Raw genomic sequence first — 57671 nt, 5'->3', positions numbered from 1 at the left:
AGGTATTCGGGATTGGAATCAATTTGTTGCATATTGTACAAACCCTGATGATACCCCAAAGGTTTTTGAAACTTGAGCCGATTCAGGTCCACCAGTAAAAACTGATAGCGAACCTTATCCATCACATTAGCTCTTTTAACCAGCACATTTGATCCATTAAAATCAGTGTGGCAAATGCCTTGGGCATGTAATTGATTCACCATAAAATTTACAAAGTCGCGCAAAATCATGCGCTTATCATCCACCTCACGTGCCAACACATTGGCCATATCGTAGTCGAAATTTTCATAGTGGCAGATGTAGAAAGATTTAATCAAAAAGTGCCAGGCGTTGTATATTTCAACATAGGCAATGGGTGCGGGTGTGCCAACCCCCTTCTTAAGCAGGTAGTGAGCAAATTCATAGGAGCGCCTTGCTTTGGATTTTCGAAAATAGGAATACATCCAACGATTAAAAACTGTTGGTTTTCCAAATGCTTTAACGCATAAATCGTGCTCGCCCACTTTTATGCGCTTAACCTGGTTGCGATCGCATCGGATACAATCAGATTCGCGTTCAAAATGTACCGCGATATTTTTTATATAATCATGAAGACTTGCGTAGCTTTTATTCAACTTAATTTTAATCATAAGAAGCTCAGTATTTTGCTTATCGTCTGACAAACATACGATTCCACTCTAAGGGAACGCATAAAAATATGGACGAGCTATCCGGATTGATGGATGAAATCAATAAAGAATTACATGAACTATCTGCATTCGTGAAGAACGCTCAGGCAACTACCACTAAAAAAACGACTGCTCTCCTTTTGCCGATATAAAGCCATTAATTAGTTATCATATCATTCGACATTTCACCTCTTCTTTTACCAGAAAAGATTAATTTCGCCCCGCTTTACTTTTTATTAAGTGAAATAGAATTAGAGTTGAATATATATTTGTTAAGTATAAGCTAACAAACACAAGCACTTATCATTACAATATTAAGATGCTGTAATAATCAGCATCTTCAACATAACCTTTCAACAAACATCAAAAACAATTATGCATTTTCAAAAACACATCCTTAGACTTGTCGCGTGTCTAATCGCTAACTTATGCTGTCTGCAACTGACCTATTCACAAACCAATAGAAACCTGTATGAGCAAATTCCGACTGATAATCTGATTTTAATGGCTTATTTGAATACAAAAGCCATTGATGTCGAAGAATTGGCTGGTTTAGTGGGTCAAGAAGTTGGTGAATCCATTGCAGAACTGGCAAATACAACTGAAGAAGCGTGTATTTTCGTCCAGAAGAAGGAGGCATTTGATCATTATACAATCCGGCTGAAAGGACTTAAGAACTTCTCTCTAAAACAAACTGATAGTCTGTTGCAAGCCATCGACATCGAGATAAAGGAACTTACCCCTACTTATGCCTTATTGGAAAAGGATCAGTATCGAAAAGGGATTCTGCATTTTTATCCTGACTACTATGAACTCAAGATATTTTCGCAAAGCAAACCAATTGACAAAAAATTAAGACAAGAATATGAGGCCCTGTGGAAACAATTGGATTCACCTGATTTTGAGCACAACATGGTCGCTAATAAACTGGACTCGATTGCCCAGCTGGACTCAATAAATGCCGTTAATCAATTTGCATTCCTCATAGAACAGGAAAAGAAATCAACAGGCAAGAGCGACGGCCAATGGGTGAATTACAACAGTATATTTAAGGAAGGTATCGAAAATAGTGCAGCCCTACTTTATTTGGATAGCGAAGCAATAGCAGAACTTCCTTTTCACATGCTAAACCTACTAAATGACAGCTTTTATGAATATTTCGAGTCCCCAGAGTTGGGTTCTTCCATTCTGAACTACCACGAGAACATTTGGCTTAAATTAAGCCATAAAAACAACTCCTTAAACATTAGCAGTGTATTGAGCAACAAAGCAAAGAAACCAGCCATCCACCAAAAGTTAGATCGTGATCTTATAAAATACCTCCCGGCCGGCTCACAATCGATCTTCTGCTACCACTTAAAAGCGGCTAATCTGAAATATCACTTAGCCACCCATCTGCAAATTAACAGTATGAGAGAGGACGAAGCTGCTCTGAGTAAACTCGCTATCCTTGCTATGGACGATGATTGGGTTAACGCCTTGGGCAATGGCTTTATTACGATAGCTGACAGCAATGTTGGAACAAAAGAGACGCCAGATTTTAAGTTGGCGATTAAAATGCCAAATTATGAGAAGGGCCAGCTTTTATTAAGCATCTTAGAAAACGATTTTAACGCCATTCAAAAAGCAGGTAACGACCACTATATTGTGAAACATAAAAAGTTGGATTTTGATGAGCCTCTTAATCTAATAATTAAGAAAGATATATGGATTTTGGGCACAGCCCCCTTCGAAACTTTAGGTCAAACAATCGATAGGCGGCAAATTAAAAAGTACTTTCCTAAGGTGCTTCACAACAAAATGACACAACATATAATACTTAACAGAACATTGGCAAAGCTATTTAAAATGGACTTCGAAACAGTTGAATTAAACAGCTACCTGCTAAACAAACGAAAAGTCCGAACAGATGTCTTTATCACAATGAATTAGTGAATCGAACAGTGAACATCACGATTAAAAATTAATACCGGTTAGAAAAACAGGATTTAGTACACCAAAATACGGCGTATTGCTCTCTGTAGCGATAGGTCTAAGTGAATGGCAAGCTAATTAGCAGAATAGCAACTCCGGGAGAATGGATAGTATTTTATCTACCTTCTCCCGGTTTTTGTTATGCAAGGCAGAAGAAATGTGCGCACAGCTTTCAAAAATTGCTGGCTATTTCATTACCTTTACAAAAATTAAACGGTATGGAACACTCGAACTTTAAAAAATACATTAAACCGCTTATAGGCAATAAGTTCTTCCTTGCGGCCATGGTGTTTCTTGTATACATCACCGTTTTCGATCAGAATAGTTTATTTGATCGATACAGCCTGGCCAGACGAATCAATCAGCTGGAAAAACAAAAGCAACACTACATTAACGAGATTGAGCAGAATAACCGAAAAATGGAGGAACTACAGAGTAGTATCGATAATCTCGAAAAATTTGCTCGCGAAGAATACCTCATGAAGAAAAAAGAGGAAGTTATTTTTGTTGTTGAAGAAGAGTAAGCCTTATTACGAGTTTAAATAAAATCAGAATTACTACATTTTAATGAATATTTATAAGCTATTAAGTGTCATCTACTATATTGGAATGGCACTTGTTTTTTTAGGCATTTTAATGCACATCAGTGATATGGAGTCTGGTGCCTGGTGCTTCTCTGGGGGCGCTATCACTATGGTTGGCATCCGTTTATATAACCGAATTGTTGGCAAAGTTGAGAACCAACGCGTGTTCACCATTCTGCTTTATAGTGCCATTATGCTATTACCAGCTGCCTGGGCGATGCTAACTCACCGCCGCTACTGGATAATCTTTATCGCTTTAACAGCCATACTGGATACGTATGCCAGCTATCGCCGTATCAGAAAATAGTTTAGATGGAGTAGGACTGCTGCTTTTCTTGTTGACGGTATAAAGTCAAGAGCTCTTCGACTTCAAAAATATCGGCAGACTGATTGTGATGGAGTTCATAGAGATTAATAGAGGCATCAAAAACAGGCATTTTTTCAAGAAAATGAGCATGAGTATAGTTGAGATATTTAACAACCCGAAAGGCGTTAAAAACCTCATAAAAACGTTTCCTGAACACCTCAATGGACGAACAATGTGAACGCACGGGTTTTAAGGCCTGAAAAAAATCGGAATGAATGAGATAGCTTCGCATGCGTCCACTCAGCTGATGAGTAAACTCTTCAATTCCATCATCGGTCAGCTCATACAATTCATCCTTCAGCTGCAGAAACTCTTTTAAATCGATAAACGCCTGCAGGTTATAGGTATGGTATTCACCTCCAGACTGCACGAGCTCATTAACAGAAGGGCCGGTTCCAAAAGGTACTCTGGATGAGGGCCTCGACGACGGGAAAACAATGGTGGAGTTAACCTCGCCGAAATTTCCCTGTGGGATAACTTTCTGTAAAAAATAAAAATCCTCACCCGCTTGCTTGGAAGGCATGCCACCAGCTTTGATGTATGCCTCAGCAGTTACTGAAAAGCACGAACCTACGGTATGAAAAGCATACGGGAAGCCGGCATATCGCAAGGCCTGCACATAGTAGCGCAAATGCAGCTCATACTCAGCAATGGCCATGTATACATCTGAAGAGAGCGAACCCGATAAAGGATGTTCGTAATAGATATTACAACCGGAATAAGCATTTTCAGAATAGGCAGTGACTAGACTTTCAAAATAATTGGTAGACACGATACAGTCGGCATCCAAGGACACAATAATGCCCTTTGTTCTGTTATGGTGCGCAAAAGTATAGGCAGCGTAATCCATCCCTGTTTTGCGAGCATGCCCTACTCCAGCTTGCTTTTTGGGAACATCAAAATCTTTTAGGCACGTGAGTACAACACTCGAATCAGTCCCAAGTTCTATGCTTGTATAATGTTCGAACGATTCTAGCTGGCGAGAGATAATGTCAGAAGGTGCAAAATCCGGGTAATTGAATACTAATATCACCTCAACACGCGCTTTAGCGAAGCTATTGGCCGCAGCCAATAAGCTATCTATAAGCACTGGTAAAGTCTCTTCTTCGAGGTAAACCGGTACTACCACTTTTAGGTCACTGCTTATACCAGGTGGCTGATTAAGCGGATGTTTTTTGAAATATTTGGCAAAAAGCTTATCCATAAAAATCAAAAAAGGCAGAAGTCTGCTGACTCCTGCCTTCCAAATATAAATGAATTATTTATTTCTTTGACTCTGCATGACGTGCATTCAGGGCTTCTACAATTTCGTTGGTAATATCAACACCATTAGCCCCATAAAGAACATTGTCGCCAAGTGTATTACTCAAAATCACTTTGTAAGGCTTCTCTTTAGCATATTCCTCTAAATAGCTCATTAGTGTATCGCGCAACTGACGATTCAATTTATCTTGTTCCATCATCAGCTCATTGGACAAAGTTTGGTTTAACTGAGCAAGATCTTGTTCAGCCTTCGCTAATCTTTGCTGCTCTTTTTGAGCACGTTCCATACTTAAAAAGCCATTGTTTTGCACTTTTCTCTGAAACTCAACAGCATCTTGGCGAAACACCTTCGCTTTTTCGTTAAAATCGGCTCTTGAGGCCTCCTCTTTACTCATCAACTGCTCATTTACCTCTTTTGCAAAAGTGTAATTTAGAAGTAAAGAATCTGTATTTATATAGGCTACAGGAAATACATCCCCTGAAGTACTTCCCCCGTCAGCAACTGGGTTGGCTTCATTTGCCCCTGATTTGTTAAAGTGTAATACAAATAATACAATAACAGCAATTAATAAAACGCCATTCAGCACTGTTGATAATTGTTTCATACTCTCCCTAGTGAAATTTAACCAATAATTTTACGGAGAACAAATATAACTGATTACCCATCATATAAAAATATTTGCTCCTATTTTTTAATTAACACCCGCATCAAAGTGACCAAGCATGCATAATCATCAACGAAAGCCACGGGCAATAAAGGTTTATGTATAGAAACGATTAGAAAAATGAGCGTGTACGGCGACGGTATTTTGAACCAGTACCACCACTTCCCGGAGCACTACATGGAATAGCTCCTCTAATTTTATTTTTCTTAGTTGATTGATTAAAGCGAAATATTATGGATAATTCATTGGCGCCATTACTGTATCCACTAAGTTCAGAAAGTGTCCAGTCGTAACTGTATGCCAAGCGAAGGGTTCCCACATTAACGCCAAGGATAAAAATTAGACCGTCATTATTAACCAACTCATCACCCGAAGCAAAAGGAATCCCCCGATACCATAGACCAATTTCCATCGGGTTTATGTACCAGTAGGTTCCAATATCGAGCTGATTGAAGTTTTGTTGCAAACGGTAATTAAAAGCAAGCGTAATGCTTTGCTCATCGCTATTGCGCATGTTAGCCTTGTAACGGTACTTATAACCTCCATACACGGATGTTTTAAAGGGGTTATAGGATTGGAGATCGGTGACCCCAATGTTGCTCTTAACAAGGTTATGCATAGCAAAGCCAAACCAAAAATCGTCGTTGTAAACCATGGCTGAAGCAGCCGCGTCGAAATGCTTATGCTGATACTCCTCATTACCGTTTGGTGCTGAAGGCAGAACAGTTCCTCCATTACCCTGATCAGAAGGAAAGATGGCTTTCATCAATCCTAAATTACGTTCTTTATAGATAAATTCAATTCCTGGCCGAATGAAAATATCACGTGCCACTTCAAACTCATAGGCATACAAAGCACTTATATCCTGTCTGACCAATAAGCCGTCTCCGCTGTCATCACGCAAAACCATCAGACCTATACCACTGCTGTAGTCATCAAAGAAGTGATCAGCCGTGAGGGCATAAGAGCGATAGGCCTTAGCGATACCGGGCCATTGGTCGCGGTAGGTCAGGCTCATGCGCGTTCCTTGCGTCAACCCGGTAAACGAAGGACTCAAATACATGGGAGTCGCATACATCTGAGAAAAAGACACATCCTGTGCAAATGCATTAGAGGATATTAAAAGCAGTAGTATGTAAATACTTCTGATTAAATATTGATGTATCCGACCTAATGTTTGCTTATTCTTTATCATGCTCATCTATCTCACTAATAATATACTTCCCGCTTTACTAAACTCACGGCCATTGGTAAACTTACCGGAAACTTTATAAACATAGACCGCCTGTGGGGCTAATTGTCCTTTATAATTACCATCCCATCCTTCATCAACGTTGGCTGACTCAAAAATCAATTGTCCCCAACGATTGAAGATTTGGATATGGTAGCTCTCAACATCCCGGTGTTTAGGTTTGAAGATGGCATCATTTCGTTCGCCTATTGTACCTGAATTACCAGCACCTCCAGGTCGCGGTTTAAAGGCATTAGGGAACTCAACATAGCCACTTAGCAGTGCCTTAACAGCTCCTTCTTTCACCATTGAATTTTCACACCCCAGTGCATTTTGAACCGTTAAAGTCACCGTATATAGTCCTTCATTACTGTAGGTATATGACGGATTTCGTTCATTGGATGTTTGGCCATCGCCAAACTCCCACAACCAATTCACCGCATTAATTGACATATCGTAACACCTTATTTCATCCTGCGGCAGATAAACCGTCTCTGGACCTACATCAAAATCGGCAACCGGATGATCATGAACGTTTATTTCTTGTGTAAAGACCACATCATTACCATCGGGTCCACCAACAGTTAATACTGCGATATAAGTTCCTGGGTAATTATAGGTATACTTAGGACTTCTTTCTGTAGTGGTTCCGCCATCTCCAAACTCCCATCTAAAGTCTGTACCTCCCACCGAGTAATTGGTAAAATTAACTTCCAGCGGGTAACACCCCTCTTCTGTATCAACGGTGAATCCGGCTTCGGGCATCTCCTTGTATTCAATAGTTATCTCATCGTAATGTTCACAATCAGCACTATTTATAGTCCAGCGGAAAGTATTTTTTCCTACCGACAAGTTGCGCACGGTTGTATTAAAGAAGTTTGGATCATCAAACACACCATTGCCGGCAACAACCGTCCAAACACCACTTAATTGACCAGGATTTTGTGCCTGCATCGTGTATACAGGCTCATAGACCACATCGTCCTCTCCGGCATAAGGATAAGTTTTGTTACTGTTGATAACTACAACATCTTCGGTCATACAATCTCCATAGGCAATGGTCCACTTGTATATATTATCTCCAAATCCAATTTCATTCACTCGTGTATTGTACATTGATGGATCTTCAAATGTACCTTGCCCACTCACCACGGTCCATTGTCCTATGCCATCCACCGGAATATTTGCATTGAGAACAATATAATCTTCACAGGTAGAGCGATCATCACCTGCCGCTGCCTGATCGGGTGTTTTATTAAAGATAGTTACCTGATCAGAAGAGAAACACGAACCATGAGTAATGGTCCACATCAGAATATTCTCTCCAAACCCAAGGTTTCTAATGGTCGTTTTTGCATTTGAAGAATCATCAAACTCTCCTTTACCAGACACCAATGACCACTGCCCCGTTCCAAAGCCTGTTTGCGGTGTATTGGCATCCAGAACCGACCAATCTTTGCAGTCCTGAATATCAGGGCCTGCATTGGCGATATCCGCCGCATTGTTCATAATGGTTATAGAGTGACTTAAATCACACTGTCCTTGTGTAATGGTCCATTTCAGAATATTCGTGCCCGGATTTAGATTGGAAATAGTTGCCGTTGGATTGGTTGGATCATCAAAGTTCCCACTTCCCTGCTCTATCGACCATAAACCATTCCCAAATAATGGCGTTTCAGCCTTCAGACTATAATGGTTATTACAGGTTTCATCATCCTTACCAGCATAAGGTATAGAAGGCTCGTTGTTAACAATGCGTACTTCATCGGTCGACGCACATTCTCCATTACTTACTGTCCAACGGAATACATTGTCACCTTTTGATAATCCGGTCACAGCTGTTCGTGCGTTTGTTACATCAGCAATGGTAGCTGAGCCCATCAATACTTCCCAGATACCTGTACCTGGATATGGAGTAGTCGCATTCAGCGTGGTATTATCATCGCACAACTCCTGATAGTTTCCTGCATAGGCAGTACTTGGTGAGTTATTGGTCAACACCACCTCTGAATTTGTTTTGCAGCCCCTGTAATTAACTGTCCATCTTAATACGTTGTTACCTTTTGCCAGGTTAGACACTTTTGAGTTCGGATTATTGATATCTTCAAAAACTGCCTGACTGGTTCCTCCAACAACACTCCAGGTTCCAACGCCCGGGTTGGCAGGGTCAGCACTTAATTGGGTATCATCCGTACAGAGTTCATCATTTTCCCCGGCATAGGCTTCTATACGGTTATAGCTTACCATTACATCTGAATATGATTTACACTCGTTATGCGTCACCGTCCAACGGAAAATATTATCACCAAAAGCCAGGTCGGATACCGTAGGGTTGTGATCGATCATACTACTGAAAGATGCTGAACCATTAAGGATGGTCCATTCACCATCGCCACGAGCCGGGTCATTGGCCGATAACACGGTTGCATTACTCACACATAAGGATTGATTGTCACCGGCGAAGGCCGTTGAAGGGCTGTCGTTAGTAATAATTACTTTACTGGTTGAACTACAACGTCCATAACTGATTGTCCAAAGTAGCTCATTAGGACCTGGCTGCAAGCCTCTTACCGTCGTGTAAGGATCGTTCGGATCGTCAAATACGGCCGTGCCGGCACCTGCCGCCACGCCCCATGTTCCTGTACCTGGGAAAGCCGCATTGGCAGATAGCACCTTATAATCCTCACAAATCGTATCGTCATAACCCGCAAAGGCCTCAATCAAATTAAAATTGATATCCACTTCATCGGTTGAGAAACAGTCATTATTATCAATGATCCACTTAAAGCGGTTCACCCCGTTTCCTAAACCGGTCACCAGAGTATTCCGGTCCAAAGGATCCGCAATCACACCTGAACCAGCCACCAATTCCCAGTGACCAATTCCCTGTTCCGGATTATTGGCCGACAGGTATACCTGGTCTTCACAGACTTCTCTATCGTGTCCCGCAAAGGACTGGCTCGGCTTGTTATTTTGGATACTCACTGTATCTGAAAGCTTACAGTTGTTATTATCAATGGTCCATACGAGCAAGTTTTTGCCGGGAGCCAACTTCTTGGCCCAATCATTCTTCAATGGATCAGCGTCGGCATAGCCACTAGCAACACTCCACTCACCTACACCAAAAGCCGGGGTGTTTCTTAACAGCTGCACCGAATCTGTACAAGTAACCTGGTCTTCGCCCGCATCAGGTGTGGTTGGGGTATTATTGGAAATAGTCACATAAGCTTCACTGAAACAGCTATTGAGTGAAATCCGGTATTTAAGAACATTATCTCCCTGTCCTAAACTACGCACAATTGTTGTTGGAGATGTCGGATTATCAAAAGCGCCACCACCACTCACAACCGACCATTGTGCCGTTCCCCGTCCTGCTTCAGGAGCGATAGCACTTAACTCAAAGGTATCGGTATTACAAATAGGCTTGTCCAATCCGGCATAAGCCTGTGCTACCATATTATTAACAATAACGACCGTATCTTTCGATTGCGTGCTTCCGTTATAAAGCGTCCATACAAAGTGGTTTTCACCTTTATCGAGGTTGTTAACCATTGTATTGAACTTGGTTTTATCTTCAAAATTTCCTTTCCCTTCAATAACACTCCACTCACCCAAAGCATTTATAGGTTCATTTGCATTGAGCTTTATTTCACCCGTACACGTGGTATCACGCTGCCCGGCATTGGCCTGCTCTACAGCTCCATTTGTAATTGTCACATCAGATGAATAGCTACACGTTCCATTTGTTACTGTCCAGCGGAATACACTTTCCCCTTCCCGCAGATTGGTTATCAATGAGCCTGCGTTTAAAGGATCAGCTATATCGCCACCACCAGATACTAATGTCCAGTAACCAGAGCCTACTTCTGGTGCATCAGCTACCATGACTGCGTTTGAACTGGTCACTTCCTGAGAGTCTCCGGCCGATATTTCACGTTTATCACCGCTTGAGTCGATGTAGTATGGATTATTATTGGTGACAAATATACTGTCGGATGATGTACAACCCTCGTTATTAATGGTCCAGACAAACCCATTTTTGCCATAATCCAATCCTCCAATCAAAATGTTCGGGTTATTGATATCTGTTGGCTTAAAGGTACCGCCTCCCACGCCGGCAATCAGTGACCACTCGCCCATATCGCCAGGCAATGGTGTGTTTGCCATAAGAGTTACCGTTTTCCCACAGATGATGGTATCCTTTCCGGCATAAACATCTACATGCAGATTATTCACAACCAGGTCGGCAAAGGATGAGCAACCATTATGCACAATGGTCCACCTGAAAATATTTTCTCCATGTGCCAATCCGCTTACCTGAGTTACCGGATCATTCACATCCTCGAAAGTACCAGAACCTTTTATTACCGACCAGTAACCTGTTTCACCTAAGGCTACCGACGGAGTGTTACCCGATAATGTAGTTTCATAGGCACAAATTACTTGTCCGGCACCTACTGAAGCTGTTGTTGACGAGTTATTGGTGATAACAATCTCATCGAAACTATCACATCCATTCTTCGTCAATGTCCAGCGAAGTGTATTGGCTCCACGTGCTAAATCACTTATTGTGGCAGTCGGACTCGTTCCATTATCAAAAACACCTGCTCCTAATCCCGCAGGAATTGACCACTGACCTGTTACGCCTTGGCCAGGCTCAGTACCATCCAGTTGATAAGTATCACTGCATTGTGTCTCATCATCCCCTGCAGAAACAATCAATTCGTTATTTCTTAAAACAACTGTAGCTACCTCAATACATGAACTATTTTGCATGGTATAGGTAATAGTTGTTTCTCCACGTGCTATTTCTGTAACACTAATGCTGGCGGCATTTGGATCGTTACCAATATTAGCTGAACCTGAAACGACTCTCCATGTTCCTGTTTCGCCGGGCAACACCGGCGCAGTGGCAGATAGTTCAGTAAAATTCTGATGACAGACTAAATCTATCACAGTGGCAGCATTACCATCCTTGTCGAAGATAACCGGCACAGTCGGCTGGTTATTAAACACATCGACAGTGGCCTTACTTTCACAGCCATTTTTAACAATGGTCCATTCAAGGGTATTCAATCCATCGCCCAGGTTACTTATACGTGTAGTAGCTGCAGAAGGCGTTTCAATGTTTCCGCTTCCGGTAATTATGGTCCAGTAACCATGACTGGCTTCCGGATAAATAGCCGTACCCACAACTGTGACTTCACCATCACACACCGTGTTATTATCAGCGGCAGCGCTTATCACTACCTGATCATTATAGAGACGTACCTCGTCGGAAGCCGAACAGCCAGTTGTATTGTTCGTTACTGTCCACACAAAGGTATTTTCACCATGAGAAATGCCAGAGATGTGTGCGTTGTATAGATTTTCTTCGCCGGCTACAATTCGACCTGTTCCTTTTGTAACCGTCCATTGCCCTGTGTAACCTGCACCTGGGTCCACTGCATTCAGCTGGTGAGTTGATGAACAGATACCATACTCATCGGTACCCGCATTAGCAGTAGGCAATGGTGAAACAGTTACTAATAGAGGATCGGATGTTAAACCATCTCCACAAGTATTAGAAGCAGTCACTGTTATTTCTCCAACAAAATTGTTATAGGCCGATTTCACCTGAAGCACCACCTCGGTGCCGTTATGCTCACCCACAAATTCTAATCCTTCAGGAATAGACCAAGTATAGGTACTGGCATTGCTTACCGGATCAATTCGGTATCTCAAACCTGTTGCTTCTTCACAAATGTTAACTGGGCCTGAAGGCATAGTTGGTTTAGCGGGCAACAAACTGGCGGTTACTCCAATTGAAGAACTTAATCCTGTACTACAGCTATTTACTCCACTCACTGTAATGTGTCCATTGCCTGTAAAATTTGTTAGGAACTCAACAGTAATGGTGTTTGTTCCATTACCGGTAACGATGGTTCCCATGTCGGCAGGGACGGTCCACAGATATGAATCTGCGTCGGCAATTTCAGCAACGCTATAAGTAGCCGTACTTCCCTGGCACGCCACCATTTTGCCGGTGATAACACCCGCATCAGCCGGATTATTCAGTACGTTAATCGTAATACTTGTTCCCCCACTAATTGGCACACTACAGCCTTTAGAGTCGGCAACCGCAACTAATTGGTAAACGGTTGTTTCATCCGGAGAAACCGATAATGAATAGGTATTGCCCACCAACGGGGTCGCATTAAAAGTGCGGTTAACACCATTTTCACTGATGGTAACACTGTAATCGGGTGAACCTGTTGGGAAGGTAAATTCTAAGGCAGATTTTGTTCCCTGGCAAATATTTGAATTATCAGGTAGAACAGACATACTTGCCGATGGCAACTCATTAACTGCGATATCGACAGTACCGGCAACAAGGCCTGAACAGCCATTGGCATCGGTTACCGAAACCAGACTATAGGTCGAGCTAACTAACGGAGATACGGCCACAATGGTACTCCTGTCGGCTATATCATTAAGGGTTGTTGAAGTCACTCCATCGGTATAGGTAACTGACCAGGGAGCTGTCCCTTCCACCAAACGAATACGCAGCGATGTGGCTTCTTCCTCACAGATCTCACTGTCGCCTGCTAAAGTCAATTGGGCTATAGGCTGTTCATTAACCACTACAGTTGCACTGCTGCCATTATTACCAGGTCCTTTCGGACAACCTCCATCTTCAATAGCTACCACTGAATACTCCGTTGTAACGATAGGGTTGACATTAACAACGGTACTAATAGCCGTTAATGTAGCGGTGGTACCATCACTCAATGTTACCTCTAATGGGTTGGCTGCGCTCACCGGATAGTTACTAACCGTTAACTGCAAGGCTGTTGTTTGGCCCACACAAATGGTTGCATCATTATCGACATCAACCACCGCCCCTAATTGATTAATTGTGGCTGTTGTTTCTTCTGAACAGTTTTCACTAAGTACAAACGCTCCATCACCATTGCTATCGTCAATAACAGACAGCCAGTAGGCTCCAGCAGGTAGAGCATCCAATGGGTAATCGATATTCTCTTCGATGTTGTCTAACACATTGTGATAGCCTTGTGGTCCTGTAATGGTTACTTTATAGTGGTTGGAAGCACTTGGCAAGCCTCCCTCAACCCGGAAAACCATACTGCCTGTTGTCTCATTGTAACATTCAACATGTTGCGTTACATTGGCTGATATTACCAAAGGTGCTGGTTCGGTTATCGCTTCATTGCGGCTGATGGTATTTCCACCATCATCTCGAATTTCAATCCGATACATATCGGCTGCCAAATTATTCTGATTCAAAGCATCGGCATTAACCGTTTGAACAACATTATTGCCTGAATCGAATAAAGTAATGGTGTAAGGTGCTGTCCCTCCGTTAGCGGTAACTGAAATTGCCCCTGTACCATCGCCATGGCAAGGACGAATATGGTCGGTTAAAACAGTCATGGTCAATGCCATGTCTGGCTCTTCTAACACAATGCCATCAATAATTACCTCACACTTATTATCATCAACCACCACTACCTGATAAGTTCCTGCCACTAAATCGCGAGGATTAACGGTATTTTGAGTGATATCAGGGATTGGATTACCATCCAAGTCAGAGCCTGACCAAGTGATCGTTTTTCCGCCGGTTCCACCACTAACAGTAATGAATATTTGGCCATCATTGCCTCCTTTCACACTCACATCAACCACATTATCCAATGTGGCAGATAAAGCAGTTGCAGGCTCCTTGATTTCAATCTCCAACATTTCAGAACTGCAACCATTGGCATCTTTCATCGTTACCGAATAGTTTCCGGCAGCCAAGCCTGTTTGAGTAGCACTGTTCTGAATGACATTGGATGAAGCCGGACCCACCCAAACATAGTCGTAATATGGATCACCGGCACCGTTAATAAATGGGGTTCCACCACTGGCTTCCACATTAATTTCGCCACTTGCCTGCCCTTTACACAGGACGTCCACGAGCTTATCCACACTTAGCGACAGGGCCACTGGTTGAGCCACCGTAAAAGTTTCCTGCATTGTACAGCCTGTATCGTCATCAGTAACAGTCACCACATAGCTACCAGCGCTCAAACCTGTTTGGTTTCGTTGTCCCTGAATAAGACCAGTACCCGAACCGGTCCAGCTATAGCTGTAGTTACCAGCTAAACCTCCGCTCACCTGCACAAGAGTGATGCTTCCGTCGCTACCGCCATTACAATTTACAGGCGATGTATTACTTACTATTTCAATATTTGAATCAATACCTACTTCAATATCAAAGGATTTCACACAAGCACCACCAACACGCGAATCCGTTACTTCCACGGTGTAAGTTCCAGCTGACAGTCCGCTTTGGTTCTGAGCATTAACCGCTAGTTTTGCTCCACTGCCGTTGACGGTTGTCCATTCAAACGAATAGGGAGGTGTGCCGCCACTCACGATCAGATCAATCTGGCCATTTTCTGTGCCTGCACAACCTTGATTTTTCACTGTAGGCTCAATACTTAGCGGTTTCGTCAGGTGAATTATTTTCTCAACAAAACAGCCCGTTCTGTTTTCCAATGGATCGGCATCCCATACTTTAAGCATATAGGTTCCACTTATCAAACCACTTAGATCCTGCTGATCTTTATCGCTGGCATTAACAACTCCTCCGTTGCTGGCACTCCAATGATAAGCATAGTTAAGGCTTCCACCTGTAGGAGTCACATCAATAGCACCGTTGGCACCATCACAATCGGCGTCAGTTAGATTATAAGTAAAATCAATCGGTTCAAGTTCTTCCACTTCAAAATCAAATGGATCGGACACACAGCCTTTCGTATCTTCTACCACCACTGAATAGGTACCTCCCGATAATCCGCTTTGATTCTGATTGGCAGGCACTAAGCCAGCACCATCCACTGTTGTCCAGGTATAGTTATAAACACCTGACCCACCTGTTACGTTAATAGCAATATGTCCGTTGTCATCACCGTTACAGATAATATCACCCACTGTTCCGGTCACCTCAATCGCATCCGGAGCTTTTAATTCATATGACCACGTATACGTACAGTCACTTCCGTCAGTTTCGGAATTATCAGTTACCGTTAATTCGTAGGTCGCTGCATCCAATCCACTAATATCTGGCTGCTCACTATACGGAACTCCATCTTTTGTCCACTGATAGGAGAAATTACCTGAGCCACCAGTTATGCTAATAGCAATGGCTCCGTTTACATTGCCATTACAATTTAGTTCGGTGATACTTGGAGTTATCACAAGCTCTTCAGGTATATCTATAGATTGGGTCACGCCACAGTTATTATCTGCAACAGTCACCTGGTAGATACCGCCTTTAGTTAAACCTGTGATACTTTGACCTTTATAAATCTCGTTACCAGGACCTCGCCAAGTATAAGTAAAATCGCTAGGGTCGTCGGTATTACCACCCGCTGGGTTAACAACATTAATTCCCCGTTCATATGGGTCGCAGCTTTCTACAACAAGCTCTAGATCAAAGGTTATGGGAGTTGGTTCCTCGATTAACCAGGTCTTATTTACCCGGCAACCATTGGTGTTATCCACCACCTCTAGTAAATAAGAGCCTGGCTGCAGATTTTCCTGCGCATCAATTCGCGTGTTGTCTACTGAAGCAGGTCCGGACCAATTAAAACTATAATCAACAGTACCGCTGATATTTACAGCTGATATTTTACCATCATTGGCTCCATAACAGGTGACTGGAACCGCAACACCTGTAATATCAAGTACAACAGCAGCTCCAACAACAAATGATTTGGATACTGAACAGCCTCTTTCATTATCAGTTACATTTAAAATATAGGTTCCGGCCGCTAAATTTTCCTGATTAAGAGATGTATGATCCGATACAGGATCTCCATTCACTTCATCCCATTTCCAATCATAATCGTCAGCACCACTAATCGAAATATTGCGTATCGCTCCCACATTACTCGTGGTTGAAGCACACGTATTATCAATAACTAGCCCATCCACAGTGAGTAACTCAAGGGTAATCGTCTTTTCAAGCTGTGTACAAGCCGATTGGGTGGATGCCAGCCTATCGACTACCTTAATAACATATGTTCCTGAGTTCAAATCTGTATCATATGTTACAGTTCCTTCGGCGTATACATCGCGGACAGTTTGTCCGGTTACGGTAATTTCATAATGAGGATTACCAGAAGCATCCTTATTACCACCGCTTATATCAAATTCAATGACGCCACTTCCTTCTGTATCGCAAGCAATAGTTGTTGCCACATTATCAACAGTCAGCACCAATGGTTCGGGTGCATTAATTGTAACCTCCTCAATCACAGGATTTGTTGCACAACCGTTTGCATCAGTTAACCTTAACTGGTACATCCCTTCTGTCAGGTTCTCAACCCTGAACAATCCATCGTTAGAAACCAGGTCGGTTACGTTATCACCCGTATAATCCAGACGATACACACCGCTTCCTCCGGTCACGGCCAACTCAATTGTTCCGGTGGCAGCTGTTGAACAAGTTGAAATATCTATCGGATTTATATTTACATAATCCACCTCTAGTGGTTCTGTAATCTGAATATCAGCCGACGTAACTGAACAAGGATAGTTTACTGCATTAACTGCACTAACCACTACCCTGTAAACTCCTTTACCAATTCCTGTCAGTGAAGCATTGGCAGTTGATGTTCCGGTTGACACCCAGTTACTTCCATCAAATACTTCCCAGTTATAAACAAACTGTCTATCGGTAGGTCCTCCTACAATGTTTACTTCAATCAATCCATCGGTTTCATCAAAGCAACTGACATTTTGTTGGTGACTTACCACAACAGTCATCTCCCCTTCAATAAGAATCGACTTCGTCAGACTACACAAGCCACGCGCATCTGTCACTGTCACCGTATACAGGCCACCCTTAGTAACATTAATTTCCTCTGTATCAAAAGGCAATAAGTTTCCATTCGGTCCTACCCACTGATAGGTATAGTTGGCTTTGTTACCATTGCCACCGCTTAAGCCATCCACATAAATTCGCTGATTAAACGGTGAACAACTTATATTATTCAGCAAGTTGAAATGTAGATTTTCAGGTTGCTGAATTTCAAATGTTTCTGTCGCTGAACAGCCGGTACCGGGTTCCTCAATTACTAACTGATAGTAACCAGCTCCCAAATTCGTTTGCTCAGTTAAATTCTCATTCCCCGCAGCAACACCTGTCCAAGTGTAAACAGGAGATACTCCAGCGTTATGAACAATATTTGTTATAGAGCCATTTGCTTCATTATAGCAATCAACATCTTTTAGCTCCCAATTAGTAATTTCTACCTGACGCTGATAATCAACCAGATACTCCACTGGAGGTAAAGTACATTTACGTACATTATCCGTAATAGACAACACATACTTTCCGGCTGCTAAATTGTATTGATTAATAGAACCAGGCGAAGTTACGGTTGAACCATCAGGATAGGTCCATGTCCAAGAATAGTCGCCTGAACCACTGACACTTAACTCAATAGAGCCATCATTAACGCCCCCCGGACATGTTTGATGGATAATTGATTCTGAGACTTCCACATGCGATAAGGTGACCATCGTTTCAAAAGCCGGATCTGAACAGCCACTTGTTGGATCAACCGTGGCCAGATTGTCCCACACTTTGATGGTATAAGTTCCTGGTTCTAGATCAGGTAAACTATAAGAGTGCATTGGAATGGCGAGAACATCAATCTGCGTACCCAAGTTAAATCCATTGTCTCCTGTGATGACCAAATCGTATACATTATGATTACTAATTGAATCTTGCACACCACCGGTAATATCAAATGAAATAACCCCATCGGCCATTCCGAAACAGGAAATGCTTCCATCGACATTTGTAACACTCACAGGTTCGGGACCTGAAATTGTAAACTCTCTTAAAATTGGTGCGCATGCGTTGGCATCCACCACAGTAACCGAATAATTATCGCTGGCTGGCAGATCAGTAAATGTAAACGATGAAACTGATAAGGTTTGAGATTTACTGATCGTTCCATTGGTTACGGTTACCGTATAAGGAGCTGTTCCGCCAGTCACCGATACAGTCACCTGACCGGCTTCGTGAGTCGAACAAGTTGTGATATTTTTAACAACCGGATCAGAGAGAGTAAGTGGTGCCGGTTCGGTGATGATCATGTCTTTCAAAATGGTAGTGCAACCATCGGTAGAAGTAACAGTGACCTTCCACTTACCAGCATCTACGCTATTAACCGATCCTATTGATGGTGTCGAACCCGTATCAATTGACGGAGCACCTGTGGTTACATTCTGCCAAACATAATTAAAGGCGTGTCCGGGCTCTCTTCCAGTCACGTTGACTGCCAGGTAACCATTATCAGCACCATTGCACAGCAAGTCCTTATGCTGCGTAAGTTCCTCAACAACAGTAATCTTTGGCTCACGCAAAGTTATTATGTCAGATTGAATACAACCGGAAGCGATATTCTCTACAGTGACAATGTAATCACCGGCATAAGTTAATCCACTCTCGCTGAAAGAATTGCCTGAAGTAACATCCGGAGTAGAGATGGCAGGCGCACCGGCTGGTACTACCCAGGTAACACGGTAATTATCTGTTTCAGAGATGGTAACATCAATTTGTGCTTCACAATTATCGTAACTTTCAATTCCTTTAACGGTAAATTCGTCTGGCTCGTCAATAGAAATTAATTTTGTAACCCTTCCTCCATTAGCATCACGAACGGTTACTGAGTAATCACCGTCTGTCGCATCAATTTCATGATAGTTCGCCGACGTACTTGAAATTGTCTGAACCGGATCAGCATTTCGCTGATACTCGATCGAGTAATCTGGAGTACCACCGGTGATGGAAATGATCAATTTACCATTTTCACCAAAACAGGCTGCATCCTCTTTTGACAGATTAAAAACTAAAGGTACCGTTGTATCACCAATCACAAAATCAACCCGGTGATCACATCCGGCCACACTCGTTGTTATGATAACATAATAACTACCCGGGTCTAAATTAGAGATAGATGTTACCTCAGTGGCAATTGAAGTGTTCGAGCTGTTGAACCACTCGTACGAATAATTTGCAGGATCACTGCCACCACTTACTGGTGAAAGTGCCGCGCTACCGTTTCCAACAATGGCCGGATCGCTAGCAGCATTGGTGATCGTGTTTGGCGTTGTTGATACGCTTGCACTCCATGCCGATGGCTCGGTGACTGTTTCTTCAAAAGTATAAGTACACCCATTATCATCGGTGACAACAACCTGGTAGGTTCCGCCGGCAATTCGTTTGCCAGTAAGTGCCTGACTCAGATCTTCACTTGTGCCAAAATTTTCGTTGGTAACTTTATTGCGCCACTGGTACTTATAGCCAGTATCCCAACCACCATCAACAGCAATGTCAATTTCGGCCGTTCCGCCAACACACTCAATATCCGTTTTACTAGTGAGTGAAACAGAAAGTGGAGCAGTAGGATTGTTGATGATTGCATAATCAGATTGATGCACTTCGCAAAGTGTTCCTTTGTTGCGCACCCAAATATCGTAAGTACCTGATGACAAATTACTAAACACCGGTGAATCCTGATAAACCGGATGATCATCGGCATCTAGAAAAATGGCATATTCGAAAGAACCACCAACCTGACCTCCACTTACATTGGCAGTGAAAGAACCATTGGCCTCACCAAAACAAATTACATCAGAAATTGCCGTGGCCGGATTTACAATAATTGCCGGGTAATCATTAATAACAACATCATTAAACTCTGCTGTACAGCCTTTTACATTATCTCTAACTTGAAAATTGTAAGTATCCGCACTTAAGTAATCAAATACCGGTGACGATTGCCAGTTAACCCCATCGATAGAGTAAACATAATTAACGTTGGCAGGATTCGCTGAAAGCTCAACCTTACCATCTACATTACTATCGCAGCTTGCATCCGTTACCACGCCTGATAAATTGATGACTGGTGACTTCTCAATGGTAAACACCTCATTAACAGAACAGTTATTATCATCGAAGATGGTAATAGTGTGTGCCCCATTGGCAATATCGTGTATTTCTAAATTTGCAGGAACCGCTTGTATAGCTCCAGCACCATCCAACTGATAACGGTAAGGAGCCGTTCCTCCTGTAATACTGAGTGTTACAAACCCGTCAGCTTCACCTGCACAGGTTTCACCGGTTGAACTTACAGTAACATCCAAGGCATTGGATGGTCCTACAATGGTAACTTCAAAACCAGCGGTACAATGTGGATGCTCGCTGTCACGTACCAAAACAGTATGAGTGCCAGTTGCCAGAACTCCTGTCTCATAGGTAGCTGTACTTGTAGGTAAAGTCCAGTTAGTTCCACCATCATAGGAGAACTGATATTGACCCGAACCACCGGCAGCCGTAACATTTGCTTTTGCTGAATTCGTTCCAAAGCACTGATTGTCAGTCAGGTTATTTAGAATCAAACTAAGATCCGCCTCTTTTTCGACCTCAACAATGATGGTAGCGCTACAGCCATTCGCATCTGTTACATTAACCGTATAATTTCCTTCAGGTAATTGGCTCGCAGCTAACAGGTCGGCACTCAAGTTGGCAACAGTTGCCGGCCATTCTACCAAATAGCCACTTGGGTAAGCACTTAAGTCTGTAAACTTAGTTCCACCAGTAATTGACAGGATGGCCGAACCATCACACGCTTCAGGTGTGGTTGAACAGTCACATCCATTCCTACTCAGCTGTGTATAAGTTACATCCAATGGTGCCGCTGCAGAGTTGATGGTAATGCTTACCTCGCGTCCGGCAGGTAATGCACAGGCGGCTGCCGACTGATCGCTTATACGGAACTGGTAGTCACCAGGTACCAAATTGATAAAATGATCGGGAGTGGTGTTCGGATTCAAAGTCCACGCTCCACCATTCAGACTGTATTCGAAAATATAGTTTCCACTTCCGCCAGAAGCAGTTAATTTAACCTCACCATCGTTAGCACCGAAACAACTTACATGCTTAACGGCATCAACGCCATCCAACTGAAGCAGCAAGTCATAGACCTCAACATTCACATTACCAGTCATTGGCGCCTCACAGTCACCCAGTCGGGCCCATACAGAGTAAGTCCCTACCTTTGTAACACGATCGGCAAAATTGATTGGGCCACCACCTGCCGGTCCAACTAATGATTGAACGGTCGTGCCACCCAAACGCAATTCGTAGGTCACGCCTTCTGTAGAGCCATCGATACCAATAAAGACACCACGCGTTGCTACCTCATCGTCAACACAATAAGCTCCACCTCCGGTAACCTGGTAAACATCTACTGGTCCTTCAACAATCGTAAATTTTTTCTCACTATAGTTGGTACAACCCGCTGCATTGGTATACTCGTACAATAAAGTGTAAGTACCTGGTGTTAATAAGCGGGTATCAAAAGATGCTTCACCATCCAATGATCCGGAGTTGACCACACCCGTGTTTTTATCCGGATCGGCCGAAGCATCAGGCATTGGATCGTTAGGATTTTGAGTCGGGAATCGTCCTTCTCCTCCATTAGGCAGAAGTCCATACAAGTAAACAATTCCTGTTCCCTGACAAAGAACTGCACCATTATTAATGCCATTAAAGTTGGCACCGTCGGACTGCAGAATTTCAATATTTTCGGTATGCTGATAGACGCAACCGTTTCCTGGATGCTCATAAATATAGGTAACATCATAATTACCAGGACCAACCTCCGGATTCAACCATCCCCTACCATCATTGGCGTTTATCCCTTCCTCAGCGTTTTCATTGGCAACTAAAGATGCGCCTGATGGATTAAGAGAACTGGTAAAATTACCGGTTAATGAGGCCGTACCATCAACAAGCCCTTCAATGATCACTCCCGGCTCATTATCGCAATAGATCAATGACGGGTCCACCTGAATATCCAGAACAGGCGATGTTACAACCTCCACCTCCATCGAATCAGAAGAGCGGCACCCCAAACTATCGGTCGTAAACGTGATGGTGTGAGTACCTGGGCCTGCTATATCCGGATTAAAATAGTAGACATTGTTTTGTTCGGTTACTCCATTGCCGGTAAACACGCCTGGGTTACTTGTTACTTTAGTTAGTTTAACGGGGCCTTGCTGTTCACAATACTTACCTGTTCCATCAATAGAAAATCCGGGATAAGGTGCTTTTTTAATCTCCACCGGGTAGGTTTGCGAGGTTAAACAGCCTGTTCCATTATTGTAACGATAGGTAATTTGATAAATACCGGGCATGCGGGTGGCCGGATCAAACCAGGTATCATTGCCATTGTCTATTGGCGAATGTACTGTTCCACCGGGGGCAACAATTGAAAAGTCACCACCTTCAGGTATGGCGGATAATGTTTGCACGGGATCGCCCTGGCAAAACGTCTGACCATCCAACTCAAATTCCAAGGTGGCACCTACGGTCGTTGAATAGGTTCTTCGGCCGGTACAACCGTTATCATCGGTATATTCATAGGTTATATCGAACGCTCCGCCTCCTGCTTTATTTGGAAAGAAGGTGGCCGTTCCATCGTTATTATCCTCAAAAGCCGGATCGGTACCTGTAGCGGCCCAGGCCGGACTGATAGTGAAAATGCCTTCGTTGGGCACATTACCTGTTAAGGTGACTTCCTCCATCGGCTTATCACCGCAATAAAAAGGTGCTAAGCCCGAAAAATTAACAATGTTATTAAGGTTCGGATTAACACTTATGGTAACAGACCTAGTAGCCTCACAGCCGTTTGAACTTGCGTAAGTATACGAAATGGTGTAATCTCTGGAGCCATCAATAGCTATGGCGGCAGCAGTGTTAAAGGAGGCTGTACCATCGCCATTATCAACAAAATATAAGGCATCGCGGGGTTCACAATCAAATGTTCCCGGCACGCCACCACCACTTCCATCTGGTGATGCACTTATTGGCAAAATACCAGCATCCGCACAGTATTCATCTCCATCCGTAATTCCATCAATCGTAATGGCTGGAATTGGGTTAACGGAGAAAATACGAGAAGCACTATTGGTACAACCAGTGGTAACATCGGTATAAGTATAAATAACCGTTTGATTGCCTAAAGGTTGTGCAGCAGGATCAAATACTGCTGCTCCAATATTATAACTTCCACCTGCCGCAGGAATGCTTGATAAGGTCACTGCTGCATCATTCTGGCAAAATACGTATTGGGGTGCTGTAAATGACACTGCCGGCAATGAATTAACAGTGATATTTTTGGCAGCCGACCCTACGCAGCCCTTATCGGAGGTTACGGTTACATCATAGGTGTGAATGGGCTGTATGCTTGGTGTAACATCAATATTATCGAGTCCGGGGCCTTTTGCACCAGTACTCCAGTCATAATCAACAATATTAATTCCCACAGGCGCAACGGATGTCGCCAAATTAATTGAACTACCCAAACATACTCGATCAGGACCTACCAAAGTTACGGCCGGTTTGGGGTTGACCGTTATCTGGGCTGAACCATTATTTTCGGTATTTACACAACCATTTCGGTCTTCAACCGATTTTATTGTAAAAGTTTTTGTTGCCTGTAGATTAGGGGTTCGCCAGGTATCATCAAATGTATTGGCCACAAAAGCGTAATCATTGGTTCCATCGGAAATAATAACGTTCCATGGTCCCTGATCAATTGGCGTAATGTTAAGGGTAATATCAAACTGGTCTGGCGAACCAAAGCACTTTTCAAAAACAGTTCCATCAGCTATACTGGCCACAGGTGCATTGGAAAGGGTCACTGTCATATTCCCCATCACCTTTTGGCAGCCCGAATTATCATGCGTTGCCTCCACGTAATAGGTGGTCACTCCAATCGTACTCACATTCCCCAAAAAAAGCTGTTTCCCGGTGGCATTTCCAGCTACAGGGCCCAAAACGTGGGTTGAACCACTATAAACATTGTAGGTTACCTGTTCTTCGCTATTGGATAAATACAGATCAACACCTGTACTGGAGCAACCGGAGACATTGGTACTCCCATTGATATCTTGCAACTGAAAGGTTTGGGGAATATCTGCAGTTGAATAAGATATCGAAGAGACACCTCTTACATCAGCGATACATCCTTTTTCGTCAGAAACAGTAGTAATGGTGTAAGTTTTATCGCTCATTAGCCCCGTTTCGATAACCAGGGGAAGATTTTCTACGGGGCTGGCTAATGTATTGGTGTATTTTATGGCAGAAGCTTCATCTTCAATACTGACATCATAATCGCCAAAACCTCCGGTGATGGATAGTATAGCATTGGCATCATAAGGTTTGGTACAAGGAGCCGGATTGACAGCATAGAAATCGATGACAGTTGGCGCACCTGCACTACCATCTAACTCTTTAATTTTTATATTATATATTTTCTCGTTAACATGCCATTCAATAAGTTGTCCGGCACTATTTGAGTTGGTGCCATAAATAATGGCATTCTCATTATTTCCTTCCAGCACTAAGCCATTACTGGCGGTTAAAAACCCTCCTGTAAGGTCACCTGCCGGTATCATAGTGCCATTCCCGGTAGAGGCCTCTTTTAATACCTGAGAAGCCAATACGGCACCACCGGTACATTCATTGTTGAACCAGTAATTCTGACCACTTGCATTAAAACTCGATACTGCTAACAAAACAAGGATTAACATCAATGATGAAATCCTACCGTCAAATCGATAACTGATTAATCCATGGCTACGTAAGCCCATATCCCCATTTATTAAATTCTACTCTCCTTGTAATCCTAAGAAAACATTACGCAAAATATTCATTTTTGTTTGCCTTGTGTCTGACTTTTTGTTCAAAATGTTTTAATGATCTGGCAATAAAGGCACTTATTTTACTTAATCAATTTAAATGTATTTCCGGGCAGGCATTTTATCAAGCCACCAAACTCAAGGGACAGCATAGTAGCACTCACTTTGCTAACGGGCAGCCCACTTTTAACACATAGCTCATTAGCTGTCAACTCCTTACTCTCCAGCAATATATCATAAAGCGCCTTCTCTTCGGCCGAACTAAAGGTGTGAAAAAGAGAGCTCTGCACTACCTCCTGCTTACTATGGCTCTCCCACCCCAAGGCATATTCTAAATCATCGACGTTTTCGATTAATGCTGCAATATTATTTTTTATTAAATAGTTTCCTCCCCGCGCCAACTCGTCGTTAACTCTTCCCGGAAAAGCCAACACATCCCGATTATACGATTGCGCAATGCGCGCTGTAATGATAGCACCACCTTTAATGCCTGACTCGACCATTACCAATGCATCCACCAAACCAGCCACTATGCGGTTTCGACGCACAAAATTGGGACGATCTGGTTTGGTTTCTGACATAAATTCGGTTAGTAAGCCACCGTCCTCCAGCATTTGCTTCGCCACATTTCGGTGCAATGCCGGGTAAATACGGTCCAGACCATGTGCTAATACTCCAAAAGTAGGCAGTTGGTACTTAAGCGCTGCTTTATGTGCACAAACATCTACTCCATAAGCCAGCCCACTAACGACTATTGTTTCAGGATATCGCTGCGCCAAGGCTTCAATCAGGCTCTCACAATTAATTCGTGCATCGTCTGAGGCCATTCGCGTCCCCACAATGCCAATCACCTTTTTGCCTTCCAGGCTACTATTTCCCTTTCCATAAAGCACAATGGGCGCATCATCGCAATAGGATAAGCGCCTGGGATAATCATCCTGGGTAAAATAAAAAACCTTGATATTGTGTTTGTGTATAAAATCGAGCTCTTTGTCGGCACGTGCTAACACCTCGCTGGATTTGATGGCTTTTGCAAGGCTATATCCAATACCCGGCACAGCGGTTAATGCTCTTAAACTTTGGGAGAAAACGGCTTGCTCATCGCCGATGTAGGCCACGAGGTTGCGGGCTAGTTTGGGTCCTATGCCCTTTATCAGACTAATGCCAAGTTGATATTTTAAGCGTTCTGACAAATGGAGGTTTGATTATTAACTACTAAAGTAGAAAATAATTCCATTAAACCAAGTCAACAGTGCAATTATTAGCTGGAAATGTGGCTAGTAGTAATGCGAAGGGATGCGAAAAGTAATGCCTGTTGTAACCAGGCCCATGTTGCCTTCTCCAACTTCCAAGAGCATACAAAAATTATCATTTACGAAGTACCTGACCCCTATCAATGGTCTCACAGAAAAGCTAAAATCACTGGAGTTATTACTCTCATACTTTTGAAGTTCAGCATTCCATACATCTGTTTCTTTTGCCCCTTCCCAGTTCATTAAAACACTGAGTCCGGCGTAAAAATCCCAATCCCCCAGAAAGATATTGTAGTTGCTCCATTTTTCAATCCAACCAGCAAAATGAAGATTAGCAACACCTCCGAAAGCGAATTCAGAATACCGGTGCACATTAGATGAAAGCGTATCATTCACATATTTATCGCGGCTGATGCCCAGCAAAGCACCTGCACTTAGGTAGTCGGTTACGCCTTTCTCAACCGAAAGCGAGATAGGTGGTACTTTTTGGATACTGTAACCGTTCCAGTCATTTTTATTGCTGTAATCGGCAAAAGATATTTTTGGACTGATGTACCAGTCGTTATTTTTAAACTGTCCGTAAACACACTCTCCAACAGCCACAATAAGTAAAGTCAAAGCTACCCGCTTCAACAGGTTGCTTAACTGGCTATGTTTTTGACACAGTTGCTGCATAATCTTTTAACTCCTGAATTTGTTTTTTACTGCAGGCACTCAAGCCAACTGTTGGAAACATGGCTATCCGTCCCTTAATTCGCCCGCAAATTAACAAACCAGCGCCGAAACTACCTAATCCGCCTCTGACTTTAACATACTTGATACGCTCTACAGGAATAACAATACGCTTATACTCACGCCAAAATGGAAATAAGTTGTAATACTTTACGTCCAGTTTTTGTGGGGTGGCTTCTGCCTCAACATAACAAAACCCGCTCAGGTAGTACATGGCAATAATAAAAATTAGAAACAGCCAAATGGCCATTTCCACAAACTTATCGCTTGTTTCAATCCATAAATAATTCAAGCCGATTGGCAAAATGGCCAGCATAACGATGATACGCAATACTGTACTGTACTTCTTCGCTCTTGTCCGATTATTAAACTTTAAAGTCATATTTAAAATATTGTGATAGCAGAAAGGGTAGTGATTTTACAAATCGTTACAAATTAACTTTGAAATATTATAATTCATCACTCTTTCCCATAAAGAAAATTAAAAATACAAATTGGATTGCTAAAAATAACTATTTTTGCAGGCATCATTGCAAAATCAGACAGGTGATTTGTACTTGACTGTTGCAAAACCATAATTAGCTTGTTTCATTCGATATCATTTTATCATGTATCCGTTACTGTCCAAAGAATCTAATGTGTTTATTGTTGAAGACCTTACAAAGGATATTGAACATTTCATCAATAATTTTCAACACGATAAAGTTTTTCTACTGTCTGATGAAACAGCCTTTAAACTGTGTTACCCCAAAATAAAGGACGCCATTGGTTTATCGCCCGACAGAACGGTGATTATTCCATCGGGCGATAACAATAAGGGCATTGACTCATTGTCAAAAGTATGGCATTTATTGAGTCACGGGGGTGCCGACCGAAAATCACTGCTTATCACCCTCGGCGGGGGCATGCCATGCGACCTGGGCGGATTTGCAGCTTCTACTTTTAAACGGGGCATTCAGTTCATCAATATCCCCACCACCTTACTGGCACAAGTAGACGCATCGATTGGTGGAAAAACAGGAATTAACTTTGAAGGGTTTAAGAACGAAGTGGGCGTTTTCAACCAGGCCACAGCGGTGTTGATTGAAACCAGTTTTCTGGATACACTGGACAGTGAAAACATTATTTCGGGCTTTGCTGAAATGCTGAAACATGCCTTTATCTATTCAACTGAGAAGTGGGAGCAGCTAAAGGCCTATGACATCAATCAACCCGACTATGAATTACTAAAGGAACTGGTTGCCGATTCGATTCGCATCAAGGATCATTTTGTGCAAAACGATCCGCTGGAAAACCATATCCGCAAGGCCCTGAACTTTGGCCATACCTTCGGGCATGCTTTCGAAAGCTTGGCCATGCACGAAAACAGACCTGTGCTGCACGGCTATGCAGTCGCATTTGGCATGATCTGTGAATTATACCTTTCGCACATTCGATTGGGCTTTCCAATGCCGCTGGTAATGGAAATTGCCAATCACCTTGAGGCCATCTATGGTCATTTTGAGTTCGACGAAAGCCATTTAGAAGAGCTTTACCAGTTGATGACCCACGATAAAAAGAACGAATCGAACCAGATTAATTTTACACTCCTGGAAGCCATTGGTAAAATTCAGATTAACTGCCAGGCCACCAAGGAAGAAGTGTTTGATGCCCTTCACTTTTATTCAAACATCAACTAAAGACATTTTTTACGCCATTGACCAATTTCAGAATTTTTATTTACCATGCAATATCAACTCACTACAACCAACATATCAGAAAAGAGTATTCAAGTACAACTCCCATCGTCAAAAAGCATCAGCAACCGCCTGTTGCTTCTGAACGCGTTAAGCTATAGTCCTTACGAAATTAAAAACCTTTCGGACAGTGATGATACCAAAGCGATGCTGGGCGTATTGAACTCCAATTCCACTACTTTTGATGTTGGAGCAGCCGGTACTTCAATGCGTTTTCTAACGGCTTTCTTATCAAAGATTGTTGGAGAATGGATACTTACCGGTTCGGAGCGCATGAAACAGCGCCCTATTAAAACATTGGTGGATGCCTTGAACCACCTGGGAGCTAAAATAGAATATGTTGAGAAGGAAGGCTATCCACCCTTACGTATTTTTGGCAGCAACCTGGAAGGCGGTGAGCTGGAACTACCCGGTAATGTGAGCAGTCAGTATATATCAGCGCTGCTTATGATAGCACCCACCATTGAAAATGGCCTCAAACTAACGCTGACTGGCGAAATCATTTCGCGTCCTTACCTGGAGATGACATTGGCACTTATGAAGGAGTTTGGTGTTACGTCTCATTGGAAAGGCAATGTTATAACAGTGCCTGAAGCACCCTATCAGCCCAAAGTGGTAACTGCGGAATCGGACTGGAGTGCCGCCAGCTATTGGTATGAAATAGTTGCCTTTAACCCGGGTGTTGAAGTCATACTCAAAGGACTCAAAAAGATAAGCCTCCAAGGTGATTCGAAAGTCAAAAATATGTTTGAGAAGCTAGGGGTCACCACTAAGTTTTCTAAAAATGGAACTACCCTTACTAATACCGGCAAAACACCAGGACGTTTTAACTACAATTTCATTAACGAACCCGACTTAGCGCAAACATTGGCTGTTACCTGCTGTTTAATGGATATTCCCTTCCATTTTACCGGTTTACAAACACTAAAAATTAAAGAAACGGACCGCATCAGTGCGCTGATTAACGAACTACAAAAACTAGGCTTCCAACTGACCAGCAACAATACTGATGATTTAAAATGGGATGGTGAGCGCACAGAAATAGCACTAGAATCACCCATAGCCATTGACACGTATAAGGATCACCGCATGGCAATGGCATTTGCCCCGGCAGCCCTTAAATACGCAAACCTGGTGATTAACGACCCAATGGTGGTAACCAAGTCGTACCCACATTACTGGGAAGACATTGCCATGGCAGGCATCGGCTTTAAAACCATAGAAGGATAAGCGCTAACGATAGCTCTTACAACTATACAGGCCGACACATTGAGCAATAATCGTGATATGTAGTTTGTATTGAAAAAATATATCAGGGAAGGCTTAGTTTAAGACCATGTTTTAAATCAAGCCTTCCCTATTTTTTGTTTAGTTGGTCACAACCAAATTCTCACTCAATGATTCAGCGGTTTTTACCAGACGAATCATTTCAGCTTTAAACCCCTCCTCATCGTTCCCTCGGGCTGCTTTTGCCATGGCCCGAATGGTATCGTAACTGATGTCTCCTTTGTATTCAGAGTCGCTTAGTAACATGCCAAAACCGGCCACAGCTGCTGCAAAACGAAAATCATCGCTGGCTATTTCAAATTTTTTGACCTCATCACTAAGCGGTTGCTCCATCAACTGGCTTCTGGTTTCATTGGGCTGCTTATAGCGTAACTTAAGAGTTAACCACTCATCGGAAACCAAGCTTTCCACTTCCTTTTTCTTCTGATATTTCAACTTATCAACAGCCTTTATCCACTTATTTGCATCTTTTGCTCCTACCGGAATAATTTCATACAAAGCCGTAACAGTATGACCTGCCCCAATTTCGCCGGCATCTTTCTTATCGTCATTAAAGTCCTCATCATTCAACAGCCTGTTTTCATAACCAATTAACCGATAGCCTAACACTTTAGCCGGATTAAATTCAATCTGAAACTTTACATCTTTGGCAATGGTAAACAAGGTGCCACCAAACTCGCTGACCAATGTTTTTTGTGCCTCCTGCAAGTTATCAATATAGGCATAGTTACCATTTCCCTTATCCGCTATTATCTCCATACGGTCATCTTTATAGTTGCCCATCCCAAAGCCCAAAACGGTCATAAATATGCCACTATCTCGCTCTTTCTCCACCAATTCTTCCATAGCTGCGTTAGAGCTGACACCGACATTAAAATCCCCGTCGGTGGCCAGAATAATGCGGTTATTGGCGTGCTCCTGGTAATTTTCCCTGGCTAGTTTATAGGCCCGCTTAAGCCCGGCACCACCAGCGGTTGAACCTCCAGCCTTCAGTTGATCAAAAGCAGCAAGTATCTTCTTCTTGTCCCTACCCGATGTGGGTTCGAGCACCACTCCAGCCGCTCCTGCATACACCACAATTGCCACATGATCTTCAGGTCGCAACTCATTAACCAATAAGCGGAAAGAAGACTTGAGTAATGGCAACTTATTTGGACTATTCATTGAACCCGAAACATCAATTAAGAAAACCAGGTTAGATGGCGGTAAATTATGCTTCTCAATCGCGCGCCCTTTCAGACCTATTTTAAGCAGATGGTGCTCTGCGTTCCAGGGACAAACAGCTAGTTCTGAATGAACTGCAAAAGGTTCTTCATTAACAGGAGCTGCATACGCGTAATCAAAATAGTTAATCATCTCTTCAATCCGAACCGCGTCATGCGGCGGCAATTGCCCGTTGTTTAGAAATCGGCGTACATTGGCGTAGGCCGCCCGATCCACATCCACCGAAAAAGTGGATAAAGGCTGCTGAGTAACCTGCTTATACCCATTTTCATTAATCGAGGCATAATTTTCGGTATTGAACTCAGCATCATAATTATTCATCGAAAAAAAGGCCTGCTGCGTTTGCATGGCGTTTTCTCGCTTACCAATCCTCCCGACACCTCTAATTTTTACCCCACTAACCGCCCTGCTTATTACATTTTTTTTCTGTGTGCCATATCCTACAACTACGACCTCATCAACTGTGCTCGCTTCTTCTTTAAGAACAACATTAATCAGAGTTTTGTCCTCAACTGGAATATCCTGCGGCACCATGCCGATAAAGTTAAAACGCAAAATATCGCCATCAACATTTACCCGAATAGCGTATTTGCCAGCTAAATCTGTTGTGGTACCCTGCGAAGTGACTTTACTCACTACCGAAACTCCTGGAAGGGGGCTTCCACTTTCGTCGGTAACCAAACCTGTGACCATACGTGTTTGCGACACCATTGCCATGCTTGCGGCAAACATAAATACAAGTGTTAATAAAATGTTCCTTTTCATAATATTTAGGCTTTTACATGTAATCAGTCCTCAACCATTAAAATAGCGTCGCTGCATTGAGTAACTACTTGTGAATATTTGAAATAGTAAAATTCAAGCACCGCACTTAAACAGTTGAACCCTCATTGGTTTTACATTAATCGTTTGCCATTAGGATGCAGCTTTAATAACGATTCCATAAAAGTTGTTGATATTTTTTCTACTTTTAAAAACACCGGAGTACTGTATGACTATTAAGTGGTTTAAAAACAAGGAGAAAAGCGACGAGGAGCTATTGAGCGATTTTCAACAGTCTGGCGACATTGATTCGCTGGGTTTACTGTTTGAGCGCTACATGCACCTGGTCTATGGTGTGTGCCTGAAATACCTTAAAAACAGAGAGGATGCCCAGGATGCCGTTATTGAGATTTACGAAAAGCTGGGAAAAGAACTACTTAGTAAAGATGTTACTAACTTTAAACCCTGGCTGTATGTGGTGACCAAAAACCACTGCCTCATGCACTTAAGGAGTCAGCAAACAAAACTGCGCAAACAGAAAGATTTTGAAAAAAGTGAGCTGACATTTATGGAATCAGATGTATTTATGCATCCTAATGGTAGCGACTGGGAGCCCGAGGAAATGGATCAACGTCTGCAGGCGTGTTTGAATAAACTCAGGGCGCATCAACGAGCCTGTATCGAACTGTTTTATTTCGAGGAGTTGTGTTACCAGCAAATAAGTGATAATTTGAAGATTGACATTAAAAAAGTTAAGAGCTATATACAAAATGGGAAACGCAACTTAAAATTATGTATTGAATCATACAATGAGTAAGCAAAAGAAACATATCAAATTAAACGATGCCGATGCTTTTCGCAGATACATGGATAGTGAAATGCAACCGGAGGAAGCCCATCGGTTTGAGCGTCATCTGCTGAATGATTCTTTTGAAAGTGAAGCAATGGAAGGTTTATCGAGCATTGGTACTAACGCAGCCTTTCAGGATCTGGCATCAGTTAAAACAAAAATTGGCAAACAGCAAGCACCCAGCCGCTTGCGTATATTCAGCTACGTTGCAGCCTCGGTTGCTGTGGTAATTGGTATCATCTCTATGCTCATGCTCACTCAGGCGCCACAATTACCAGCAGTTTCTGATAATATGGCAGCAAAAAAACAGCAAGAGCAACCTCAGACAAAATCTGCTCTTCAACCCAATAACAGGAAACAATTAGCTCCTGAACCAACCAGTTCAACAACCAACAAGACAACAACTACTGCCAAGCAATCTTCCAAACCTGACGAAACAAAGGCTACTCGTCAGGCCGCAGGAAAACAAATAACTGCTCCAATTAAAGCTTACACCGATTTTGAGTTAGCCACCACTGAGCAGATAAACATTGAAGCCCCCCAACAGGCCTCCCAACCCTCACGGCTGGAAGAAGAAGTTATGACAGTTGATTACGGAACTCTTGAAGGGGTGAGTCTGCAGGCAACAAGCACTAGCAATGCTGATAAGCAACTGGACCTTGAAAGGCGGTTAATGGAGGACAAGCACAAGCCCCTATCGCCCCTTAGCGAAACAAGTAAACAAAGGTATTGGACCACTGCCGCCTCTTCATCTATTGGCCAGGACCCGAACAATCCACAAGGTGACTCCAGTAAAACCAACCAACTGATTTCGCACGCCTTCTTGCCGCAAGAAACAGAATTTCAGTACAAAGACACATTTCATAGCACCCCAACAAAAGAGGAATTCGCTCTGAGTGAAGTTGTAACCATCTCTTCATCAGACGAAAGCCTGCAGCTTATTGAGCAAACAAACAGGGCTGTGCCGGAAGGAGGGATGGAGAAATACATTGCAGAAATAGAACAGCAACTGCGCTACCCCGCTAATGGATCGGGTAAAAGCGAGCGGATTGTTGCATTAGTCACCATAAGCCATAAAGGCCACATCAAACATATCGAAATAAAGCGAAGCCCCGGGGAAGCCTATTCGATAGAAGCAGTGAGAGCTATTCGCAACGGAGCACAATGGCAACCTGCTACCGACAAAGGGTTTCCGGTTGAAGATACTATTAAACTAAAATTGCAGTTCCACCCTAAATAAGGGACTATATATTTTCCAATACAGAAATTGCCAACTACCTTTGCCTTAATCAAATTAACCGAACATGCTCACCAAATTTTTCTCAACAATTATTGCACTTGCAGCTTTACTCCTATTAACAAACTGCGATCCTGTAACCTATATTACCAAACAGCATTACTTCTCTGAAAAATATCTGGTTGAGGAACTACATACGCCTTCTTATCCGTTTTTGAGCGATAAGAAAAATGCCAACCCGATCAGCATTGCCTTTCCTAAACATGGCGAGTACACCCTTTACCTATCCGAAAACCAGTGCAACGGAGCATATGAAGCAAACACCGATGGCAAATTAACGTTTACACGCAGTAATTGCAGCGCATCATGTTGCGAAACAGAATGGGATCTCTACCTACTCACCCTCATAAAAAAAACTACTCGGTTTGAAGGTGGAGAGGACGAACCGCTTATCCTTTTTATTGATGACCAGAATTTCATAACATTAAAAGAGCTTCATTCTCACTAAAATTATCTGTGCACTGAAGGGCACCTCAAATTTAATTTTTGGCAGCCAGGGGCCGATTACCTTTTTAATTCCATTTACTTATTCTACTTACAGCCAATTACCTGGCCAACCTCTTTAAAAATAATAGACTTTGATTGGCGATAATGCATAAGTGTGGCGGCTACAGCAGGTGTCATATTACTGACACTATCTTGAAAATCATAAAAACTTAAGAAGATGAAAAAAGCAGTATTAATATTTACACTGATGGCTATTGTTGGAATTGTGGAGGCGCAGGATCGGATTGCCCTTGGTTTAAAAGCTGGTTTTAACTCAACCAAAATAAAACTAAGTGACATACCTGACGGAGAAACAATCAAAAACGAAGCGAACAGTGGTTTTTTGTTTGGTGCCTATGGGCGACTTCGATTAATTGGAAATGTTAGTTTTCAGCCTGAGATGTATTATGCCAAAAAGCAGAGTGAAATAAGTTCCACAGTGGGTGCTTTTAATGTTACCTACCACACTTGGGATATTCCTCTATTGGTTAACGCGCGTCTGTTAGATTTAAAAATTGCCAGTATTTATGGCTTAGCTGGACCGGTCGCTTCTTTTAATGCTAAATCGACAACTGATTTTCCCGACTTTAAAGGTGTTGACAATACCAACTGGACATTTCAGGCAGGTATTGGTGCCGAGATTTGGCGATTAACAGCTGATGTGCGCTACGAATGGGGCGTGAAAGATATTTCGAAAGCCCAGTTTGGACAAAAAACAGATGTTCTAACATTTGCTATCGGCTATAAGCTTTTTGGAATCTAAGCAAATAAGCAATCATTTATAAAACCAAAGCGGCTATCCATAACAGATAGCCGCTTTATTTATGTCACTATCTAAAGTGTATGCCGAAGCTCCATTCACAAGGATCCAAGCCTGCAGCCTCAATAAAGAAAACTTTGCAATAAGAGCGGCGACCATAACGACCTGCCTAATCATGAAAAACAAAGGGGTATCGCACTCGAACAATGCATACCCCTTTATTACAATGCTAATACTATAGGTTTAAACAATAATATCTTTTAAGTCCCTTTTGGGTACATGATGTACCTGCTGCACATCGCGCCAGTATTTAATATTTCCCTCCTGCACCTGTTCAATATGCACCTCTTCTTTGGGTTTACCAATGGCAATTATATGCACAATTTTCAGGTTATCCGACAAACGCAAGACACGCTGTAGCTGCAGACGATTTAGTGAGCCTATAATACAACCACCTAGGCCCTTTTCAACAGCACCTAACAGAATACTCTGTGTTGCAATACCATCGTCACAAAAATAATTGGAAGAGATATCTGTATCGTTAAGCACCACAATGTAGGCTGCCGGCTGTTCACCTTTCTCCGGACCAGGCCAATCTTTAAAATATCCCGCCCACGATAAGTGAGGGAAAATTTTATCATTAAGATCCGATGAATTTGATATGAAATATTTTAGGGGTTGTGCATTACGCGCAGAGGGCGACAAACGTGCCAGATCAACCAGTTCCCGCAACGTATCGAGTTCAACTGGTTCGTTCTGATAAAAACGCCTGTAACTGCGGTTTTTAAGAATCAAATCTTTAAGCATAAAGTTGTTTTTTAGTTATTGTTTTTGGGTAATAAAAAGCGAGACTTAATATACAAAAAATGTCATCAAGTCTCGCTTAAAATATTATAATTTGTTTCGACTTAGTACCTGGCCGAAATTACATCCCAATCCAATAGGCTAAAGAATTCTTCAATATACTTCGGACGAAGGTTTTGCTTATCAAGATAGTAGGCATGCTCCCAAACATCGCAGGTTAAAATGGGTGTAAGTCCATCACGTAAAGGATTACCAGCGTTGCTTTCTTTAACAATGGCCAAAGAGCCATCTTCTTTTTTAACTAACCAAGCCCAGCCCGAACCAAATAATGTAGCTGCTGCTGCTGAAAACTCTTCTTTAAATTTATCGAATGAACCAAATGAGGCATTAATTGCCTCTGCTAAGGCACCAACAGGCTGCCCGCCACCATTAGGTTTGAACGACATAAAATAAAATGTGTGGTTCCAAACCTGAGCCCCATTGTTGAAAATACCACCTTCCGACTTCTTAACAATCGTTTCTAAATCGGCATTTTCAAACTCAGTTCCTTTCACCAGGTTATTCAAATTATTTACGTAAGCCTGATGGTGTTTTCCGTAATGGAATTCCATGGTTTGTTTTGAAATAACTGGCTCAAGCGCATCCAGCGCGTACGGTAATTTTGGTAATTCAAAGTTCATATCTGTTCGTTTTAAATATTTGTCTTGTGGTTAAACAAACATACAATTTTTATGTTTTCAAAAACCCTAAAAAAATAAAAAGGGAACTCACGTTTGAATTCCCTTTTTTCCCAGACAAAATGAACAAACTAAACTTTAAAACGTCTCGTTACTTCGTCCCAATTGATAACGTTCCAGAACGCACCAATATAATCAGGACGTCTATTTTGATAGTGTAAGTAATAAGCATGCTCCCAAACATCCAATCCTAAAATGGGTGTTCCTTTTACATCGGCAATATCCATTAAGGGATTATCCTGGTTAGCCGATGACGTAACCACTAACGAGCCATCAGCCTGTTTTACCAACCAGGCCCAACCCGAACCAAAGCGGGTGGCGGCAGCTTTGTTAAAAGCCTCTTTGAAGGCATCAAATGACCCAAAGTCCTTTGTAATGGCATCTGCCAGTTCACCGGTAGGCTCTCCTCCGCCATTAGGCGACATAACGGTCCAAAACAGGTTGTGATTGTAAAAACCACCTCCATTGTTACGCACCGCTACCGAGTGTTTCGACACATCGGCCAGGATGTCTTCAATAGTTTTGCCTTCAAGCTCGGTTCCTGCCACTGCAGCATTTAAATTATTTGTATATCCTGCATGGTGTTTGGTATGGTGTATCTCCATTGTACGTGCATCAATGTGCGGTTCCAATGCATCATAAGCGTACTCTAGTTTTGGTAATTCAAAAGCCATATTATTTTAATTATTAGGTTTAAAATTAGAACAACAATTCAAAACTAAATATTATTTGGAATTAGTCCAAATAAATTAAAGATAATTTTGTCTTTTATTTTATTTTTTTTTCAAAGCAGCCTCTTTTACACACCATTAGCACCAATTCGGTCAGTTTTATAAATAAACTTATCTTCGTGAGCCAATATCACACATCCATGAATAAAGAAATACTTAAACTTGCCATACCGAATATACTAACCAACCTAACTGTGCCACTCTTAGGTATGGTCGACATGCACCTGATGGGTTATCAGGATTCATCTGTTTTTATGGGGGCTGTTGCGTTAGGTGGTGTCATTTTCAACTTTGTTTATTGGGGCTTTGCATTTTTGCGCATGAGCTTAAGTGGCATGGCGGCACAGGCTTTTGGAAGAAACAACACCCACGAAATGGCCATGATGCTATTCCGTGGCTTATTTTTAGCCTTGTCAGCAGGTATCGTTTTAGTGGTTCTCCAAAACGGAGTGGTTGGTATCAGTCTGAAAATATTAGAAGGCAGCCAGGAGGTGAAACAACTGGCCAGCGACTATTTTTATGTACGCATTTGGGCAGCCCCTTTGGCTATATCGCTTATGGTGATCAACGGATGGTTCCTGGGAATGCAGAATGCCATTTACCCCATGCTGATATCCATAACTATCAATGTGGTTAATATTGGCTCCTCCTTTTTCTTTGTGAAAGTCTTGGATATGAAAGTTGAAGGTGTAGCCATGGGGTCGGTAGTTGCCAACATAGCTGGGTTCATTTTGGCCATTATTTTGTTTTTCAAAAAATACAGTTACATCCTCAAGGAGTTTAGGCTAAACGATATTATTGATAAAAAAGGGTTATTGGGATTCTTAAATATTAGTGGCGATATCTTTTTAAGAACTTTATGCATCATAATCACTTTTACCTTTTTCACTTCTAAATCAGCAGGCAGTGGTGATACAATACTGGCAGCCAATAGTGCGCTTCTTCAGTTTTTATTTCTGTTTTCCTATTTTTTAGATGGTTTTGCCTATGCCGCCGAAGCCCTGGTTGGAAAATTTACCGGCAGAAAAGCCATCAAAGAAGTGAAACGTTCTGTGCATTACCTTTTTGGCTGGGGAATTGGCTTTGCCCTCCTTTTTGTCGTGCTCTACTCAGCTGGCGGACAGTATTTATTGCTGCTGTTTACCAACCAGCAGGAGGTTATTTCTACAGCCAAGGAGTACTTACCCTGGCTAATCATCTTACCACTTACAGGCTTTGCATCCTATATTTGGGATGGCATCTACATTGGAGCCACTGCATCAAAACTGATGCGCAACACCATGTTACTGGCCACCACCATGTTTTTCATACTATTTATCTTACTGAAAAATTCGCTTGGCAACCATGCGCTATGGCTGGCCATGAATGTATTTATGCTGAGTCGCGGCCTATTCCAAACCTTATTCTATAAGCACCTTCGCATTTTCAAGCAATAACCTCAGTGTACTATAACCAACAATGGCACTTCAACCCGTGTTGAAATGCCACCATTCCTACTCACCAAACTGGTTTTATCCTTTAATAAACAACGACTTAATTATGTGGGTGGCCATTTTTGGGTTTTCCTTTAAACGACGTGTACTATATCCGAACCAATCTTTTCCATACGGCACGTAAATACGCATCTTATAGCCTTTGTTAAGAATTTCTTTTCTCAATTCGGGCGTTACACCATAAAGCATTTGAAACTCAAACTGTTCATTCGGAATGTTATTTTCGGTAATGATCTTAATTGCTCCTTCAACCAGTTTTCTGTCGTGGGTTGCAATGCCTACATACACCTTGTTTTTCAACAGGTATTCCAAATCCTCAAGGTAGCAAGCATTTACCTCATCATAATCCTTGTAAGCAATCTCTTTAGGCTCCACATATATCCCCTTGCAAAGTCTATAATTGGTTGGCTGTTCTTCGGAATGAATATCCATCAAAGCCTTCAAATCATCCAAAGTTCGCTTCAGATAAGCTTGAAATACCAAACCTACATGCGCAGGAAACTCGGCCTTGAGCTGACGAAACATTTCAATTTCCAAATCAACACATTTAGAGTCTTCCATATCGATGCGCACAAAATTATTGCTGGCAGCTGCCCGCGCAACTATCTCCCTCACATATTGGTAACAAACCTCCTTATCGATAAGCAAGCCAAAACTGGTTGGTTTCAAGGAGTAATTTCCTTTGATATTTTCTGACTCAAAGCGCTCTATAATCGTTAAATATTCTTCTTTGTTATTCTTGGCCTGATCAAGGTTGGTGATAAACTCACCCAACAGATCAACTGTTACCAGCATACCGTTATCATTCAACTGCCGGCAAGCCAAAATGGCTTCATCGATCGTTTCTCCTGCTATGTATTTCCTAGAAAAAACCCACACAAATTTTTTCGGGAAATAAGGCAATGTTCTTGCAATTAATTTATTCATCATTGTAGATTTCCTTTTAGTTAATTTTTAAAAAAATTGCCTTCTATCGGAACAAACAGGCAATACCTGCGTAATACCGACAACAAGTCAATAGCAATTTTTTTCCCGGGGAGTAATTCTAGAATTCAGTTTCGTAAATGTTGGAACACTTTGCAATATAAAAAATGACTAAACTCACATTTTGAGGTATCGCTTAAAAAAACACGATGAAAAACGGGACAAAAAAAATATAAAATGTAATCTGCAAGTAGCAAAATATACACCTGTTTATTAAGGAAATAACAGGACAACCTCTTAAAAATGCTTATGGACGGTAAAATAAAAGCAGTTTTAATGGTGTTGTTGGTACTCATGAGCACAGAGGGCTATTCGCAATCCTGCAATATCACCTCTAAAGCCAACGATATAGTACCCGACAAATTATGCGCCCCGGTATCAGTTAGCTGGAATGTCATCTACCGTGGTGTGGACGACGGCGGCACCAATGTGCAAATGCGTTACGACTGGGACGATGGCTCTCCTATAGAAATAATTAACGCCACGCTGGTGAACGCCACAACAGGCGAATGGACCTCAAACAACACGCATGTCTATCCGATTGGGGGGAATAGGTGTAACTACCATCCCAGAGTAACCCTGATGGTAAATGGGGTGGAATGCACCAGTTCTGTTCAGGAACAGAATGTTACCGTGTGGGATACAGACGACATGAACGGCGGGGAACTCAACATTAACCCTATTGAGTATCAGATATGTGTTGGAAGTGGCGGAACGGCCCATTTTACAGACAATAGTCACTGGAACTGCACCCCTCCCGATGAGGAGGACGACCCCAACGAAAAGAAAAGGTGGGTACAATGGATTTACGGCACCAACTCAGGCGATGCAAATTTCATCGATGACGCCTTGGTTGATGGCACCCTACGAACCTATCCCTATGAAGGAGCCGTTGAAGAAACCACGCAGCCTATCTGGAGTCCAGAATCTCCATGGCGGGATGCCCTACCCATAACCGTTAATAACACGCGTGCAGTAGGCGATGAATTTGAAGTAGAATTGCGTAACTGGAATGTCTGTAACCCTTACCCTACTAGTCCGCCGGTTATCACACGAGCCCGCATTATCATAGTAGATGATCCGGATGCAACAATTACTCAACCAGCACCTTTATGTGCCAATGCAGATCCTATTTTTCTCACGGCAGCAACGGCAGGTGGCATCTGGACGGGCCCTGGCATTATTGACCCTTCAACAGGTGAGTTCGACCCGTCGGTAGCCGGTGAGGGTAACCATACCATTGAATATTCAGTAATGAGTGCAGCCGGATGTATTGGAACAGACAATGTTGTGGTTCAGGTAGAGCCAACCCCTTCTGCAACCATTAGCCCAGGCTCTCCTACCAGCGCCTGCCCTGGAGTCATTATCAATCTGGACGCCTCTCCTACTGGCGGAACTACACCGTATACCCACAATTGGAGTGGTGACGTTGGCTACCTAAGTAACTCAACCAGCCCCACCCCCACCTTTCAGGCCGACATTGAAGGTATCTTTAATCTAACCTACAGAGTAACATCGCCTAATGGATGTTATGATGAAGATTACATTCAAATTATTACGGATACAACAAGCATCCAGTTCACAAGTAAGAATTTTGAGGTGTGCAGCGACATTAGCACAGTCATCAACCCTCAGCCAACAGGCGGTTCCGGTGAGTTTGTCAGTCACCAATGGACCGGGCCTGCAACCAACCTTCTGTCCGCAACAGATATTCAAAACCCAGTTTTTACCGGACTGGCAACCGGCAGTTACAACTACACCTATACAGTAACAGATAGTAACGGATGTTCAGATTTCACAACAGTTACTGTTATTGTTCATCAACAGCCTGCGGCTAATGCAGGAACAGATGCCATGGCATGCGGTCTGGAGATTCAACCTCAGGCTGTTCCATCCATCGGCACTGGTAACTGGACATTCGTTTCAGGACCGGGAAATGTAACCATCTCAGGTGCCGGCGTTCCTAATCCTGATATAACTGCGGATACCTATGGTGATTACACATTTCTGTGGACCGAAACAAATAACATGTGCGTATCCGGTGATGAAGTGCTTTTATCCTTTAATAAGATACCAACGCCAAGCGCTATGCAAGATACAGACACCTGTGGTCTGGTTTACGTGCTCAAGGCTACACCTGATGTTGGTACCGGTGAATGGAGCCTTGTCAGCGGTATTGGAACAGCTGCAATTGGCGTTCCTTCTAATTCGCAAACAAGCGTTATTGTGTCAGAACCTGGCAACTACACATTCAGATGGACTGAAAACAACCATGGCTGTATCGGCTACGATGATGTTACTATTTCATTTTATCCGACTCCATCGGCACTTGTCGCACCGTTTGATAATGAACAGTGCAGTCCGGCCACCGTGCACTTTGAGAATGTATCGACCGATGCCGATACCTATTTATGGGATTTTGGCGATGGCTCCATTTCTGCCAGTGAAAACCCTTTCCATAGTTTCTCAAATGGCACATTTGATATTGTCGATTATGAGATAAACTTAATTGCCAACAACAGCTACGGATGTGTCGATACCAGCACCTACAGCATCAGGGTTAAGCCCAATGCCGTGGCTGCATTTTCAACTGATAACACTCCCGGGTGCAGCCCACGTGAACTAGAATTGACGAACCTTTCGGAAGGAGCCAGTTCCTACGAATGGCATTTTGGCGATGGCTCACCCGCAGAGAGCGTTGATAACCCTACTCATACTTTCGTTAACAACGAACAGTATGTTCAATCCTATCAGGTGCAGTTAATTGTTAATAACAATTACGCATGCCGCGACACTGCAGAAACATACATCACTGTCTACCCTACTTTCAGTTACGATATTACGGCCACTCCTTTAGAAGGATGCCACCCCTTAAAAGTTGACTTAGCAGCCAATCCGGGTGCTTACTCTTACAAATGGGATTTTGGCAACGGCAACTTAACAGACGGTTCCAACTCAATGACACACACTTTTGAGAACACTACCACCACCCCAAAAGCAGTGGATGTCCAATTATTTACCAGCTCCGCTTTTGGCTGTCTGGATACTTCCAGTGTTACTGTTACTATTCATCCATCGCCAGCATGCAGTTTCAATATTTCGGATAACGAAGGCTGCTCACCAATACTGATTGATTTTGAAAATACTTCTGCCAATACCAGCTCTAGTCACTGGTTTTTTGGAGATGGCGATAGCAGCACGACCAGCAACACAACTGTTGCTCATACTTATTCAAACAAGGGCAGCTCAGCACTTTACCTGCAGCCCAAGCTTATTGTTGAGAATAGCTACGGATGCAAAGATTCCAGCCAACTGGCATTAAGGGTATTTCCTGAAGTGAATGCCTCGATAGCTGAAGGAGGCGAAGGCTGCTCACCACATACAGAAAGCTTAGCCAACTTCTCCTCGGGTGCCAGCAGCTTTTTCTGGGATTTTGACGATGGCACTACCTCAAATAGTTTTAACGGTCATCATACATTTGAAAACAATTCAATCGAAGATCGACTGTACCATATTGCTATGGTGGCTTCATCGACTTATGGATGCAGCGATACAGCTTACACCTCGGTAACAGCTTATAGAAAGCCAAATCCTGAGTTTTCCATTACGCCCCAGGAACTTCAAATGCCACTTTCCACTATAGAGATTAATAACACCACCAAAGGTAACGACCAAAACTACAGCTGGAACTTTGGGGATGGCAGTACTTCACAGTTACAACAACCAGGAAGTCACACCTATCAAGCATCAGGCGAATACGACATATGGCTGAATGTTAACACAGTTAACTGCAGCGATTCGGCATTTAAAACGGTGTTAATACACCCAACCCTTCCCCTGTTAGATTATGGACCAAACAGCCAGGGATGCCCGCCGCACACTGTACAATTTTATAACCATTCCATTGATGCACATACCTACTTCTGGGATTTTGGCGATGGCAATGTATCTGCAAGCAAAGAACCTGTGCACACTTATTACACACCCGGCACCTACACCGTCAGCTTAATGATTGAAGGCCCAGGTGGTATGGTTGAAGGCAAAGATGTGCAGGTACAAATTTATGACAAACCGTTTGCAAATTTTGAGATCCGACCAACAGTTGTAAAACTGCCCGAAACCGTCTCATTTATTAACAAATCGGAGGGAGCCCTCAACTATCACTGGGACTTCGGCGATGGCAATACTTCGAACGAACACTCCATCCAGTATGCTTATACGCAAGCAGGTAGTTATGACGTGTCTCTGTTGGCTATTAATGAAAATGGCTGCCGCGATTCATTAACTATCCGAAATGCGGTTACCATTAAGGAAGCTGGCAAAATTGATTTTCCAAATTCATTTACGCCAAACCCGAATGGTCCTAATGGTGGAGCTTACGTAGCTGGCTCACCTGACAATTTTGTGTTTTATCCTTTTGTAAAGGAGGGAATTGTAGAGTACGAACTCAAAATATTCTCGCGCTGGGGAGAAATTATTTTTGAAAGCAATGATATCAGCATTGGCTGGGATGGCTATTACAGGGGTAAAATATGTGCAGGCGGCGTATATATCTGGAAAGTTTACTGCAGATATTCCAACGGCTATTCAGAAACAAAAACCGGAGACGTAACACTGTTTAGATAATGAGAAAACTGATAGTCATACTACTCGCTGCCGCTGCAATGGTTACAAACAGTCTTGCTCAGGATTATCATTTCTCGCAGTTTTATGCTAATCCTTTATATTTGAGCCCATCACTGGCTGGTGCAACTGATGGTGCACGGCTGGCAATTAACTATCGCAACCAATGGCCGGAGATATCCAAAGCCTTTTCCACCTATTCGGTTTCGTTTGATAATTTCTTTCCCAAATTTAACAGCGGTATTGGCTTTTATCTGCTGCAAGATAAAGCTGGAAGTGTGGGTCTGACAAGCACTCATGCAGCTTTTCAGTACTCCTATAACCTAATGATTTCCAAAAAATGGCAAGTCATACCGGCCGTTCAATTTGCCTACGGTAATAAGTCGGTTGATTTCAGTAAAATCGTTTTTCCAGATCAGCCGCCTGGCAGCATGGGGGCCACCGGCTCGTATGATCGCCTGAGTAATGAGCAAATTCATTACATCGATATGGCTGCATCTCTATTTGCATACAGTGAAAAATATTGGGCGGGTCTAACAATCGATCACCTTTCGAAGCCTAACTACTCCTTTTTGAATGAAGAGTCGAGGTATGACCTGAAATATGTGGTATTTGGTGGCATGAACATCTGGAGCCAAAAAAGAAGACGGACAGGTCAACAAAAAGCTTTCTCGTCCAGCTTCAGGTACCAGCATCAGGGGCAGTATAACCAATTGGACATTGGTGTATATTGGCACAACTTCCCGATAGAGTTAGGATTTTGGTATCGGGGATTACCCGTTTTTAACAACTCAGGTAGCACGGCACTTAATCAGGATGCCCTTATTGCACTTGTTGCCTACAATTGGGGACCAATACGGGTGGGCTATAGCTACGATATAACCATTTCCAGCTTAGGATGGTCCACTGCCGGAGCCCACGAATTATCCCTTATCTTTGAATTCAACCAAAATGGGGCTTTACGCCTGGGTGGTAAGCGTCCGGCTGTGCCATGCAGCGAAACGGCTAACCCACTTAGCAGCAAAGGCGGCAAGTACACTCGTAAAAAACGACGATTTTTTTGATTGCTGTTTGCTAAGAATAGAGAGTGCTAATTACTATTAATACAAGCAAGTGCACAAACAAAAAAAGGGGCACTCCTGCCCCTCTCTAAATATGTAATTAAGTAATCCAGTTATTAAAAAATATCAATCAATCGTTTTGGCTGCGCCTTAGCCTCTTCTTTTTTAGGCAACCAAATATTTAAGACCCCATTTTCGTACTTTGCGGATATTTTGGACTCTTTCACTTTATCCTTTGGTAAAGTAAATGAACGCTTAAAGCTACCGTACCTGAACTCATAATGCGAATAGTTCTTAGTTTCTTGCTTATCCTCTTTTACAGCCTCAATTGTTAATACATTATTGTCAAGTTCTACGTTAAAGTCCTTTTTGTTAAACCCTGGTGCAGCCACTTCAATGGCGAAAGCATCCTCATTTTCCTGTATATTTACCTTAGGCGTTTCAAAACGATAACCGCCATTAATATATTCAGCGTCCTTTAATAGTTCGTTACCAAAGAAATGGTTTAATAAACCTGTTTGAGGGTGCGCGTTGTTAAATCTTACTAGTCTCATAATTTTTACCTCCTATTATTTATGTTTTTATTGTTTTCTGTTTGGCGGATCTATTTCAATCATGGTGCCATATAGTTTAAACGGACACTCAGTCATAAACCAAACAGTATACAGTGCCATATTGTCTGCTTTTAAAAATAATAAATGTCAACATGTCACATATATCTATATACGGATCATCTTTATTTAAACTAGAAATAACAGAGAGGTAACTCCTATCGGTCGCTAAAAGGGGATCTTTGAATTGTTATGAGAGTTATTTTCCTCCCAACAATTCCTGTGTGTATAGAGGTTGCCTGGTGCAACCTCTTTTTCATTTAACAAAAAAAGCGGATAGACATGTCGCCTACCCGCTATGCAGAAAATAGTAATACCTTAGTAGTCCCAGCTAAAGCCAACATTAATGCCCAGCCAGTTTTGCTTATCAAGTTCCGATGTTTTAAACGATGTACTATAATCCAGACTAATTGCGAGACTTGCCCGGTAATTAATCGGAATAAGCACTCCGGCCTTTGGGGCTAGTGCCCATGACCATCCCTTGTAACTTGTTGAAAAAAGCCCATTGTCAATGCGCTGTTCCATATAAAATGTACCGGCAGCCAATCCAATAAAAGGTCGTACAACGGCATCATCATTTGCAAAATAATATTTACCCGTTGCCTGAATAGGAATTGCATTCAGGTATCTGTACTGATTGCTGGTAATAGCACCATCTTTAATTAAATAGGTGCCCCTATCTTTAGCTTCATAAAAAGTATTCCAGCCAACCAAAAGCCCAACACCAATGCTTGGATGTACAAACTGTTCAAACTCGATATTAGCCCCTCTGAAACTTGCAGGGTTAATATAGTCCTTAGTGTCTCCCATCGGTAATGCCATACCATAAAAAGCATTCGTTTTTGTTTGTGCACTTACCTCTAGACTAATGGCTGCGAGCACAACTATAATTAAAAACTTAATTAGTTTCATCTTTTCTATATTTAATAGGGTGAGGTAAATATTAGTTAAAAGGCACCTGATTAAACAGCTCATCGATGCCACGTTCTATGCGCTGCAACGTGTAGTCTTGACTACCTTGTATAAGCCCGTCCAGTGCACCAGAATATACCAAAGGCGCTGTTTGCTCATCATGATTTCGTTGCTCAAAGTCGGCCATCTCAATAATAACTGAACCTGTTTTGTAACTGTAGTATACCGGATACCAGGGATAGTAACCTCCCCAGCCCCATCCGGGGTAACCAGGGTACCAACCACCCCACCAACCCCCACCAGGAATCCAGGCCGCTCCTGAATTATTCTGCTCCAAAATAAAGATGGCAATGGCCAGAGAAGTATCCTGAACCGCCTCATTCATGCCCAAACCATCAAGCTTTTGGTGCATCTGGTCCAGAATATCATCATCATGCACTCGATTCGGATTATCCACTATTTCTCCGTTCTTCACATATACAATCTCCTCAGGCAGCGCATAGGTTTTTCCGCTAAGTGCATCCCAGGCATAGCTCTTATCATACTTAGAGATGGATGTATCGAGTTCGTCAACATATTCAGCCCCTCCCGGATAACAGCCAAAGACCATTAGCGCATAGGCAATGACCAAAAAATAATTCATTTGTGTTTTCATCTGATTATAGCTTTTAAAGGTTGGATAAGCACTAGCCACTTGCTGCGAATAACCCTCTTGTTTTTTAGTAGATCACAGCTTTAATTACTGCACATTTTATGTTTACAAAAGTAAATATATCACAATTTTTAGTTTATTTTTATGGAGCACAAACCAATAACATAAAAAAACTATGAAAAAGCAACTACTTGCCATCTGTATTTTTTTAATGGCACTATCAGGCATTAAGGCTCAAAACTCAGATCAGGAAATTGATTTAATTAGCTCCATACTTAAATCGGAAATAAAAGTGTTTTTTGCACAAAACATGAAGCTTTCGACCACAGATACCGAAACATTTTGGAGAATATATGATGAGTTTGAGCAAGCTTTGAAACCTTTGAGTCATCAACGCATTAACCTCTTAAAAGAAATTATTAAGAAGGAAGGCGCATTGTCAGATACTGAAGTAGATGAAAAAATTGCCTTACTCTATAAAACACAGAAATCACGATTGGCTCTGCGCATAAAATATTACAAGAAGATAAAAAAAGAGTTAGGCATTAGCGTTGCTGCTCAATTTTACCAGATTGATAGCTATATTTTTACTCAAGTGGCGGCTTCGATAAATGAAAGCATCCCCATGTTTGGTCCCCAAAAAAAATAGTGTTAATGACTTCTCCAGAGACCAATTTATTTTGTTCTTTGGAGAAATTACAAGGCCCCTTGATCAATCATTGCTTCGGCAACCCGCTGAAAGGCTGCTACATTAGCCCCACGCAAATAGTTAACCTGACTATTGTCTTTAGTTCCATGCTGACGACATAAACTATAGGTTCTCTCCATGATATCCTGAAGCCGTTTCTCAATTTCCTGATCGGTCCAGGACATTTTCATATTGTTCTGTGCCAGCTCCAAGGCCGAAATAGCAACACCTCCAACATTGGTTGCTTTACTGGGCACATAAACCAATGGCTGGTCGGACAGTGCCTGAATAGCTTCTTCGGTGCACGACTGGTCAGCTGCCTCAATTAAGTAGCGGCATTTATTTTTCAGAAGCAGACTGGCTTCCTCAATACCTATCTCATTTTGTATTGCACAAGGAATGGCAATATCACATTCCACCTCCCAGGGTTTCTTTCCTTCTACATACATAGTACCTGGAAACTCAATGGAATACGGCCTTACCAAATCTTCTGATGTTGCTCGTAGCTCAATTAAATACTCCAGCTTAACGGTATCAATTCCTGCCGGGTCATAGACATAACCATCTGGGCCAGAAATAGTGACCACCTTAGCCCCCAGAGCATTTGCTTTTTTAATAACACCATGGGCCATATTTCCAAACCCCGACACGGCAATGGTTTTTCCGCCTAACGAATCGTTATGGCGCTTTAACAACGAACGCAACAAATAAACAACGCCATATCCATTAGATTCGGCCTTTAACCCGGTCCCTCCCCAATCAGGCGATTTCCCGACAAAAGTTCCATTGTGCCGGTGACTCAACTTCTTATACATACCAAACAAATAGCCGATTTCACGAGCTCCCACCCCAATATCGCCTCCTGTAATATCGATATCAGACCCAATTACATCCCACAGCTGTAACATATAACTCTGGCAAAAACGCATGACTTCAGCTTCTGACTTTCCTTTCGGATCGAAGTCAGCTCCGCCCATCGCGCCTCCTAAAGGCAAGGAGGAAAGGCTATTTTTGAACACCTGCTCAAACGCCAGCATTTTAACAGTACCCAAAGATAAGGACGGATGAAAGCGCAACCCGCCGCTGTAGGGTCCTAACACATTGCTGTACTGAACGCGATATCCCCGATTAACAAATACCTTTCCACTATCGCTTAGCCACGGCACCTTAAAAAGCAGCACCCTATCAGGCTCTGTCAAACGCTCCAAAACGGCGGCATTGTTCAATCTATAATCATCTTTGATTCGATCTTCAACAGAGGCAAGAAGCAACCTGACGCTCTGAACAAACTCAGGTTCGTTGGGATTATTAAGTTCCAGGCGATAAAGAAATCTGTCGATACTCATAGCGCATATATTTTATTGAAGATTAAAATCAGGTGCAATATCTCCCTGCTCTTCAGCAGATGATGATGGCGGCAAAACCACACCGATACCTCTTTGTCCGTCAATTTTTATCTGGCAAGGGGCAGCCAGGCGCACATGCCTCACAAACTCATCTTCGTACAGTGCCGGGAGTCCATCCAGATAGGCGGTATCAATAAAGCCATCACCTATGGATGGTGTCACTGTAAAATACCCTACACGCAAACTGGTTAAGTTCTGAAAGAAGTGAGTGCCCTGCGAGGGATCAACCCTATAATTCTCCAAACCCGTTTCAACAATGAGGCGTGCTGCGGATATCTGAGTCCATTTCACCGGCACCCCCAACCAGGAGTCTTGCGAACCCCACCTGCCCGGTCCAATCAGGATATATGATTTTTGCCCTGAATGAAAAGGAGCGTTTAGTTTTTCGATAATTGGCACCAATTTGGTGTTATTCGAGGGGTGAAAGTTATCTTGCCTGATGTAAATCACATCTCTGATATCGTCAATAATACCATTGCCCAAAGCCGATGTTGAATGCACCAATGTATCCTTTGGCTCAATTTCTTCCAGCTTTTCAGTAATGGATTCTTTAGAGTCAACAATAGGCCTTATCTGCAGAAGGTAAAAAACAGGCGGATGTCCGGAGGGCACCTGTAAATCAACTGCAAACTCCACCTCAACGGGCTGATTCATTTCTTTTTGCCCAATCTCCATTACTTTCTGAATAATAGGCGCCAAGGGAAAAGCATCATATTTTAGTACATTTGCAAAAGTAACCAAGCGAAGTCCACTCGCCATTAGTCCATCGCGAACCATGTGATTATTATAGTCGTATACCGATCCCAACCACCGCAAGGTTCCGTGCTCTTCTGCTGTTTTTAAATCCATCTTCACAATATTGACCGAATCATTCACCGAGGCATGAAAACTCGATGATTTCAGATCCAGAGCAAAAAATTGTTTCTGCGTTTCCCGAACGGCCATATCGGGACTGGATAGCTGTAATATTTTCTGCGGGTACTTTGGTGAAAAACGCAGTGAAGCACTACCCTCTACAATGTGTTTGCCCAGTCCCATCGCTACATTCACCGTTCCATCCTCTGCCTTCTCCGGCTCTATTGGGTAAAAATTAACCGAACGTCCAACCCCCGAAAAGGTCGGATAAAAGACATCATCATGCTTTTGCCCCACTACTTCCTGAAGAACAATGCCCATACGCTCTTCATCAATCACATTCATCGTTGCTTCCATGTAGCGTTTACTTGAGCTGTAAAAAGCCGAAGCATAAACACATTTTATAGCGTTACATAACTGCTCCAGCACCACATTCTCCTCGCCCGTATTGGCAATCATATAGGTAGAGTAGATACCTGCAAAAGGCTGATAATGGCTATCTTCCAAAACACTGGATGAACGAACAGCAATGGGTTTATTAACCGTTGATATAAACTTATATAAATCGCCATGAATGCGTTCGGGCAGATGGCCTCTGACAAAAGCGTCGAGAATTTCCTCATCACTGGCATCAGACAATGCAACCGGATAGAGTTCATTCACCTCCATAAACTCATCAAACACATCGGTGCTAAGCACCACGGTGCGGGGAATGGTGATGATCACATTTTTAAAAGCATGAAAAGCGTCGTATTTTTTAATTAGCAGGTTAAGAAAGGCTAATCCTCTTGCTTTTCCGCCAATGGTTCCATCGCCAATACGCGTAAAAGTCAGGTACTCATCAAACCGCTCCCGATAGAATTTAGCTATCACACCGCGTGATTTACTGTATCGGAAATTGGCAATGGTATCAAACAAAAAGCGCTTGGTGGCATCCAAATTGGCAAAATCCTCTACTTTAAGGTGCTTTATCACTTCGGCTATTGAAAAAAGGGCCCGGGCATTTAACCACTTTGAAACATGGTCGCGCTGAAAATGGTACAATAATGATTCATCAGGAATCTGAAACAGTTTCTCCTGCAACTCCTTAAGGGAGCTGACGCGCCCCACCTCCTGACCGGTGGTTGGATTAATAAACACAAAGTCGCCAAAGGCCAGATACTTGTTGATGAAGCTTTTCAATCGCCGCAGTAATGACGACGAATGCTTATACAAAAAACCAACTTTGAGCTCTTTAGCAGCACTCTCCAGACTCCTGTTGGATGACTGCAGCAAAAGAGGCATGTACTTATTACGCTGCTTAACATACCTGGCCAGTTTAACACCTGCTTCGGTATCCTTCACCCCATCCTTTGAGTACGAGACATCTGAAATAATGCCCAGTAGATTATCCTCGTACTTGTCATATATGGCTATTGCTTCTTCGTAAGTGCGGGCCAGCATAATTTTAGGACGGCCGCGCATGCGCATCATCTTCTGATGCTCATTCAGCCCTTCATCCATGAACTTTTTGGCCTGTGTTAAAATAATCCGATAAATTAGCGGCAGATAGCTCGAATAAAAGCGCACCGAATCTTCGACCAAAAGAATAGCCTGCACCCCAACCTCTTCCACATCATGAGCCACATTCATCTCATCCTCGATGAGTTTGATAATGGCCAGCATAATATCTGCATTGCCCAACCAACAGAATATATAATCAATAGCACTCGTATCTTCACGCCGCATGCGCACGGATACTTCTCTGGAAAAGGGTGTAAGGACTACAATGGGTATTTTCGCGTAGGATTCTTTAACCCTCTTGGCCATTGAAAATGGATCCATCCCTCCAATACTAAGCATGGTGATAACCAAATCAATCTGCTCATCACCCAGCACCTGCAGCGCCTCTTCGGATGTTTCAACATGAATAAATTGAGGTGGATAACGCAAGTTAAGTGATACGTACTCATTAAAAATTTGCTCATCGATGCGCCCGTCCTCATCGAGCATAAAGGCATCGTACCCACTACAAATAAGCAATACCTTACGAATGCGTTTTTGCATAAGGTGCCCAAAAGGAGTTTCTGAAAAATAAGTACTGTGTTGTAAGTTGAGAGGATTTGTCATTCAATCGCTAATTAACAAGTTTCTGTTACAAGGTAACAATTGCTTTTCTTTTTTTACCATCCATTCGCACAACCAATGGGTTTGAAAACCGAATATGCCTGAAATACTTTGTTCGTTCTATTTCGGAGGCCTCTTGCAAAGCCTCCCACTTGATAAAGGATGCCTGCTCGCTTTTTACAATTGAACAGTAACCTACTTGCATGGTGGTTACATTATGAAAAAAATGTGACCCTCCAGAAGCTTCCAGGGGAAAGTCGTCCAGGTCTGTTTCAACAATCATTTTTGCATTAGATATTTGTGTCCACGAAACCGGTATGCCAATCCACGGATCACGCGTTCCCCAGCGCCCGGGTCCAATCAAAATATAATGCCGTTTTTCCTGCTTCATTTTGGCATTCAAACTTTCGATTTCACTGCTCATCTCTCTGGTTTTCGCCTTATCAAAAGCGGCGCTATCTACATAAATAATGTCGGTAAGAGTTTTATTCTCTCCATTACCCATACTTTGCGCCGATTGCAGGATAATATCATCCTCATTAATAGTGTCCATATTGATACTGTAGTTTTGGGCCCCACCCAGCAGCGGTTTAATCTGCAGCAGATAAAAAGTGGCCCGCCCTTTTTCATCTTTCGTGAGATCGACAGCAAACTCAATCTCAACCGGAGCTCCCATTGCTTCTTTCACCACATCCAAAACTACTTCGAGCGCTTTAGATAAAGGGATGTAATTATACTTGAGAATATCGGCAAAATCCAAAATACGTGGCCCTTGTGCATCCAGTCCGGGCTGAATAGTGTTATTATCAGGATTATAAACCGAGGCCAGATGGGCAATGGTTCCATGCATTTCGGCCTCATACACATCTAGTCGCACCATTCCGGCCGTTTCACCTTCGAGCAGGTTAAGCTGCTTCTTGCGAAGATCAACTGCATAAAACTCGGTTTGTGAGTTCTTAAATAAATCTTTGGGCGAGCAGTTATCCAGGTTAGGATAAACCGGACAAAATCGCAAAGCTTTTTCTCCATCCACCACATACTTACCAAAGCCCAGGGCCATCACCGCAAAACCATCTTCCGGGTTCATGTGCCCAAAAGCATAATAGTTATACGACTGAGCTACGCCACTAATGTGCGGATAAAACACATCTCCTTGAGTTTGTCCAACGGCTTCCTGTATGACAACGGCCATCTTTTCTTCCTCAACTTTAAAATCAACGGCTTCGGTAAATGCTCTGGCGGTATCACTAAATACCGATGCAAAAACCAACCTGATGGCATTACAAAGCTCCTTAAGCCGCTCCTGCGGGTTATCCGCATTATTGGGCAATAGATACGTCTCAAATACGCCTGAAAAGGGCTGTTTCTGGCTATCTTCCAATAAACCTGAAGAACGGACAGCCAGTGGGCCTTTAAAGATGGTTAGCAGGCGCTTTAATCGTTGAACCAAAGACATGGATAACTCACCCTTTAAAAACAGTTTTTTGATCTGGTGATAGCTCAGGTTACGAAAAATCAAATCGCGAAAATTATTCCGCTCCATAAACAGCTCGAACTCATCGGTTCCTACCACCGTGGTTCGTGGTGTACGAATAGTGATGCCCGGTACATAAGTGGCAAAATCGAAGTTGAACAGCAAGGTGTTAATAAACGACAATCCACGCCCCTTACCTCCCAATGAACCACCAGATAAACTCACTATATTGGCGTCCCCCACCGTATCGACCTCATCAAAATCTATTACCTTACCTTGATTTTTTTCTTCCCGATGGCGGGTTATCATATCTAAAAGATAGGAGCGTATTTCCTCAGCATCTTCAAAGTCGGTGATTCGGTACGGCGCAATCTTGCGGGCTATTTTTATCTCACCACGGGCCATCAACCACAAAGAGAAATGATTTTTTCGTGCATGATAAACAATGGATTCAACCGGCACCTTGCGCATTGTGCGCTCAAACTCTTTTAGATTGCGCGCCACTGCAATGGTACGTCCATTAGCATCCTTATAGGCAAAATTGCCAAAACCCAGGTAGTGACTTATAAATGTTTTAATATCCTGAATTAAGCTATCGGAGTATTTATTGATAAAAACAGTTTTGAGTTCATAGGCATCCTGCGAGTATTCAATTTTCGATGATTGCAGAATAACCGGCAAATCTTTAATGTGTGTTTTGGCGTAATTAACCAGTTCGAAGCCGGCATTCAAATTCATTTGTCCGTTCTTTGAAAACTCAACATCCGATATGAGGCACAACAGGTAATCGCGGTATTTCTCAAACAGCTCCAACGCCTCCTCGTATGTTCGTGCCAACAGTATTTTCGGACGGGCTTTCAGCCGGAGCACTGCATAGAGCTCATCCTCCTTAACATCATCAATTAATCGCTTGGTTTGCTCCAACACACTGGCATACAATAAAGGAAGATACTTGGAGTAATAGCGCACAGAATCTTCAACCAGCAAAATAACACGGGCCAAACCTATTTCCGTATCGTTCTCCACGTTGACCTTATCCTCCAAATGAAAAACCATGGATGAAAACACTTTCGGATCACCATTCCAGACAAAAAGCTCGTCTAACACTCCTAACTCAAGTTGCCTTGCCTGAAAATAAGGAATATCTCCATCATTATTGAGCAGCATAAAAATGGGGATGTAAGGATATTCTTTTTTGACCAGCTTGCTCAAAGCCATGGGCGATTGCTTTTCAACCCCTACCATAACAATAATTAAATCAAAATGCTTCTCATTGAGCTTGGCCATCGCCTCTTCATAAGTAGTAACCCCAGTGACTCGGGGCAAAAGGGACAGATGAAGCTGGTAAAATCCACCCATTACCTGCTCGGTAAAACGCCCCTCATTTTCAATAGCATAGGCATCATAGAGTGTTGATACCAACAAAATTTCCTTAACTCTGAAAGGCATTAAGTCGTGATAAATATCGCGAGCAGCATTATTCCGGTGCATAAAGTTTTGGAGCAAATGCTTACTGGTTCCCAGCGTCTCTGGTTTTACATCCGAATCAGGAACAAATATTTCCCGGCTCATCGGACGACTCACTTTTTCCATCAGGTTGCGAGCTTCCATTCCATTGAGGTAACCAACTAGCAGGTGGCAGATGTTAAGAATGAGGTCATTCTCCTCATTTAAAAACAATTCTTCCTGTGTCTTGGCCAGCTCTTTTAGATAGTATATTTCAACGGTACCTTTCTTCCCGCTAATGGTTTCGAACGAATGCCGCAGTAACCACGGCGTCACCACAAAACCATCGCTTAAAAACTCTTCCCCCTCATAGGTGATGCGGGCCACCGAATAGTTGGGATGCTGCATCCCCACGGGAATTACATCAACAATATGCCCAAGCGTATAGGCAACAGGCATCTGCAAGGAGATAATTCGTGCTGTTTCGTTAATCGTCTGCAATTCTTTAACCCGCTCCTGCCGCTCTGTTCGTTCTTTGGCAGCGAGCCGACCATTTAAGAAATCACTGAGTAGCCGGGAGAGGTTAATAAGCAAATCACGTTCTTCCGGCAAAAACGGATCGCCATTTAATGATGGAAACTCCTTGGTATAAAAAACATCGATGGAGCCTGACTGCCCGTCCATTGTTTGAATCCGTTGCGTTTGCACCCAATCAGTTTCAACGAAATACTCACTGGTGTACTCTTTAGACCCATAGGTAATGCGGGAGACGGTAAACTCTGGGTATTGCCAGCCCAACGGAATAATAAATGCCACTTGCTGCAACACATCATCTACCGATTTACCTTCGTTAATGATGCGGGTTGTGCGATTAATAGTGGACAGTTCCTTCAGGCGCTCTAAAGACTCTGAGTGGTGACGCTCGGCCACAATCCGGTTAATATATCCTGCCAGCATGCGGGCCACCTGATGAAGCAATACTCGTTCGTCGCGCGAAAAAACCCCTTCGTCTTTAGGTGGATGCTCATCGGCATAAAAGACATCAATAACACCCTTTTCGCCATCAATAGTTGAAAAACGCTCAGTTAAACCATTTAAGGACTCAACAAAGCCATCTGTCGTATAATCGATATTCTTAAAGGAGATGCGCACGCAGATATCCTGATAGCTGAAAC

At 42.7% G+C, this 57671-nt stretch carries 33 protein-coding genes (2 of these 33 only partly in view); 14 read left to right on the top strand and 19 right to left on the bottom strand.

Annotated elements, in window-relative coordinates:
• A protein-coding gene (locus tag ACSX1H_RS11375) for a lipopolysaccharide kinase InaA family protein (protein ID WP_439184041.1) crosses the window boundary here: on the bottom strand, positions 1 to 629 show its 5' portion. It extends 148 nt beyond the left edge of the window; the window shows 629 of its 777 coding nt (coding positions 1-629); its start codon is at positions 627 to 629; its stop codon lies beyond the left edge, outside the window.
• Positions 630 to 697: 68 nt separating this feature from the next.
• Here ACSX1H_RS11375 and ACSX1H_RS11370 point away from each other — a divergent pair, with 68 nt between their 5' ends.
• From ACSX1H_RS11370 to ACSX1H_RS11355, 4 genes are all read left to right on the top strand, one after another.
• Positions 698 to 820, top strand: a complete 123-nt coding sequence (locus tag ACSX1H_RS11370; protein WP_439184039.1) for a hypothetical protein — start codon at positions 698 to 700, stop codon at positions 818 to 820.
• A gap of 352 nt (positions 821 to 1172) precedes the next feature.
• Positions 1173 to 2600 carry a hypothetical protein gene (locus ACSX1H_RS11365; RefSeq protein ID WP_439184037.1) on the top strand — a complete coding sequence of 476 codons (1428 nt, stop codon included), beginning with the start codon at positions 1173 to 1175 and terminating at the stop codon, positions 2598 to 2600.
• 260 nt (positions 2601 to 2860) lie between these two features.
• Positions 2861 to 3166 carry an FtsB family cell division protein gene (locus ACSX1H_RS11360; RefSeq protein ID WP_439184035.1) on the top strand — a complete coding sequence of 102 codons (306 nt, stop codon included), beginning with the start codon at positions 2861 to 2863 and terminating at the stop codon, positions 3164 to 3166.
• Positions 3167 to 3209: 43 nt separating this feature from the next.
• Positions 3210 to 3533: a hypothetical protein gene (locus ACSX1H_RS11355; RefSeq protein ID WP_439184034.1), complete on the top strand. Its 324-nt coding sequence runs from the start codon at positions 3210 to 3212 to the stop codon at positions 3531 to 3533.
• 1 nt (position 3534) lies between these two features.
• Here the strand turns inward: ACSX1H_RS11355 and ACSX1H_RS11350 are convergent, their stop codons facing one another.
• The 7 genes from ACSX1H_RS11350 to ACSX1H_RS11320 form a co-directional block, all read right to left on the bottom strand.
• Positions 3535 to 4797: a glycosyltransferase family 2 protein gene (locus ACSX1H_RS11350; RefSeq protein WP_439184032.1), complete on the bottom strand. Its 1263-nt coding sequence runs from the start codon at positions 4795 to 4797 to the stop codon at positions 3535 to 3537.
• Positions 4798 to 4855: 58 nt separating this feature from the next.
• A complete protein-coding gene (locus ACSX1H_RS11345; protein WP_439184031.1) occupies positions 4856 to 5461 on the bottom strand; it encodes an OmpH/Skp family outer membrane protein in 606 nt (201 codons plus the stop codon).
• Between the two features lie 172 nt (positions 5462 to 5633).
• Positions 5634 to 6716, bottom strand: coding sequence for a PorP/SprF family type IX secretion system membrane protein (locus ACSX1H_RS11340; RefSeq protein WP_439184029.1), 1083 nt, complete (start codon positions 6714 to 6716; stop codon positions 5634 to 5636).
• 6 nt (positions 6717 to 6722) lie between these two features.
• Positions 6723 to 25478, bottom strand: coding sequence for a PKD-like domain-containing protein (locus ACSX1H_RS11335; protein ID WP_439184027.1), 18756 nt, complete (start codon positions 25476 to 25478; stop codon positions 6723 to 6725).
• 131 nt (positions 25479 to 25609) lie between these two features.
• Positions 25610 to 26719 (bottom strand): DNA-processing protein DprA, encoded by a 1110-nt coding sequence (dprA, locus tag ACSX1H_RS11330; RefSeq protein ID WP_439184025.1) that lies wholly within the window; start codon positions 26717 to 26719, stop codon positions 25610 to 25612.
• An 84-nt stretch (positions 26720 to 26803) separates the two neighbouring features.
• Positions 26804 to 27454 carry a hypothetical protein gene (locus tag ACSX1H_RS11325; RefSeq protein WP_439184023.1) on the bottom strand — a complete coding sequence of 217 codons (651 nt, stop codon included), beginning with the start codon at positions 27452 to 27454 and terminating at the stop codon, positions 26804 to 26806.
• Positions 27429 to 27893: a hypothetical protein gene (locus tag ACSX1H_RS11320; RefSeq protein ID WP_439184022.1), complete on the bottom strand. Its 465-nt coding sequence runs from the start codon at positions 27891 to 27893 to the stop codon at positions 27429 to 27431. Before ACSX1H_RS11320 ends, ACSX1H_RS11325 begins: the two co-directional genes overlap by 26 nt.
• Positions 27894 to 28119: 226 nt before the next feature.
• Here ACSX1H_RS11320 and aroB point away from each other — a divergent pair, with 226 nt between their 5' ends.
• Both aroB and ACSX1H_RS11310 read left to right on the top strand, forming a co-directional pair.
• The gene (gene aroB, locus ACSX1H_RS11315) at positions 28120 to 29190 is read left to right on the top strand and encodes a 3-dehydroquinate synthase (protein ID WP_439184020.1); all 1071 of its coding nucleotides are present in this window, start codon (positions 28120 to 28122) and stop codon (positions 29188 to 29190) included.
• Positions 29191 to 29235: 45 nt separating this feature from the next.
• Complete coding sequence (locus ACSX1H_RS11310; RefSeq protein ID WP_439184019.1) at positions 29236 to 30477, top strand: 3-phosphoshikimate 1-carboxyvinyltransferase; 1242 nt, start codon at positions 29236 to 29238, stop codon at positions 30475 to 30477.
• A 138-nt stretch (positions 30478 to 30615) separates the two neighbouring features.
• On the opposite strand, the gene ACSX1H_RS11305 is transcribed toward ACSX1H_RS11310, so the two are convergent.
• Entirely contained in the window at positions 30616 to 32523 is a 1908-nt protein-coding gene (locus tag ACSX1H_RS11305) for a vWA domain-containing protein (RefSeq protein WP_439184017.1), read from the bottom strand.
• A 226-nt stretch (positions 32524 to 32749) separates the two neighbouring features.
• Here ACSX1H_RS11305 and ACSX1H_RS11300 point away from each other — a divergent pair, with 226 nt between their 5' ends.
• The 4 genes from ACSX1H_RS11300 to ACSX1H_RS11285 all read left to right on the top strand — a co-directional run bounded on the left by ACSX1H_RS11300 (position 32750) and on the right by ACSX1H_RS11285 (position 35916).
• Positions 32750 to 33337 (top strand): RNA polymerase sigma factor, encoded by a 588-nt coding sequence (locus tag ACSX1H_RS11300; RefSeq protein ID WP_439184016.1) that lies wholly within the window; start codon positions 32750 to 32752, stop codon positions 33335 to 33337.
• Complete coding sequence (locus ACSX1H_RS11295; protein WP_439184014.1) at positions 33330 to 34610, top strand: energy transducer TonB; 1281 nt, start codon at positions 33330 to 33332, stop codon at positions 34608 to 34610. The genes ACSX1H_RS11300 and ACSX1H_RS11295 overlap by 8 nt, the downstream gene beginning before the upstream one ends.
• A 64-nt stretch (positions 34611 to 34674) precedes the next feature.
• Positions 34675 to 35115 (top strand): hypothetical protein, encoded by a 441-nt coding sequence (locus tag ACSX1H_RS11290; protein ID WP_439184012.1) that lies wholly within the window; start codon positions 34675 to 34677, stop codon positions 35113 to 35115.
• 216 nt (positions 35116 to 35331) lie between these two features.
• Complete coding sequence (locus ACSX1H_RS11285) at positions 35332 to 35916, top strand: porin family protein (protein WP_439184011.1); 585 nt, start codon at positions 35332 to 35334, stop codon at positions 35914 to 35916.
• Positions 35917 to 36156: 240 nt separating this feature from the next.
• On the opposite strand, the gene ACSX1H_RS11280 is transcribed toward ACSX1H_RS11285, so the two are convergent.
• From ACSX1H_RS11280 to ACSX1H_RS11270, 3 genes are all read right to left on the bottom strand, one after another.
• Positions 36157 to 36720, bottom strand: coding sequence for a nitroreductase family protein (locus ACSX1H_RS11280; protein ID WP_439184010.1), 564 nt, complete (start codon positions 36718 to 36720; stop codon positions 36157 to 36159).
• A gap of 101 nt (positions 36721 to 36821) precedes the next feature.
• Positions 36822 to 37397 carry a superoxide dismutase gene (locus ACSX1H_RS11275; RefSeq protein WP_439184008.1) on the bottom strand — a complete coding sequence of 192 codons (576 nt, stop codon included), beginning with the start codon at positions 37395 to 37397 and terminating at the stop codon, positions 36822 to 36824.
• Positions 37398 to 37525: 128 nt separating this feature from the next.
• The gene (locus tag ACSX1H_RS11270; protein WP_439184006.1) at positions 37526 to 38128 is read right to left on the bottom strand and encodes a superoxide dismutase; all 603 of its coding nucleotides are present in this window, start codon (positions 38126 to 38128) and stop codon (positions 37526 to 37528) included.
• Positions 38129 to 38325: 197 nt separating this feature from the next.
• On the opposite strand from ACSX1H_RS11270, the gene ACSX1H_RS11265 reads away from it, so the two are divergent.
• Positions 38326 to 39621 (top strand): MATE family efflux transporter, encoded by a 1296-nt coding sequence (locus ACSX1H_RS11265; protein ID WP_439184005.1) that lies wholly within the window; start codon positions 38326 to 38328, stop codon positions 39619 to 39621.
• A 75-nt stretch (positions 39622 to 39696) separates the two neighbouring features.
• Here ACSX1H_RS11265 and ACSX1H_RS11260 read toward each other — a convergent pair whose 3' ends face one another.
• On the bottom strand, positions 39697 to 40608 hold the full coding sequence (locus ACSX1H_RS11260) for a proline dehydrogenase family protein (protein ID WP_439184004.1): 912 nt from the start codon (positions 40606 to 40608) through the stop codon (positions 39697 to 39699).
• Between the two features lie 303 nt (positions 40609 to 40911).
• On the opposite strand from ACSX1H_RS11260, the gene ACSX1H_RS11255 reads away from it, so the two are divergent.
• Both ACSX1H_RS11255 and ACSX1H_RS11250 read left to right on the top strand, forming a co-directional pair.
• A complete protein-coding gene (locus tag ACSX1H_RS11255; protein ID WP_439184002.1) occupies positions 40912 to 45288 on the top strand; it encodes a PKD domain-containing protein in 4377 nt (1458 codons plus the stop codon).
• Positions 45288 to 46349 (top strand): PorP/SprF family type IX secretion system membrane protein, encoded by a 1062-nt coding sequence (locus ACSX1H_RS11250; protein ID WP_439184001.1) that lies wholly within the window; start codon positions 45288 to 45290, stop codon positions 46347 to 46349. Before ACSX1H_RS11255 ends, ACSX1H_RS11250 begins: the two co-directional genes overlap by 1 nt.
• A gap of 113 nt (positions 46350 to 46462) precedes the next feature.
• On the opposite strand, the gene ACSX1H_RS11245 is transcribed toward ACSX1H_RS11250, so the two are convergent.
• From ACSX1H_RS11245 to ACSX1H_RS11235, 3 genes are all read right to left on the bottom strand, one after another.
• Positions 46463 to 46900: an Hsp20/alpha crystallin family protein gene (locus tag ACSX1H_RS11245; protein ID WP_439184000.1), complete on the bottom strand. Its 438-nt coding sequence runs from the start codon at positions 46898 to 46900 to the stop codon at positions 46463 to 46465.
• A 375-nt stretch (positions 46901 to 47275) separates the two neighbouring features.
• Positions 47276 to 47869 carry an OmpW family outer membrane protein gene (locus ACSX1H_RS11240; RefSeq protein WP_439183999.1) on the bottom strand — a complete coding sequence of 198 codons (594 nt, stop codon included), beginning with the start codon at positions 47867 to 47869 and terminating at the stop codon, positions 47276 to 47278.
• A gap of 31 nt (positions 47870 to 47900) precedes the next feature.
• Positions 47901 to 48524 (bottom strand): DUF4136 domain-containing protein, encoded by a 624-nt coding sequence (locus ACSX1H_RS11235; RefSeq protein ID WP_439183997.1) that lies wholly within the window; start codon positions 48522 to 48524, stop codon positions 47901 to 47903.
• Between the two features lie 172 nt (positions 48525 to 48696).
• On the opposite strand from ACSX1H_RS11235, the gene ACSX1H_RS11230 reads away from it, so the two are divergent.
• Positions 48697 to 49170, top strand: coding sequence for a hypothetical protein (locus tag ACSX1H_RS11230; RefSeq protein WP_439183996.1), 474 nt, complete (start codon positions 48697 to 48699; stop codon positions 49168 to 49170).
• A gap of 47 nt (positions 49171 to 49217) precedes the next feature.
• Here ACSX1H_RS11230 and gdhA read toward each other — a convergent pair whose 3' ends face one another.
• The 3 genes in view from gdhA to ACSX1H_RS11215 are tightly spaced (at most 25 nt apart) and all read right to left on the bottom strand, a layout consistent with a single transcriptional unit that may run on beyond the window.
• Positions 49218 to 50555 (bottom strand): NADP-specific glutamate dehydrogenase, encoded by a 1338-nt coding sequence (gene gdhA, locus ACSX1H_RS11225; RefSeq protein WP_439183993.1) that lies wholly within the window; start codon positions 50553 to 50555, stop codon positions 49218 to 49220.
• 12 nt (positions 50556 to 50567) lie between these two features.
• Positions 50568 to 53579: a PEP/pyruvate-binding domain-containing protein gene (locus ACSX1H_RS11220; protein WP_439183991.1), complete on the bottom strand. Its 3012-nt coding sequence runs from the start codon at positions 53577 to 53579 to the stop codon at positions 50568 to 50570.
• A 25-nt stretch (positions 53580 to 53604) separates the two neighbouring features.
• Positions 53605 to 57671, bottom strand: partial view of a PEP/pyruvate-binding domain-containing protein gene (locus ACSX1H_RS11215; protein ID WP_439183990.1) — the 3' portion only. The gene runs 145 nt beyond the window's last position; 4067 of the gene's 4212 nt are visible here — the last part of the coding sequence; its start codon lies off the right edge, out of view — the gene reads right to left on this strand; the stop codon is at positions 53605 to 53607.

The organism is Carboxylicivirga taeanensis (assembly GCF_051851475.1).
GTDB classification, from domain to species: domain Bacteria; phylum Bacteroidota; class Bacteroidia; order Bacteroidales; family Marinilabiliaceae; genus Carboxylicivirga; species Carboxylicivirga taeanensis.
This window is presented reverse-complemented; position numbering and strand designations above follow the sequence as displayed.

Excerpts from the sequence above, each read along its gene's own strand:
- ACSX1H_RS11325 (WP_439184023.1), bottom strand. The coding sequence starts at position 27,454 with ATGCAGCAACTGTGTCAAAAACATAGCCAGTTAAGCAACCTGTTGAAG.
- ACSX1H_RS11360 (WP_439184035.1), top strand. The coding sequence starts at position 2,861 with ATGGAACACTCGAACTTTAAAAAATACATTAAACCGCTTATAGGCAAT.
- ACSX1H_RS11245 (WP_439184000.1), bottom strand. The coding sequence starts at position 46,900 with ATGAGACTAGTAAGATTTAACAACGCGCACCCTCAAACAGGTTTATTA.
- ACSX1H_RS11240 (WP_439183999.1), bottom strand. The coding sequence starts at position 47,869 with ATGAAACTAATTAAGTTTTTAATTATAGTTGTGCTCGCAGCCATTAGT.
- ACSX1H_RS11275 (WP_439184008.1), bottom strand. The coding sequence starts at position 37,397 with ATGAACTTTGAATTACCAAAATTACCGTACGCGCTGGATGCGCTTGAG.
- ACSX1H_RS11260 (WP_439184004.1), bottom strand. The coding sequence starts at position 40,608 with ATGATGAATAAATTAATTGCAAGAACATTGCCTTATTTCCCGAAAAAA.
- ACSX1H_RS11365 (WP_439184037.1), top strand. The coding sequence starts at position 1,173 with ATGGCTTATTTGAATACAAAAGCCATTGATGTCGAAGAATTGGCTGGT.
- ACSX1H_RS11280 (WP_439184010.1), bottom strand. The coding sequence starts at position 36,720 with ATGCTTAAAGATTTGATTCTTAAAAACCGCAGTTACAGGCGTTTTTAT.
- ACSX1H_RS11335 (WP_439184027.1), bottom strand. The coding sequence starts at position 25,478 with ATGGGCTTACGTAGCCATGGATTAATCAGTTATCGATTTGACGGTAGG.
- ACSX1H_RS11290 (WP_439184012.1), top strand. The coding sequence starts at position 34,675 with ATGCTCACCAAATTTTTCTCAACAATTATTGCACTTGCAGCTTTACTC.
- ACSX1H_RS11370 (WP_439184039.1), top strand. The coding sequence starts at position 698 with ATGGACGAGCTATCCGGATTGATGGATGAAATCAATAAAGAATTACAT.
- ACSX1H_RS11255 (WP_439184002.1), top strand. The coding sequence starts at position 40,912 with ATGGACGGTAAAATAAAAGCAGTTTTAATGGTGTTGTTGGTACTCATG.
- ACSX1H_RS11230 (WP_439183996.1), top strand. The coding sequence starts at position 48,697 with ATGAAAAAGCAACTACTTGCCATCTGTATTTTTTTAATGGCACTATCA.
- ACSX1H_RS11310 (WP_439184019.1), top strand. The coding sequence starts at position 29,236 with ATGCAATATCAACTCACTACAACCAACATATCAGAAAAGAGTATTCAA.
- ACSX1H_RS11220 (WP_439183991.1), bottom strand. The coding sequence starts at position 53,579 with ATGACAAATCCTCTCAACTTACAACACAGTACTTATTTTTCAGAAACT.
- ACSX1H_RS11355 (WP_439184034.1), top strand. The coding sequence starts at position 3,210 with ATGAATATTTATAAGCTATTAAGTGTCATCTACTATATTGGAATGGCA.
- ACSX1H_RS11265 (WP_439184005.1), top strand. The coding sequence starts at position 38,326 with ATGAATAAAGAAATACTTAAACTTGCCATACCGAATATACTAACCAAC.
- ACSX1H_RS11235 (WP_439183997.1), bottom strand. The coding sequence starts at position 48,524 with ATGAAAACACAAATGAATTATTTTTTGGTCATTGCCTATGCGCTAATG.
- ACSX1H_RS11270 (WP_439184006.1), bottom strand. The coding sequence starts at position 38,128 with ATGGCTTTTGAATTACCAAAACTAGAGTACGCTTATGATGCATTGGAA.
- ACSX1H_RS11305 (WP_439184017.1), bottom strand. The coding sequence starts at position 32,523 with ATGAAAAGGAACATTTTATTAACACTTGTATTTATGTTTGCCGCAAGC.
- ACSX1H_RS11285 (WP_439184011.1), top strand. The coding sequence starts at position 35,332 with ATGAAAAAAGCAGTATTAATATTTACACTGATGGCTATTGTTGGAATT.
- ACSX1H_RS11295 (WP_439184014.1), top strand. The coding sequence starts at position 33,330 with ATGAGTAAGCAAAAGAAACATATCAAATTAAACGATGCCGATGCTTTT.
- ACSX1H_RS11345 (WP_439184031.1), bottom strand. The coding sequence starts at position 5,461 with ATGAAACAATTATCAACAGTGCTGAATGGCGTTTTATTAATTGCTGTT.
- ACSX1H_RS11300 (WP_439184016.1), top strand. The coding sequence starts at position 32,750 with ATGACTATTAAGTGGTTTAAAAACAAGGAGAAAAGCGACGAGGAGCTA.
- ACSX1H_RS11250 (WP_439184001.1), top strand. The coding sequence starts at position 45,288 with ATGAGAAAACTGATAGTCATACTACTCGCTGCCGCTGCAATGGTTACA.
- ACSX1H_RS11320 (WP_439184022.1), bottom strand. The coding sequence starts at position 27,893 with ATGACTTTAAAGTTTAATAATCGGACAAGAGCGAAGAAGTACAGTACA.
- ACSX1H_RS11340 (WP_439184029.1), bottom strand. The coding sequence starts at position 6,716 with ATGATAAAGAATAAGCAAACATTAGGTCGGATACATCAATATTTAATC.
- ACSX1H_RS11350 (WP_439184032.1), bottom strand. The coding sequence starts at position 4,797 with ATGGATAAGCTTTTTGCCAAATATTTCAAAAAACATCCGCTTAATCAG.
- aroB (WP_439184020.1), top strand. The coding sequence starts at position 28,120 with ATGTATCCGTTACTGTCCAAAGAATCTAATGTGTTTATTGTTGAAGAC.
- gdhA (WP_439183993.1), bottom strand. The coding sequence starts at position 50,555 with ATGAGTATCGACAGATTTCTTTATCGCCTGGAACTTAATAATCCCAAC.